Source organism: Streptomyces sp. SM18 (genome assembly GCF_002910775.2).
Classification (GTDB): domain Bacteria; phylum Actinomycetota; class Actinomycetes; order Streptomycetales; family Streptomycetaceae; genus Streptomyces; species Streptomyces halstedii.
Genome location: NZ_CP029342.1, coordinates 1,092,248 through 1,149,012 on the forward strand (window position 1 = coordinate 1,092,248; position 56,765 = coordinate 1,149,012).

Consider the following 56,765-nt stretch of genomic DNA (forward strand, 5'->3'; position numbering starts at 1 on the left):
GGAGGCCTCGGAGATCGCGGGGGTCAGGGGGGTCACGGTGTGCCTCACAGTCGTTCGAAGGAGCGGCGGAGCTCCCAGTCGGTCACCGCGGCGTCGAAGGCCTCCAGTTCGACGCGCGCCATGGTGCGGTAGTGGGCGACGACCTCCTCGCCGAACGCCTCCTTCGCGATGGCGCCGGACTCCCAGAGCTCGGCCGCCTCGCGGAGGGTGGCGGGGATCCGGTCGTATCCGGCGGTGTAGGCGTTGCCCTCGCAGGGTTCGGGGAGTTCCAGCCCGTGTTCGATGCCGTACAGCCCCGCGGCGACGAGACCGGCGACCGCGAGGTACGGGTTGACGTCGCCGCCGGGGAGCCGGTTCTCCAGGCGCAGGGACGGGCCGTGGCCGACGACCCGCAGGGCGCAGGTGCGGTTGTCGTGGCCCCAGGCGACGGCGGTGGGGGCGAAGGAACCCGGCTGGAACCGCTTGTAGCTGTTGATGTTGGGTGCGTACAGCAGGGAGAACTCGCGCAGGGCGGCGAGCTGCCCGGCGAGGAAGTGCCGCATGAGGGGGGACATCGAGCCGTCCGGGTCCGCCATGACGGGGTGTCCGCCGGTGTCCCGGAGCGAGAGGTGGATGTGGCACGAGTTGCCCTCGCGCTCGTTGAACTTGGCCATGAAGGTGAGCGCCATGCCCTCCTGGGCGGCGATCTCCTTGGCGCCGGTCTTGTAGACGGCGTGCTGGTCGCAGGTGACAAGTGCCTCGTCGTAGCGGAAGACGATCTCGTGCTGGCCGGGGTTGCACTCGCCCTTGGCGGACTCGACGGTGAGCCCCGCGGCGGCCATCTCGTTGCGGACGCGGCGCAGCAGGGGCTCGATCCGGCCGGTGCCGAGGACCGAGTAGTCGATGTTGTACTGGTTGGCGGGGGTCAGACCCCGGTAGTCGCGGTCCCAGGCCTGTTCGTACGTGTCCTTGAAGACGATGAACTCGAGCTCGGTGCCCACCTGGGCGGTCAGGCCGTGCGCGGCCAGCCGGTCCAGTTGCCGCCGCAGGATCTGCCGGGGCGCGGCGGCGACCGGTGAGCCGTCCTGCCAGGCGAGGTCGGCCGTGACCAGGGCGGTGCCCTCGTGCCAGGGGATCCGGCGCAGGGTGGCCGGGTCGGCGTGCAGGGCGAAGTCGCCGTAGCCGCTGGACCAGGAGGACATGGCGAACCCGTCAACGGTGTTCATGTCGGTGTCCACGGCGAGGAGGTAGGCGCAGCCCTCGGTGCCGTGTTCGAGGACCTCGTCGAGGAAGAAGGGGGCGGCGAAGCGCTTGCCCTGGAGCCGGCCCTGCATGTCGGTGAAGGCGAGGACGACGGTGTCGATCTCACCGTCCGCGACGAGCGCGCGCAGTTCCTCGGTCCGGAGCGGGGGTGTGCGGTCTGCCACGGGGTGCTCCTCTGTCGGCCGGGCGGTTGGCTTAAGGTATGGCAGCAAACCTTTGGGGGGAAGGGGAAAACGCGACATGACGGAAGAGACCGGTGCGTCCGGGTCCTTCACACGCCTGTTGCCGGTGCTGCGGCCGGTCCGCGGCGGCAACGGCTTCGAGGAGGCGCTCGAACAGGTCCTCCAGGTGATCCGGCTCGGTCTGGTGCCCGGCGGCGAGCGGCTGCCCCCGGAGCGCGAGCTGGCCGAGCGCCTCGGGATCAGCCGAGTGGCCCTGCGCGAGGTGCTGAAGGTGCTCCAGGAGCAGGGGCTGGTCGAGGCGAGACGCGGACGGTACGGCGGTACGTTCGTGCTCACCCGCACCCGTCCGGCCGACGGCGGGGAGCTGCGCCGCCGGGTGGCGGGGGTGGACCTCCAGGACGTGCTGCGCTTCCGTGAGGCGCTGGAGGCCGGGGCCGCCGGGCTGTGCGCGGCGCACGGCCTCGACGGGGAGGGCGCGGACCGGCTGCGTACGGCTCTGCGGGCGACACACGAGGCACCTCTGCCCGACTACCGCAGGCGTGACACCTTCTTCCACCTGACGCTGGCCGGGCTCTCGGGGTCGCCGACCCTGGCCGCCCAGTACGCCGCCGTCCGGGCGACGGTCAACGACCTGCTGGACTGCATCCCGCTGCTGGTGCGCAACCTGGAGCACTCGCAGCACCAGCACACGGCGCTCGTGGACGCGGTGCTGGCCGGTGACGAGGAGACCGCGTGCGCGGTGGCCCGCGAGCACTGCGCCGGGACGGCGGCGCTCCTGCGGGGCTTTCTGGCTTGAACCCGCCCTTCCGGATCACCTCTCTTGCGCGGCGGTCGGTTACGAACAAAGGTATGGCGCATCACCATTGCACCGGGCCGGTCGGCAGACCCGCCCGCCGGAAGGACCGCGCCATGCACGAACCGCTCATCGGTGTCACGACGTATCTGGAGCCCGCGGCCCGCTGGGGCGTCTGGGAGCTCCCCGCGGCGGTCCTGCCCTCCGCCTATCCCCGGCTGGTCCAGCGCTCCGGCGCCCTGGTGGCGCTGCTCCCGCCGGACGACGCGGAGCGGGCCGGAGCGGTCGTGGCCCGGCTGGACGGCCTGGTGATCGCCGGCGGCGCCGATGTCGATCCCGGACTGTACGGCGCGGAGCGCGACTTCAGGACCGGGCCCCCGGCGCACGAGCGGGACGCCTGGGAAGTCGCCCTGCTGCGGGCGGCGATGGCCGCGGGCGTCCCGGTGCTGGGCATCTGCCGTGGGATGCAACTGCTGAACGTGGCCCTCGGCGGGACCCTGACCCAGCACCTGGACGGCCACACCGGCCCGCTCGGCAAGGAGGGCGTCCTCGGGGAGCACCCGGTGATCCCGGTGCCGGGGACCCGGTACGCCTCGCTCGTCCCCGCGACGGCGTCCGTCCCCACCTACCACCACCAGGCGGTGGAGCGGCTCGCCCCGGGACTGGTGGCGTCGGCGCACGCGGCGGACGGCACGGTGGAGGCGGTCGAACTGCCGGGCGAGGCGCCATGGGTGACGGGGGTGCAGTGGCATCCGGAGATGGGCGACGACCTCACGCTCATGCGGGCGCTGGTGGAAGCGGCCCGGTCCGCGACGGCCGCCCGTGCGGGGCTGTCCCCGGCCACCGTCCGGGCCTGAGCGACACCGTCCCTCTCCGCCCTAGCGGAAACGTTTCGCCACTGCCGGGAGGCGGGTGACCCGAACGGCGGACGACGCACCCGGGAGGCGGGCGGACCCGGCCGGCGGATCGTCGGGGCGCCCGGCGAGCGGGCCGGCGTCACCTTCCGCCTCTTCCCAGGCGCGCACCGCCCCTCCGCTCAGCCCCGGCCCGCGCCCGCCGGGCCCGCCGTGAGGGAGAGCAGGTCGCGGGCCGGGCCGGTCGGGCGGTGTCCGGCGGGCCAGACCGCGCGCAGTTGCCGCCGCAGCCGCACGCCCGCCACCGGGATCTCCACCAAGCGCCGGGCCGACAGTTCCTCGTCCAGCGCGAGTTCGCTCAGCACACAGGGACCGGCCCCGCTCTCCGCCGCCGCCTTCACCGCCGTGGTCGACGAGAGTTCGAGCAGCGGCCGCGCCAGGCCGCCGTGCACCGCGAGCGCCGCGTCCAGGACCTGCCGGGTGCCCGAGCCGTGTTCCCGCAGGATCAGCGGGGTCGCCGCCAGCTCTCCGGGCGTCACCTGGGTACGCCTGCGGGCCCACGGATGGGCCGGGGCGACCACGACGACCAGCCGGTCGTGCGCGATGACCGTGCCGTCCAGTCCCTCGGGCACCGACAGCCCCTCGACGAAGCCCAGGTCGGCCTCGCCGGAGAGCAGCCGCACCGCGACCACCGAGGAGTTCCCGGCGATCAGGGAGACCGCCGTGTCCGGGCGCTCCGCGCGCAGGGCGATCAGCCACCCCGGCATCAGGTACTCCGCGATCGTCATGCTGGCCGCCACCCTCAGCCGGGAGTCGCGCCGGTCGCGGAGCGCCTGCGCCCCCGCGTCGAAGGCCTCGGCGGCCTCGACGACGCGCCGCGCCCAGTCGGTGACCAGGGCACCGGCGTCGGTCAGCCGGGAGCCGCGCGGCGAGCGGTCCAGGAGGGCCACCCCGAGCTGCCGTTCCATCGAGCGGATGCGGCTGGAGGCGGCGGGCTGGGTGATCCCGACGTCCCGCGCCGCCCGGCCCAGGCTGCCGTGCCGGGCGACGGCCAGCAGCAGCACCATCGCCCCGAGGTCCGGCACCCGGTGCGGCAGTGACGGCAGGGGCCCCGGTCCACCGTGGGCGGAGGGCGAGGAGGACAGGGAGAACGGGGAGAACGGAGCGTCGGGGGAGTCGGCGGGTGGCGGGTGCGGGCTGGACATAAAGACAGCTTATGACCTCATAGAGCCGGGGTCCCTGGTGGGCGCCGCCTCACCGACCGAGAATCGTGGCATGGCCATCTATGCACAGGTCCACTCCCCCGCGCCCCCTCCCGGCCCCGCGTCGCCACGGCTTCCCGCCCTGCGGCACATCGGCCCGAACTGGTACGCGACCGTCATGGGGACCGCCGTCGTCGCCACCGCCGGTACGGCCCTGCCCGTGCGCGTACCGGGCCTGCGCGGCGCGTGCCTGGTGGTGTGGGCCCTGGCCTCGGTCCTGCTGCTGGCCGTCCTCGCCGCGCGCGCCGGGCACTGGGCCCTGCACCGGGACCAGGCCCGCACCCACCTCCTGGATCCCGCCGTCGCCCCGTTCTACGGCTGCCTGTCGATGGGGCTCCTCGCCGTCGGGGCGAGCACGCTGGCGGTCGGCCAGGACGTCCTGGGGCACACCGCGGCCGTGGCGGTGGACGCGGTGCTCTTCGTGGTGGGTACGGCGATCGGCCTCGCCGCCGCGGTGGCGATCCCGTACCTGATGGTCGTACGCCACCGTCCCGCGCCCGGCACCGCCTCCCCGGTGTGGCTCCTCCCGCTGGTGGCGCCCATGGTCTCCGCCGCGGTCGGCCCGGCGCTGGTGCCGGAGCTGCCGGCCGGCCAGTGGCGCGAGGCGCTGCTGCTGGCCTGCTACGCGATGTTCGGCCTCTCCCTGCTGGCGACGCTGGTGGTGCTCCCGCTGGTCTTCGGGCGGCTGGTGCACCAGGGCCCGCTGCCCCTCGCGCTGACCCCCACGCTGTTCCTGGTCCTCGGCCCGCTGGGGCAGTCCACCACCGCCGTCGGCCAGCTCGCCGACGTGGCCCCGGACACCGTCACGGCGCCGTACGCCTCCGCCTTCACCGCGTTCGCCGTGCTGTACGGGGTGCCGGTGATGGGTTTCGCCCTGCTCTGGCTGGCGCTGGCCGCCTCCATGGTGGTGCGCGCGCTGCGGCGGGGCATGGTGTTCACGATGACGTGGTGGGGGTTCACCTTCCCCGTCGGTACGTGTGTGACGGGCGCGGCGGGACTGGCCCGGCACACCGGCCTGACCGCGTACACCTGGCTGGCCGTCGCCCTCTACCTCCTGCTGGTCACGGCCTGGGCGGTGGCGTCCGTGCGGACGGCGCGCGGGCTCATCGGCGGAGCGCTGCTCGCAGCGCCCCGGCCGCTTCGGCCAGCGACGGCCCGTACCACGTGAGGTGGCGCCCGTCGACGAGGGCGGCGGGCAGCGCGGGAAAGGCCTCGGGGCCGTCGTCGGCGGTGAAGCGGTACGGCTCGTCGGGCAGCACCACCAGGTCGGCGCCGGACGCGTTCAGCTCGGCGAGCGGCACCCGGGGGTAGCGCTCGGCGTGCCCGGCGTAGACGTTCCGCACCCCGAGGCGGGCCAGCAGGTCACCGGCGAAGGTGTCGCGGCCCAGCACCATCCAGGGCCGGCGCCAGACCGGTACGACCGCGTGGCGCGGCGCGGGGGCGGGCGGCAGCGCCGCCCAGGCAGCCTCGGCCTCATCCAGCCAGCGGGGGCGGTCCAGGCCGCACCCGGCGACCAGGACCCGTTCCAGTTCACTGAAGGCCTGCGGCAGCGTGCGGACCTCGGTGACCAGGACGTCCAGCCCCGCCGCGCGGAGGGCGTCCAGGTCGGACGGCCGGTTCTCCTCCTCGTTGGCGACGACCAGGTCCGGGCGCAGGGCCGCCACGGCGGCGACGTCGGGGTTCTTCGTACCGCCGATCCGCGCGGCGGCCAGTCCGGCGGGGTGGGTGCACCAGTCGGTGACGCCCACGAGCAGCTCCGGGCCGGTGGCGGCGACGGCCTCGGTGAGGGAGGGGACGAGCGAGACGACCCGCGCGGGGCTCCTCCTCATCGCCGGGAGTCGTACGTCGCGTCGATGTGCTCGGCGACCGAGACGACCAGCAGCCGGGTGCCGGGCACGGTCGCCCGCCACCGGTGGCGCACCCCGCCGGAGAGGAAGAGCGTGTCGCCGCGCCCCAGCCGGTGGGCCCGGCCCTCGGCCTCGACCTCCACGGCCCCCTCCACCACGTACATCAGCTCGTCGTTGCGGTGCTGGAACTCCCGCCCGAGGTCCGGCTCACCGATGAATTCGAGGGCGCTGAGCTGGTGACGGCCGTGCACCAGCCGGTGGACGCCGTCGTCGTCCTGGCCCCGTACGACCTCCACGGAGCGTGCCGAGTCCGCCGCGGCGCGCAACCGCTCGGTGGTGGTCTCCAGCGCCAGCGCCACCCGGTCCAGGGACCGGGGGCTGGGTCTGGCCCGTTCGTTCTCTACCTGGCTGAGGAAGGGGACGGACAGACCGCTGCGCCCCGCCACCGCCGCCAGTGTGAGCCCGAGGGCCCTGCGCCGTCGGCGGACCGCGGCACCCACTCGAAGGGCTTCCTTGTCGTCCATGTCCGGCTCCCTCCCCGGATCGCCATCCTCCCGGTTGCCAGCACCCTACGCATGTCGTTCGCTCGATGGCGCGGAAGTGGGCGGAAGTGGGCGGCCAGGAGGCCTCCCGGGGGCGCGGGGCCCCGGCGGCGGGGGCCGGGCGCCCTGCGGACAAGCCTGAGGGGGACGGCTCCGGTGCGCTACCGGAGCCGTCCCCCTCGGGGTGCCGTGCGGAGGATCAGCCGGTCAGGACCGGCTTCTCCGGGGAATCAGCCGACCGGGGTCAGCTTCTCCACGACGTCGGGGTGGGCGTCCATCCAGTGCCGGGCGGACTCCTTCTCCTTGCCCGCACCGCCCTTCTGGAGCTCGACCTCCAGCGAGGCCAGGTCCTCCTCGCTCAGCTTGAAGTCCTTCAGCCAGCCCGTCAGCTCGGGGAAGTCCTTGGCGAAGTCCTTCTTGGCGACCGTGTGGATCTGCTCGCCCTCGCCCCAGGCGCCCTTCGGGTCGTCGAGCTTCTTCAGGTCGTGCGCCCCGTAGGCCCAGTGCGGCGACCACAGGGTCACCACGACCGGCTCCTTCTTCTTGATCGACCGGTCCAGCTCGGCCAGCATCGAGGAGGTGCTGGAGGAGACGACCTTGTACTCGCCCTCCAGGCCGTACTCCTTGAGCACCTTGTCGTTCAGGATGCCCATCATCCCGGCGCTCGACTCGATCCCGATGATCTTGCCGTTGAACTTCTTGCCCTGGCCCTTGAGGTCCTCCAGGGAGTCGATGCCCTTCACGTACGAGGGGACCGACAGCTCCAGCGAGGTCGGCCCGTACCAGGAGCCGAGATCGGTGAGGTTGTCCTTGTACCGGTTCCAGTAGTCCTTGTGCGTGGTGGGCAGCCAGGAGTCGAACTGGACGTCGAGCTGGCCCTGCGCGAGGCCGGTGTACAGCGGGCCCGGGTCGAGCTGCTTGACCGTGGTCTTGTAGCCCCGGTCCTCCAGCATGTTCTGCCAGAGGTAGGTGGAGGCGATGGCCTCGTCCCACGGGAAGTAGCCCAGGTTGACGGTCTTGCCCGCATCCTTGCCCTGCTGGGGCTTGCCGTCCTGGCCGCCGGCCGGCAGCGGGGCCGCCTTGTCGACGACGTCCGGGTTCTCCTTCAGCCAGGCGCGTACGCCGTCCTGCTCCTTGCCCTGTCCGGCTTCCTGGATCTTGTTCTCCAGGCCGGTGAGCTGCTTCTCGGTGAGCTCGAAGTTCTTCAGCCAGTCGGCGACGACCGGGGACTTCTCGGCGAAGCCCTTGTGGGCGACGACGTGGACGTCCTCGCCCTCGCCCCAGGCGCCCTTCGGGTCGTCGAGCTTCTTCAGGTCGTGCGCCCCGTAGGCCCAGTGCGGCGACCACAGGGTCACCACGACCGGCTCCTTCTTCTTGATGGAGGCGTTGAGCTCGGCCAGCATCGAGGAGGTGCTGGAGGAGACGACCTTGTACTCGCCCTCCAGGCCGTACTCCTTGAGCACCTTGTCGTTGAGGGTGCCCATCATCCCGGCGCTGGCCTCGATGCCGATGATCTTGCCGTTGAACTTCTTGCCCTGGCCCTTGAGGTCGGCCAGGGAGTCGATGCCCTCGACGTAGGACGGGACGGTCAGCTCCAGCGAGGTCGGCCCGTACCAGGAGCCGTAGTCCTCCAGCTGGTCGCTGTACTTGTCCCAGTAGTCCTTGTGCGTGGTCGGCAGCCAGGCGTCCGTCTGGAAGTCGATGTCACCGCGGGCGACGCCGGAGTAGAGCGGGCCCGCGTCGAGCTGGGTGATGTCCGGCGAGAAGCCGCGCTGCTCCAGGATCTCCTTCCAGAGGAACGTCGAGGCGATGCCCTCGTCCCACGGGATGTAGCCCATGTTGATCTTCTGGCCCTTGCCGACGTCACCGGCGGCGGCCTGCGAGCCCTTGGAGCTGTCCGAGGAGGAGCCCGCGATGTTCAGTCCGCCCGCGACGAGCGCGAGCACGACGACACCGGTCATGGCGACGGCGGTACCGGGCTTGTAGTACGTGAACCGCATGCGCCGCGCACCGGCGGCGGCCTTGGCGGCGGCACGCCGGCCGAGCGGGGAGACCCGCTCGTTGAGCGCGCCCGTCATCCGGTCCAGGTACATGGCGAGGATGACCACGGCGATACCGCTCTCGGCGGCCAGGCCGACCTGGAGCTGGGTGATGGCCGCGTAGACCTTCTCACCGAGGCCGCCGGCGCCGGCCATACCGCCGATGACGACCATCGACAGGGCCAGCATGATGACCTGGTTGATCCCGGCCATGATCGTCGGCAGGGCCAGCGGCAGCTGGACCCGGGTCAGGGTGTGCTTCGGCGTGGTGCCGAAGGCCTCGGCCGCCTCGACCAGCTCGCCGTCCACCTGGCGGATGCCGAGCTCGGTCATCCGGACGCCGGGCGGCATCGCGAAGACGATGGTGGCGATGACGCCGGGGATGACACCGACGCCGAAGAACATGACGCCGGGGATCAGGTAGACGAAGGCGGGCATCGTCTGCATGACGTCCAGCACCGGCCGCAGCGTGGCGCTGACCTTGCGGTTGCGGGCGGCCCAGATGCCCAGGGGCACCGCGATCACGACGGTGATGACGGCGGCCACGATGACCAGCGACAGCGTCGCCATGGCGTCGTCCCACAGGGCCAGGGAGTCGATGAGCGCGAAGCCCACGAGGGTGAGGACGGCGGGGACGATCCCGCGCAGCCAGAACGCGAGGACGGCGAATATCGCGGCGATCAGCAGCGGCTCACCGCCGCCCAGGACCGCGTCCACCCCGTCGTACATGCCGCCGAGGACGGTCTTGACGGCGTCGAAGATCCAGGTGAGGTGCGACTGAAGCCAGTCGACGGCGTCCTCGACCCACGCGCCGAAGGTGAACCTAGGCACTGGCGATCACCTTCTTGGTGTCGCGCGAGCCCGTCGCACCGGCCGGCATCTCGTCGATCTGCGGCTCCTCGCCGAGCGCGGCGAGCAGCCGGGTCCGCGGGACGACGCCGATGAGGCCGCCGTCGGAGTCGGTCACGGCGACCGCGACCCCGCTGGTGGAGCACGGCGTGAACAGTTCGGCGACCGGCGTCTCGGCGGTCACGGTCGCGGGGGCCTCGGCCACCAGGTCCTTGTGGGAGCGGCCCTTCTCGGGCGCCTCCATGATCGAACCGGCGGTGAGCACCCGGGAGCGGTCCACGTCCTGGATGAAGGAGGCCACGTAGTCGTTGGCCGGCCGCACCAGGATGTCCTCGGCGGTGCCCTGCTGGACGATCCGGCCGTCGCGCATCACGGCGATGCGGTCACCGAGGCGCATGGCCTCGTTGAGGTCGTGGGTGATGAAGACGATGGTCTTCTTCAGCCGCTTCTGGAGTTCGAGGAGCTGGTCCTGCATGTCACGGCGGATCAGCGGGTCCAGCGCGCTGAAGGACTCGTCCATCAGCAGCAGGTCGGCGTCGGTGGCCAGCGCGCGGGCCAGACCGACACGCTGCTGCATGCCGCCGGACAGCTCGTCGGGCCAGGACTTCTCCCAGCCGGCCAGACCGGTCAGCTCCAGGGCGTGGGCGGCGCGTTCCTCCCGCGCCTCGCGCGGTACGCCCTGGACCTCCAGGCCGTACGCCGCGTTCTCCAGCACGCTCCGGTGGGGGAAGAGCGCGAAGTGCTGGAAGACCATGCTGATCTTCGCGGAGCGTACGTCGCGCAGTTCGCGGGGACTCAGGGCGGTCAGGTCCTGGTCGTCGAAGAGCACCCGGCCCGCCGTGGGCTCCAGGAGCCCGTTGAGCATGCGCAGCAGCGTGGACTTCCCCGAACCGGAGAGGCCCATCACGACGAAGATCTGCCCCGGCTCGACGGTGAACGAGGCATCGATCACCGCTGCGGTCGTTCCGTCGGCGCGCAGCTCCTCGCGGTCCGTACCGTTCTCCAACTTCTGAACGGCCTGATCGGGTCGTCTGCCGAACACCTTGTACAAGTGCTCGGCTTGCAGCCTTGACACATACACCTCACGCGCGTTGAACCGAAAACGGTCTGCCACCCCCTACGGCAGACCGTGGAGCGGGCGGATTCGGTCCGCAGAGCACGCGCATCAGTCGAAAAATGGACGTGGTCCGCTCCAATGGCGCGCCTGCCCCCGCTTACACAACGCAAACACATGTGTGACCCAGATCACTTATGCATCCTTTGAATACGGGAACCGCGTGCTCACGGCGGGGGCCCTGTCGATGCCGTGCGGCATGATCGGGGGGTGACGCGACGCCTGATGCTCCTCGACACCGCCTCCCTCTACTTCCGCGCCTACTTCGGCGTCCCCGACTCGGTGCGCGCCCCGGACGGCACCCCGGTCAACGCCGTGCGCGGGCTGCTCGACTTCATCGCCCGGCTGGTGCGGGACCACCGGCCGGACGAGCTGGTGGCCTGCATGGACGCGGACTGGCGCCCGCAGTGGCGGGTGGACCTGATCCCGACGTACAAGGCGCACCGGGTGGCGGCCCCGGCCGCCGGGGGCCTGCCGGACGAGGAGGAGGTCCCCGACACGCTCTCCCCGCAGGTCCCGGTCATCGAGGAGGTCCTGGACGCCCTGGGCATCGCCCGGGTGGGCGTGGCGGGGTACGAGGCGGACGACGTGATCGGCACGCTGACCGGCCGGGCGCCCGGCCCGGTGGACATCGTCACGGGCGACCGCGACCTCTACCAGCTGGTCGACGACGTCCGGGGCGTCAGGGTCCTCTACCCGGTGAAGGGGGTCGGGACACTCCAGGTGACGGACGAGGCCTGGCTGCGCGAGAAGTACGGCGTGGGCGGCGCGGGCTACGTGGATCTGGCGCTGCTGCGCGGCGACCCGAGCGACGGCCTCCCCGGGGTCGCCGGCATCGGCGAGAAGACGGCCGCCAAGCTGCTGGACGCCTTCGGCGACCTGGCCGGGATCATGGCCGCGGTGGACGACCCGGCCGCGCGGCTGACGCCCTCGCAGCGCAGGCGGCTGGACGAGGCGCGGGCCTATGTGGCGGTGGCGCCGAAGGTGGTGCGGGTGGCCGACGACGTGCCGTTGCCCGCCTTCGATCCGGCGCTGCCCCGGGAACCGCGCGACCCGGCGGCCCTCGAAGCCCTCGCCACCCGGTGGGGCCTGGGCGGATCGCTCCAGCGTCTGCTGGTCACACTCCAGGCGTGACGGTGTAGCTTAGGTATACCTAACTACGCACTCCGTACATTCCAGAGCAGGGAGAACCCCGTGGCAGAGCGGCCGGCACGCCAGGCACCGAAGGCGCAGGGAGCGCAGGTCGTGCGCACCGAGCGCATCACCCCGCACATGGTGCGGGTGGTCCTCGGCGGCGACGGACTGGCGGACTTCACCCTCGCCGGTTTCACCGATCACTACATCAAGCTGTGCTTCGCCCCGGAGGGCGCGGACTACGCGCACCCCTTCGACATGGCGAGGATCCGCGAGGAGTACCCCCGCGAGCAGTGGCCGACCACGCGCACCTACACGGTGCGCTCCTGGGACCCGGCCGCCCGTGAGATGGCCGTCGACTTCGTGGTGCACGGGGACGAGGGGCTCGCGGGCCCCTGGGCGGCGCGCGCGGTCCCCGGTGACCAGGTGACCTTCCTCGGCCCCGGCGGCGGGTACGCCCCGGAGGCCTCGGCCGACTGGCATCTGCTGGCCGGTGACGAGAGCGCGCTGCCCGCGATCGCCGCCGCGCTGGAGCAGATGCCGGCGGGTGCGACGGCGCGTGTCTTCGTGGAGGTGCCGGACGCCGCCGAGGAGCAGAAGCTGCTCGCCCCGGACGGCGTGGAGGTGACCTGGCTGCACCGCGGTGACCGCCCGGTCGGCGAGCTGCTCACGGCCGCGGTGACGGAGCTGGAGTTCCCCGAAGGCGAGGTGCAGGCCTTCGTGCACGGCGAGGCGGGCTTCGTGAAGGAGATCCGGCGCCATCTGCGCCTGGAGCGTCAGCTTCCGCTCGCGCAGCTGTCGATCTCGGGGTACTGGCGCCTCGGCCAGAACGACGACGCGTGGCGCGCGGTGAAGCGCGAGTGGAACGACCAGGTGGAGCGCGAGCAGGAGAGCGCCGCGTAAGGGCTGTCCCGTCATCCGTGGTGGATCGGCGCGCGGCGTCAGATGCGGTGGATCGCAAGGCGGAGGGACGTCCGCATACGGGATGTGTTCGGGCGTTCCGACAACGCGGCGAGGTGCCGTAGCTGTCGTCGTGCGCCCGCCAGGGATGACGGGACAGCCCTTAGGCGCCTGTTCCGTACGGCCGTCGCCCCCTGGGTCGCGTGACCCGTCCGGGGCCGCCGCCCCGTGAACCGGACCTGGAGCCCGGTCGCCGTCCCCGCGGGGGCGCCGGCCGGGCTCCGGCGTTCCGGCCCAACTCCCCCACGGGAACGGCGCCTTGGGTCGTCATAGCGCACGGGACGCGCCCGGCGCCCCAGGACAGGCCCACCGGACGGCCGAAGCGCCGGCCACCACCGCCGCCGGGGAACGGCCCGCGGCCGCCCGCCCCCTCCGCGAGCGCCCCGCTCCTTATGAATTAGGGTTACCTAACAAGCGTCTCGGTACAGGCGTCCACCAGGGGATTTCCGTGTCCCGCAGGGGGCGTGCGGACGGACGCTTCCCCCCTGCTCGGAGACAAGGAACCGCCATGCCCTCTGTGTTCACCCCCCTGCGCCGCCGCGTTCTCGCCGCGGGCGCGACCGCCGTCTCGCTCGGTCTGCTGGTGGGCGGCTGCGGTGCGGACGACACGAAGGACGACGCGGCGGACACCGGGGCGAAGGCCGAGGCCGGGGCGTTCCCCGTCACGATCAAGAGCGCGCTCGGTGACGCCGTGATCGAGAAGGCGCCGAAGCGCGTCGTCACCCTGGGCCAGGGTTCGGCGGAGACCGCCATCGCGCTGGGCAACGTCCCGGTGGGCATCGAGAGTTACGCCTGGGGCAGCGACAAGACCGGCTACCTGCCGTGGATCCACGACGCCGTGACCAAGAGCGGCGGCACGCTGCCCGAGCAGTTCGACGGCGGCGAGGAGCTCGACATCGAGGCCATCACCGAACTGGAGCCCGACGTCATCCTCGCCCCCTGGTCGGGCATCACGCAGAAGCAGTACGACATCCTCAAGGACATCGCGCCGACCGTCGCCTACCCCGACAAGGCGTGGAGCACCAACTGGGACCAGCAGATCGAGATCGTCGCCCAGGCGCTGGGACAGCCGGACAAGGCGAAGGAGCTGACGTCGAAGATCGACAAGCAGCTCTCGGACGCCGCGGCGACCCGCCCCGACTACACGAACGTGACGTCCTCGTACATCTACACCTCCGGCCCCGGCTCCCTCGGTGTGTTCAAGCCCGAGGAGCAGCGTGTGGAGGTGCTGAGCAAGCTCGGTCTGAAGGTCGACCCGGTCGTGGACACCTTCAAGGAGACCGAGGGCACCGACTCCGCCCTGATCGGCCTGGAGAACGCCAACAAGCTGTCGGACAGCGATGTGGTGTTCACCTTCTACAGTGACGAGAAGACCCGCGAGGAGATCGAGGCCCAGCCGCTGTACGCGGCCATCCCCGCGGTGAAGAAGGGCGCCCTGGTCCACAGCGCCGACCAGCCGTTCGTCACCGCCTCGTCGATGATCAACCCGCTGACCGTGCCGTACAGCATCGAGCGCTACCTGCCGATGATCGACAAGGCCGTCGCCCAGGCCGGAAAGTAGTCACGGGATCCCGTGACCGCTTCCACGTCGGCCCGGCCGCGTCCCGCCGTGCGGCGGGGCCCGGCCGGGCTCTCCCTCGCCGTCCTGGTGTGTCTGGCGCTGCTGGCCCTCGCGCTGTTCGCCAGCGTGATGTCCGGCAGCAAGCAGACACCGGCGGCCGACGTCTGGCGGGTGATCACCGGCGGCGGCGACGCCTATCTCCGTACGGTCGTCGAGAGCCGCTACCCCCGGACCGTCCTCGGGGTGCTCACGGGGGTGTGCCTCGCGGTCGCGGGCACGCTCATGCAGGGCGTCACCCGCAATCCGCTGGCCGAGCCCGGCATCCTGGGCATCAACGCGGGTGCGTCGGCGAGTGTCGTCGCCGCCACCGCCTTCCTCGGCGTCTCCGGGCAGCGGGACACGGTGTGGTGGGCGCTGGCGGGGGCGCTGGCCGCAGGGGTGGCGGTGTACGCGATCGGCACGGCGGGCGGCGGCAGCAGCCCGGTCCGGCTGGTCCTGGCCGGTGCCGTGCTCTCGGCGGTCCTCGCCGCGTTCATCCAGGCGGTGGCCCTGTCCCGTCCCCGGGTCTTCGACACGTACCGGTACTGGGTGGTGGGGGCACTGGCCGGACGCGGGTTCGACGCCGTCTGGTCGGTGCTGCCGTTCGCCGTGGCCGGTCTCCTGCTGGCGCTGGTGCTCGCGCCGGGTCTCAACGCCCTGGCGATGGGCGACGACAAGGCCGCCTCACTGGGCGTCAGCCCCCTCCGGATCAAGGGGGCGGGTCTGCTGGCCGCGACGCTGCTCAGTGCGGCGGCCACCGCCGCGGTGGGACCGATCGCCTTCGTCGGACTGGCCGTTCCGCACCTGGTGCGGACCCTGGTGGGGGCCGACTTCCGGCTCCAGATCACCTTCTCCGTCCTGGTGGGCCCCTCCCTCCTGCTCTTCGCCGACGTCGTGGGACGGATCCTGCTGCGGCCGGAGGAACTCATGGTCGGCGTCGTCACCGCCTTCGTCGGAGCGCCCGCCCTGCTCCTCGCCGTCCGCCGTATGAGGGGAGCGTCATGAACACGGCCCCGCCGGCCGGGCCCGCCGAGGTGGCGCGGCCCCGGCCTCCCGTGCCGCGCCGGAGCATGGTGCGGATCGGGCCGTGGGTGGCGGTCCCGGTGCGCCGGTCCTCGCTGCTCGCCGCCGCCGTGGTGCTGGTGCTCCTCGGCTGCGCCGCCGTGGCGACGCTGACGCTGGGCCGGCTCGGTATCGGCCTGGGCGATCTGCCGTCCGCCCTGACGGGCGAGGCGACGGGCAAGAACGCCTTCGTCCTGAACCGGCTGCGCGGGCCCCGCCTCGTGGTGGCGATCGCGACGGGCGCGGCCTTCGGGCTGTCCGGGGCGCTGTTCCAGTCCGTGACGCGCAACCCGCTGGGCAGCCCGGACGTGATCGGGCTCAGCGCGGGGGCGGGCGCGGGGGCGGCGGCCGTGGCCCTGTTCCTGCCCGGCACCCTTCCGGTCTCGGTGGGGGCGCTGCTCGGCGCGGTGATCGCCATGGGTGTCGTCTACGTCTCGACCGGCACCGGGTTCCGCGTTCCCGGGCGGCTCGTCGTCGCGGGCATCGGCGTGTCGGCGATGGCGACGGCCCTGACGCAGTACGTGGTCTACGCCGTCGAGCGGGACAAGGCGAGCGCGCTGACCGCGTACATCAACGGCAGCCTCGCCGCCCGCTCCTGGGACGACGCGGCCACCATCTGGACCGTCCTGCTGCTGTGCGTGCCGCTCGCCGCCCTGCTCGCGCGGCCGCTGGGCATCCGGGAGATGGGGGACGACCTCTCCACCGGGCTGGGGTCGCGTCCGGCGCGGATCACGACGGCCGCGGTCCTGCTGTCGATCGCGCTGTCGGCCGGAGCGGTGAGTGTCGCCGGTCCCGTCGCGTTCATCTCTCTGACCGCGCCCCAGATCGCCAAGCGGGTCACCCGCGGCGGCGGACCGCATCTGATGATGTCCACCCTGCTGGGCGCGCTCCTGCTGGTCCTCGCCGACCTCGCCGCGCAGCAGTTGCCGCTCTTCGACAACCTGCCGGTCGGCCTGTACACGATGGCCGTGGGAGGCGTCTACCTCGGGTACCTGCTGGTACGGGAGTGGCGCCGCCCGGTGGTGTGAGGCGGTCCGCCGCGCCCCGCGCGGCGGACCGGTCTCAGGCCGGCAGGTGGTTCGGGTGGGAGGCCCGGCGCGCCGCGGTGAGCAGGGCGTGGATGCGGGGGCCCGCCTGGTCGATGTCGGTGACCGGTGAGGCGAAGGGCAGCCGCACGTCCTCGTACCCGTCGGGGTACTCCAGGCGCAGTGTCACGCCGTAGCGGTCCAGTGCCACCGGGACGGGCCGCAGCAGGCCCCGGCGCGGCTGGGGCCGCACCAGGCGCAGCAGCAGCGGGACGAGTTCGCCGTGGCCGTCGAGGAGGTGGGTCAGCATGCCGCTCTCGCACGTGGCCAGGGGGTCGAGGGTGGTGTCCTGCAACGCGTCGAGGGAGACGAACGTGCGTCCCGTGGCGTCCTCCAGGACCGCCTGCCCGAACTCCACACAGGTGCTCTCGGTGGACCGCGCGTCGTAGGGGGCGGCCAGCAGGCCCGTCAGGGTGACGCGGGCGCGCAGCCGGTCGCGGACGGGCGTCGGCGCGATGTCGGTGAGTTCCAGTCTGATCGGGATGCGCACGGCGGACGGGGCCGGAGGGGTCTCGGCGGGCTCGTGCAGGTGGATGTGGCCCATCACTCCGGTGCCGTCGAGGTGGTGCACCTCGGTGGACACCCCGTCGCTCAGCACGGTCATCGAGCGGGCGGCGGCCAGGATCGACCGCACGCGCTCGGCGGGGGTCGGCTGTGCGGCACGGCTGCTGAAGGGGCGCATCCGGGTTCTCCAATGGGCGGGCCGAGAGTGACCGCACACCGGCCACTTAGGTATGCCTAACCTAACCCACACGGCGCCGCTTCGGGTAGGCCGGGGGCCGGTCCGCAAGGGCGTGCGAGTATTTCGGGCCACGCCCAATCCGACGGGCGGCCGGCTCCGAATCACCGCAGGAAACCGTCGCGCCCGGGAGGAACGTCCGCGTGAGAGAAGCCGTACACATCAGTGGGATCCGTTCGACGGGACCTGACCTGCGGGAGTTGCTCGTCCAGGTCGCCCGCGGCGACCAGGACGCCTTCAGGCAGGTGTACGACCAGGTCAGCGGCCCCGTACTCGGCCTGGTCCGCAGCGTGCTCCGCGACCCGGCCCAGTCCGAGGAGGTCGCCCAGGAGGTGCTGGTGGAGATCTGGCGCACGGCTCCCCGCTTCCAGCCGTCCCGTGGCAGCGCCATGAACTGGGTGCTCACCCTGGCCCACCACCGGGCCGTGGACCGGGTCCGCTCGGCCCAGGCGGCGGCCCTGCGGGAGCACAAGGCCGCGCTGCTCGACCGCACCCCGGACTTCGACCAGGTCTCCGAGCAGGTCGAGGCCCGGCTCGAACGCGAACAGGTCCGGCGCTGTCTGCGCACGCTCTCCGAACTCCAGCGGGAATCAGTGACGTTGGCCTACTACCGCGGACTGACCTACCGGGAGGTCGGCGAACTGCTGTCCGTACCGCTGGGAACCATCAAGACCCGACTGCGCGACGGTCTCATCCGGCTGCGCGACTGCCTGGGGGTGAACGCGTGAGCACCGCTGAACTGCACACACTGACCGGGGCCTACGCCCTGCACGCGCTGCCGGAGGGCGAACAGCTCGCGTTCGAACGGCATCTGGGTGCCTGCGAGGCGTGCGCCCAGGAGGTACGGGAGCTGTCGGCCACCGCCGCGCGGCTCGGCCTCGCCGTGTCCGCCACCGCGCCGCCCGCGCTGCGCGAACGGGTGCTGCGGGAGATCACGACCGTACGGCAGGAGCCGCCGCCGCACGGGCGGAGCACCCGCGCCACGGCCTCCCCGGGCCGGGCAGGCCGCTGGCCGGTGTACGCGCTCGCCGCCTGCCTCGCCGTCTCCGCGGCGCTCGGCGGGGTGGCCGTACAGCAGTACCAGGCCGTCCAGGACGCCCGGCAGGAGACACGGCAGGCGCAGCGGCACGACGCGCAGGTGTCGCGGGTGCTCGCCGCCCCCGACGCCAGGACCGCGACGGCGGCCATGGAAGGGGGCGCGCAAGGCACCGTGGTGGTCTCGCGGAGCGTGAACCGCGCGGTGTTCGCGGCCTCCGGCCTGCGGCGGCCGTCCGACGGCCAGGTGTACCAGCTGTGGTTCGACGACGGCGGGACCATGCGGTCGGCGGGGCTGGTCGACACCCCGGACACGGACGGGACGGTGCTCATGGACGGACCCGTGGACCGCGCTTCCGGCATGGGCATCACCCTCGAACCGGCGGGCGGCTCCCCGCGGCCGACCACGCCTCCCCTGGGTCTGATGGGCTTCCCGGCCGCCTGAGCGGGCGCGTCCGGTGTGCGCGGCCCCGAGGCGGCGACGCGCACCGGACGGCGGTGCCCGCCACCGCCCACGGGCGCTCCCCGGCCTTCCCGGCCCGGGGAGCGCCCGTGGGCGGTGACCTCAGCCCCGCCGCGCGGGCGGCAGCGGGAAGAACCCGCTGGTGCGGGCCCGGTACTCGGCGAAGCCGGGCCGCCCCTCCATGTGCCGCTCCAGCAGCGCCTTCCCGCTCCCCTTGGTCAGCAGCAGGCTCATCACCACGGGCGAGACGAGGGTCGCGGCCGCCACCGCGGGCTCCTGACAGACGATCAGGAAGAGCCCCCACCAGACGCAGAAGTCACCGAAGTAGTTCGGGTGCCTCGTCCAGGCCCACAGCCCCCGGTCCATGATCCGGCCCCGGTGGGCCGGATCGCGCTTGAAACGGGCGAGCTGCGCGTCCCCGACCGCCTCGAAGCCGAGTCCCACGGCCCACAGCCCGGTGCCCGCCCAGGCCCACCCGTCCGGCGGGCCCGTCAGGTGGCAGGCGGCCTGGACGGGCAGCGAGACCAGCCAGACCAGCGCGCCCTGCAACAGGTAGACCTTGCGCAGGGCGTACAGGACGGGGGAACCCGGCGCCTTGGCCAGCATCGCGGCGTAGCGCGGGTCCTCGCCGTGGCCGCGCCCCCGGCGCCCGATGTGCACCGCCAGCCGGATCCCCCAGACCACCGTCAGCACGGTCACCAGCGCCCGGCGCGTCCCGTCGCCGTCACCGGACGGGAGCGCGTACGAGACGAGGGCGACGGCCGCGAAGCCCAGGCCCCACGCCACGTCGACGATCCGGTGCACCCCCTTCCGCAGGGCGATCAGGAACGTCACCAGCATGACGGCGAGCGCGGCGCCCGCCCCGGCCGCGAGGTTCCACCCGAACGCCCCCCAGTCGAAGCCGTTCACCGCGCCTCCCCGCGTCCGGCGGCTGTCCGGGCCTTCTCCGCACAGGAGTTCACGCGTCGTCCTCACGGGTCAGAAGGAGCTGCTGGACATCGAGGTAGCCCGACCGGAATCCGGCCTCCGAATAGGCGAGGTAGAAGGTCCACATACGGCGGAAGGTCGCGTCGAACCCGAGCGCGTCCACCTCCGCGGCCCGTTCGGTGAAGCGCTCGCGCCAGAGCCGCAGGGTCTCGGCGTAGTGCGTGCCGTAGCCGTCGCGGTGGCGCGTGCGCAGCCCGGTGTGGGTGGTGGTGACCCGCTCCAGCGCCTCGGTGGAGGGCAGCGTCCCGCCGGGGAAGATGTACTTGTGGATCCAGGTGTAGGTGCCCCGGGAGGCCCGCATCCGGTCGTCCGGCATGGTGATGGCCTGGAGCGCGATCCGGCCTCCGGGGGCCAGGCACCGCTGGAGGGTCCGGAAGTACTCCGGCCAGAACTCCTCGCCGACCGCCTCGATCATCTCGACGCTGACGACGGCGTCGTACTGCCCGGTGGCGTCCCGGTAGTCCAGGAGCCGGACGTCCACCCGGTCCTGGTGGCCGGCCTCGCGGATCCTCTCCCGCGCCAGTGCCCGCTGCTCCCGGGAGAGGGTGAGGGTGGTGACGCGGGCGCCCCGGGCGGCCGCGCGGACGGCGAGTTCGCCCCAACCGGTGCCGATCTCCAGGAGTTCGGTGCCGGGGCCGACCTCCGCCAGGTCCAGCAGCCGGTCGATCTTGCGGTGCTGGGCGGCGGGCAGGAGGTCCGCCTCGGCGGGGAAGCCGCGGAAGAGGGCGGAGGAGTAGGAGAGGGTCTCGTCGAGGAAGAGGGCGAAGAGGTCGTTGGACAGGTCGTAGTGGTGGCGGATGTTGGCGCGGGACCCCTCGGGGGTGTTGGTCTGCGCCGACGGCCTGGAGGGCGCCCACAGGCCGCGCAGCCGTTGCAGCGGCGCGGGGACGAGTTCCGCCACCTGCCCGGCGAGGACGGTCAGGACGCCGACGAGGTCCGGCGAGTCCCACTCGCCCGCCATGTACGACTCGCCGAAACCGACCAGCCCGTCGGCGCCGATCCGGCGGAAGAAGGCGTCGGGCCTGTGGATCTCCATGAGGGGTCCGCCCCGGCCGACACTCTCGCGGCCGGCGAGCCGCGCCTGGAGCGGCAGCCCTGCCAGGGCCCGCCGTACGAGCCGTTCGGCCACGGCGGTCCGGGCCCAGGAGGCGCGCGGCTGGGCGGCGACGTCGGGCCAGCGTCCGGGATCGACGCGGTCGGCCGGGTCGGTCCGGGCGGTGGGCGGTCCGCTCCGGCCCTGGACGCCGACGCGGGGGTGGGACGTGGTGGGCACCTTCACTGCATGCCTTCCTGGGTGTGGTGACGGGGGCGGGGCTGGACGGGCAGCCGGCGCAGGTACAGCCGGACGCCGTGCAGCCGGATGGCCGCGGAGACGACCGCGGTGGACAGGGGGTGGCGCAGGGCGAGGCGCAGGAGCTGGGCGGGAGTTCCGGGGCGCCGGACGCCGCGTACGGTCGCGGTGAACGGGCCTACCCCTTCCCGTTCCAGACGTACCGTCAGGTTCAGTGCCGCGCCGGGTTCGGGCAGCCGCATCCGGTAGGCGCCGTCCACCGGGAAGAACGGCGAGACGTAGAAGTCCTTGGCGGTCACGGCCCGGTCCGCCGCGTCCGGGCGCAGCAGGTAGCAGTGGCGTTCCCGGTAGGTGTTGTGCACCTCGGCGACCACGCAGAGGGGCGTGCCGTCGGGCCGGTGGCACCAGTAGACGGTCAGCGGGTTGAAGACATGGCCGAAGACCCGGGCCTGGGTGAGCATGGTGACGGCGCCGTCACCGAGTTCCACGCCCCGCGACCGGAGGAACCTGGCCAGTCCGGCCCGCACCGTGGGGGCCGTGCCACCGAAGTGGTCGCGGGCGTCGAACCCGGCCAGCGGGCGCAGCGCGCGCGGCAGCCGGGGCGGCCGGTCCGGGTCGATGAGCCACAAGTAGGTTCGGTGGCGCAGCGCGTAGCGGCGGGGGGAGGTGCGTATGTGGGTGATGGTGCACGGGTACAGCGCCGCGGTCACCAGCCCACCCCCAGCGCCGAGGCGGCGCGGACCCCCGACCGGCAGCCGTCCTCGTGGAACCCCCAGCCGTGGTAGGCCCCCGCGTAGGCGGTGACCGGTCCCGAGAGGCCCGGCAGCCGCTCCTGGGCGGCGACCGACTCCGGTGTGTAGACGGGGTGTTCGTAGACCGCGCCGGCCCGTACGAGGGCCGGGTCGACCCGGTCGGCGCCGTTGAGGGTGACGACGAACCGCTCGGGCGCGTCGAGGCGTTGGAGCCGGTTCATGTCGTAGCTGACCGTCACCTGGCCGGCGTCGGCCGCGCAGGACGGCATCAGATAGTTCCAGGAGGCGGCGGCGCCCCGGCTGCGGGGCAGCAGCGTGGTGTCGGTGTGCAGCAGGGTGGGGTTGCGGGAGTAGCGGAAGGCGCCCAGGGTGCGGCGCTCCTCGTCGGTCGGGTCGGCCAGCATCCGCAGCGCCTGGTCGGGGTGGGTGGCGAGGACCACCGCGTCGTACTCCTCGGTGACTCCGTCCTCGGTGACGATCTCCACCCCGTCGCCGTGCCGGCGTACCGCCCTGACGGGGGTGTGGGTGCGCACGGAGCTCACCTGCTTCGCGATGCGCTGGACATACGCCTGCGAGCCCCCGGTGACGGTGCGCCAGGTCGGGGAGCCGCCGACCGACAGCATCCCGTGGTGGTCCATGAACCGGAAGAGGTACCGGGCCGGGTAGCGCATGGCCGTCACCGGGTCGCAGGACCAGACCGAGGAGACCACCGGGGTGAGGAAGTGCGCGGTGAAATACCCCGAGAACCGGCCGCGCGTGGCGAACTGACCTAGGGTCAGGGGGACTTCGTCCTCCGGCCGTCCCAGCAGGGCCCGCGCCGCCCGGTGGAAGCGGAGCACCTCGGCGAGCATCCGCAGATACGGGCCCCGCACCGCCGAGCCGGGGCGCGCGAACAGCCCGGCGGCGCCCCGGGCCCCGGCGTACTCCAGGCCGCACCCCTCGCACCGCACGGACATGCTCATCTCGGACTCCTGTGTGGCGACGCCGAGTTCGCCGAAGAGCCGGAGCAGGTAGGGATAGGTACGCCGGTTGTGCACGATGAACCCCGAGTCGACGCGGTGCGTCCTGCCGTCCGTCGAGGTCAGTTCATGGGTGTGCGCGTGGCCGCCGAGGCGGCCGTCGGCTTCGTGGAGCGTCACGTCGTGCGCCCGCCCCAGGACGTAGGCGGCGGTCAGTCCCGCCACTCCGGATCCGACCACGGCCGTACGCCGCCGCTGACTCGTCATTCGGGCCCCTCCCCGTACTTCACGGCACAGCTGACCGGGGCCTGTGTGACAGCCCCTCACACCTCATTCGTGGCAGTGGTCACCATGGATTGGCCGATGATAGGAATTCCCTCGATCGGGTGAAGGACCCATCCGGGAGCCACTCCGGCGCCGAAGACCCGGCGTGAGCAGAGACCGAGAAGTTCCACCGGAGCGCGAGGCCGGGCCGTCCGGCCGGGCGCGTGCCGCGTTCGCCGTGCTCAGCGGTCTGATCGCCGCCTTCGCCGCCCTGTGCGTGGCCGGACTCGTCGCGGCCGCCGTGCGTCCGGAGGCCGGTCCGGTCGCGGCCGTGGGCGGGGCGGCCATCGACCGCACTCCCCCCGCCGTCAAGGACTTCGCCGTACGGAACTTCGGCACCGACGACAAGCTGGTGCTGCGCCTCGGCATCCTCCTCCTCCTGGCGCTCTTCGCCATGGCGGTGGGGCTTCTGGCGGTGCGGCACCGGATCGGCGGTTCCGCGGCCGTACTCGCCTTCGGGGTGGTCGGGGCGGTGGCGGCGGCCGGGCGCCCGGAGGGCCGGGCGACCGACGCGCTGCCCTCGGCCGTGGGCGCCCTGGTGGCCGCCGGTCTGCTGTACGTCCTGTCCGGACGGCTCACCCCTGGCGCCGCCCCGTCTCCCGCGGCTGGGGAGACGGCGAGCGGTGCCCCGTCGCCCGCGTCCGGGGAAGCGGGCGACGGGGCGAAGGACGTGGAGGGCGCGGGGGGTGGCGGGCCGGGCCACCGGCGGGGCGGCGGGCCGGACGGGCCGGTCGCCCTCGACCGGCGCGCCGACTGCCAGACCCTCGACCGCCCCGCCCTGGGCCGCCACGCCCTGGACCGCCAAGAACTCGACCACCGCGCTTTCGACCGCCGCGCTTTCGACCAACGGGCCTTCGACCGCCGGGGCTTCGTCCTCGCGGCGACCGCCGCGGTGGCGGCTTCGGCCGGTGCGGGGCTCCTGGGCAGCCGGCTCACGGCGTCCCAGCTGGCCGGGGCCTCCGCCTCACGCCAGGGGATCACCCTCCCGGCGCCGGCCTCGCCCGCTCCCCCGGTGCCTCCGGGTGCCGATCTGGGCATCCGGGGGGTGGGCTCCTTCGTCACCCCGGCCAAGGACTTCTACCGGGTGGACACGGCGCTGGTCGTCCCCCGTGTCGACGCCGACCGGTGGCGGCTGCGGATCCACGGCGCCGGGGTGACGCGCCCCGTCACCCTCGGCTTCCGGGACCTCCTGCGGCGTGAACTCGTCGAACGCGACATCACCCTCACCTGCGTCTCCAACGAGGTGGGCGGCCCGTACGCCGGCAACGCCCGGTGGATCGGCGTGCGCCTGGCCGACCTGCTGCGCGAGGCCGGGGTGGAACCCCCCTCCCGGGGCGGGGCCGCCGACCAGATCGTGGCGCGCTCGGTCGACGGGATGACGATCGGCACCCCGGTCGAGACGGTGATGGACGGCCGCGACGCCCTGCTCGCGGTCGGGATGAACGGCGAACCCCTGCCGTTCGAGCACGGCTTCCCCGTCCGGATGGTCGTCCCCGGCCTCTACGGCTACGTCTCGGCCTGCAAGTGGATCCAGGACATCGAGCTGACCACGTTCGACGCGTACGACGCGTACTGGGTGAAGCGCTCCTGGGCACGCGAGGCCCCCGTCAAGACCGCGTCACGCATCGACACCCCCCGCCCCTTCGCCACCCCGGCAGCGGGCACCGTGCCCGTCGCCGGGGTGGCCTGGGCCCAGCACCGGGGGATCGCCCGGGTCGAGGTCCGGGTGGACGGGGGGCCGTGGCACACCGCGCGCCTGGGGGCCGAGGCCGGGCGCGACACCTGGCGCCAGTGGGTGTGGGAGTGGCCCGCCACCCGCGGCCACCACACGCTCGAAGTCCGCGCGACGGACCGTACGGGCGCGACCCAGACCGGCGAGCGGGCCGGCACCGTGCCCGACGGCGCGACCGGATGGCACTCGGTGGTGATCGACGTGAGCTGACCATCCCCGGCCGCTCCCCCGCGGCCCGTACCCCCTCCCCCCTGGGCCTCTTTCTTCCCTTCCGAACCGTTCGACCGACCCTTTCTTCAGGAGAACCCCATGAACACCCGTCACTTCCGCCGCCTGGCCCTCGCCGTGTCCGCCGCGGCCGTGCTCCCGCTGGCCCTCACCGCCTGCTCCGGCGACAGCGACACCTCGGCGTCCGGTTCCGGCGCGGGCGCGGCGAAGGCCTCCTCCGCCGCTCCGGCCGAGAAGACCGCGTCGGCGGACCAGCCGTTCGGCCCGGCCTGTTCGACCGTGCCTCAGAACGGCGCGGGCTCGTTCGCCGGTATGGCGAAGGACCCGGTCGCGACGGCGGCGTCCCACAACCCGGCGCTGTCCACACTGGTCGCGGCCGTCAAGCAGGCCGGTCTCGTCGACACGCTGAACAACGCCCAGGACATCACGGTGTTCGCCCCCACCGACGACGCCTTCGCGAAGATCCCGAAGGCCGACCTGGACAAGCTGCTCGCCGACAAGGCACAGCTCACCGAGGTGCTCACCTCGCACGTGGTGGGACGGCGGCTGGCCCCGGAGCAGTTGGACAAGGGCTCCTTCGAGACCCTGGCGAAGTCGAAGCTGACGACCTCGGGCGCGGACACGATGTACACGGTCAACGACTCGGCGAAGGTGGTCTGCGGCAACGTCCGAACGGCCAACGCCACGGTCTACATCATCGACAGCGTCCTGATGCCGATGGGCTGAGCCCGGTCCGGCGGCCCTCCCCCGCTGACCGCCTGATCCCGGCGGATCCCTCCCCGGCAGGCCGCGTTCTCGCCCGGTCCGGGCGCGGGCGCGGCCTGCCGGGGCTTGGCGAGAGGTGCCCGCCCCGACGAAAACGCGGGAATCCATTCCGCCGAAACCTACACATAACGGACGACCGGGAGCACACTGGCGGAAGAAGGGCCCCGAAGGTCCCGCAGGCAGGTGCCGCGGACGCCCTTCCAGCGTACGAACGTCCCACCGTTCGAAGGAGACGAATCAATGAGCAACGTCTCACACACTCGGAGTGACATATCGAGTCACCCCGATGCCACGGAGATGCGGGCTCGCCACGACCGCGTGATGCGGGGCGGCGGCCGGAGTACGGCTTTCGCGGACGCGCCGGTCTTCCTGGTCGGTCTGTACTGCGCCGTCTCGCCCTGGGTGCTCCACTTCACGGCGAGCCAACCGTCCCTGGTGGTGCACAACGTGGTCATCGGTATCGCCATCGCGGTGCTGGCGCTCTGCTTCACCGCCATCCCGGAGCGGATGGCGGGCATGAGCCTGGCCATCTCCGCCCTGGGTGGCTGGCTGATCGCGTCGACCTGGATCGTGGGCAGCAGCCCCGACACGGGCGTGATCCTCAGCAACGTGATCGCGGGCGGTCTGGCGGTCGTGCTGGGGGCGATCTGCTCGGGGGTCGCGGTGATGAACAAGCGCAAGCTGTCGCGGGCCGCGCGGTGACGAAGGAGCGCACCGCGTAGGGCACGGGGCCTACGTGAGGTGGCCGAAGGCCGGATCAGCTCCGGTTCTTCGGCCACTTCCTCCGACCGCGGGGCCGCGCCGTCAGCCCAGCGAGCTGTACGCGACCACGCCCCGCAGCACCGCGTCCACCGCCTTGTGGGCGCTCTTCGCCACCGTGGTGTCCCCCTCACGCGGCGCCGCGGCCGCGATCTGGCCGAGCACGTCGATGACCTGCTTGCACCACCGGACGAAGTCGCCGGCCGGCATCTCCGCCTCGCGCAGGACCTCGTCCAGCGTCCGGCCCGAGGCCCACATGTAGACCGCCCAGGCGAAACCGAGGTCGGGCTCGCGCTGGCCGACCCCCTCCGTCTGGCTGATCTTGAAGTCCTCCTCCAGGGCGTCCAGCCTGCCCCAGATGCGGACCATCTCGCCCATCGCCACCTTCGCGGGGCCGGACGGCAGCTTGGGCGCGACCGCGTCGTCGGCCTGGCGGGCCTCGTAGACCAGCGCGGAGACGCACGCGGCCAGCTCCGCCGGGTTCAGCCCCTCCCAGACCCCGTCGCGCAGGCACTCGCTCGCCAGCAGGTCCAGCTCCCCGTAGAGCCGTGCCAGGCGCCGGCCGTTCCCGGTGACCTCGTCGCCCCGCAGATAGTCGAGTTCGGTGAGGAGCGCGACGATCCGGTCGAAGGTCCGGGCGATGGTGTTCGTCCGGCCCTCGATGCGCTTCTCCAGCTGCCGGGTGTCCCGCTGGAGCCGGTGGTAGCGCTCGGCCCAGCGCGCGTGGTCCTCACGCTCGTCGCACCCGTGGCACGGATGGGCACGCAACTCCGTGCGCAGCCGGGAGATCTCCCGGTCGTCGGCGGCCGCGGCCCGCTGCTTGCGGTGCCGCCCCGGGTCGATGTGCCCCGCCTTGCTCCGCAGCGCGGAGGCCAGGTCGCGGCGTGACTGGGGGGAGCGCGGGTTGAACGACTTGGGTACCCGCATCCGCTCCAGTGCCTCGACCGGCACCGGGAAGTCGATGTGGGCCAGCCGCTTGACCTGCCGCTCGGCGGTCAGCACCAGCGGGCGCGGCCCGTCGTGGTACTCCAGCCCGCGGTGGCCGTTGGCGCGCCCCGCGGGCAGCCCCGGGTCGAGGACCAGGGCCAGCCCGGCGAACTTCCCGGTCGGGACGTGGATGACGTCACCGGGCTTGAGCTTCTCCAGCGACGTCGCGGCGGCCGCCCGCCGCTGGGCCGCGCCCTGCTTGGCCAGCTCCGTCTCGCGGTCCTTGAGGTCGCGGCGCAGCCGCGCGTACTCCTCGAAGTCACCGAGGTGGCAGCTCATGCCCTCCCGGTACCCTTCGAGGCCCTCCTCGTTGCGCTGGACCTGGCGGGAGATGCCGACCACGGACCGGTCGGCCTGGAACTGCGCGAAGGAGGTCTCCAGCAGCTCACGCGACCGGTGCCGGCCGAACTGGTGGACGAGGTTGACGGCCATGTTGTACGAGGGCCGGAAGCTGGAGCGCAGCGGGTAGGTACGGGTGCCGGCGAGTCCGGCGAGCGCGGTCGGGTCCATGCCCCGCTGCCACAGGACGACGGCGTGGCCCTCGACGTCGATGCCGCGGCGCCCCGCCCGGCCCGTCAGCTGGGTGTACTCGCCGGGCGTGATGTCGGCGTGCTGCTCGCCGTTCCACTTGACGAGCTTCTCCAGGACGACGGAGCGCGCGGGCATGTTGATGCCGAGCGCCAGTGTCTCCGTGGCGAAGACCGCCTTCACCAGGCCCCGTACGAACAGTTCCTCGACGATCTCCTTGAAGGTCGGCAGCATGCCCGCGTGGTGGGCGGCGATGCCCCGCTCCAGCCCCTCCAGCCACTCGTAGTAGCCGAGGACGTGGAGGTCCTCGCCGGGGATGGACGCGGTCCGCTCCTCGACGATCTCCCGTACGAGGCGGCGCTTGTCCTCGTCGTTGAGCCGCAGTCCGGCCGCCAGACACTGCTGGACGGCCCCCTCGCAGCCCGCCCTGCTGAAGATGAAGGTGATGGCCGGCAGCAGGCCCTCGGCGTCGAGCCGGTCGATGACCTCGGGCCTGGCCGGGGTCCAGATCCGGTTGCGGGCGCGCCGCTCGCGTTCGCGGTCCGCCTCGCGGACCATCTTGCCGCGGCGGCGCTCGCGCGGGTTGTACCCGCGCTGGTTCTCCATCCGGGCGAGCCGGACCAGGTCGGGGTTGACCTCGCGGCGGCCGGTGCCGCGCCCGCCGTGGTCGCTCTCCTCCTCGAAGAGGTCGTACATCCGGCGTCCGGCCATGACGTGCTGCCACAGCGGCACCGGGCGGTGCTCGGAGACGATCACCCGGGTGTCGCCGCGCACGGTGTCCAGCCAGTCGCCGAACTCCTCGGCGTTGGAGACGGTCGCGGAGAGGGAGACCAGGGTCACCGACTCCGGCAGGTGGATGATCACTTCCTCCCACACGGCTCCGCGGAAGCGGTCGGAGAGGTAGTGCACCTCGTCCATCACCACGTATCCGAGGCCGACGAGCGCCTGGGAGCCCGCGTACAGCATGTTGCGCAGCACCTCGGTGGTCATGACGACCACGGGCGCGTCCGCGTTGACGCTGTTGTCACCGGTCAGCAGGCCGACCTTGTCCGCGCCGTAGCGCCGGGCCAGGTCGGCGAACTTCTGGTTGGACAGGGCCTTGATGGGCGTGGTGTAGAAGCACTTGCGGCCCTGCTCCAGAGCCAGGTGCACGGCGAACTCGCCGACGATCGTCTTGCCCGAGCCGGTGGGGGCGGCGACCAGCACCCCGCTGCCCGCCTCCAGTGCCTTGCACGCCTCGGTCTGGAACGGGTCCAGCGGGAAGTCGTACAGGTCGCGGAAGGGTCCGAAGGCCGTGCCGGACTCGGCCGCACGGACCCGGGAAGCCTGGTAGCGCTCAGCTGGTGAGAGGTCCTCTGTCATCTTGCGTACGAGCCTACCCGCCGGGTCCGACAACCGGCCCGGTCTTTTGTCCTCACCCCGTGAGGACCCGGACGGCACGGGGCACGCAGGTGGCCGTGAGGGGCAGCGGGCCCAGCGGTTCGCCGTCCGCGTAGGCGGTGACCCCGGCCGCCGCCAGTTCGATCGAGGAGACCCGGTGCACGCTCACCGCGGGGTGGTCCAGGTGTGTCCCCTTGTACACGCGGGGGAAGACCCGGAGCAGGGTGGTGCGGCTGCACGGGCCGACCACGGTCACGTCGAGGAGCCCGTCGTCCATGACGGCGTCCGCGCAGATCCGCATGCCGCCGCCGTAGGCCGTGCCGTTGCCCACCGCGATCAGCGTGGCCTCGATCTCCCGCGCCGGGCCGCCGTCCAGCCGGACGCGGTACGCGAAGGGGCGCAGCGCGGCCAGCTCCGCGAGGAGGGCCACGTCGTACTTGAACCGCCCGCCGATCCACCGCATCCGGTTCCCGCGGTCGTTGACCCGGGAGTCGAGGCCGGAGGCGAGTACGGAGCCGAACCAGCGCTCCCCGGCCCGGCCGAGGTCGATCTCGCGGACCGCGCCCGTCTTGAGCGCGTCGGCGCACAGCCGCCCCGCCGCGGCCGGGTCGCGGACCGGCAGCCCGAGGGCGCGGGCGAAGTCGTTGCCGGTTCCCACGGCGACGGCGCCGAGCGGGGTCGAGGTGCCCGCGACGGCCTGGAGGGCGAGGGACATCATGCCGTCCCCGCCCACGGCTATCAGGGCACCGGACCCGCCGGCCACCGCCTCCCGGGCCCGCCGCAGGGCGTCGGCGGCGTTCTCACCGAGGACCGTGCGCACGGAGAATCCGGCGTCCCGCAACGCGGAAGCGGCCGGCTGCGCGGCACGCGCGCCCCGGCCGCTTCCCGCGGTGGGATTGACGAAGAGGGTGATCTCGCTGGTCACCCGCGGACCTTACAAGGTCAGGTGATGTCGTCGTAACCGTTGAGCCGGTGAGATCGCGCACCGTCCGTGTCGCCGCCGGCCTGCTCGGGCAGGGCCGCCCGGGAACCGCCCGCCGGGCCGATGGGTTCGGGGGTGAGGTCCAGCACCGAGGCCTCGTCGTCGTCGAGTCCGGAGTCGGGGTTGTTCCTGCGCCTGCGCTTGTCGTTGAGGAGGGAGAAGCCGACCGCGATGAAATACAGCACGGCGAGCGGGCCGGCCAGCAGGATCATCGACAGGGGGTCGCCGCCGGGGGTCGCGATGGCCCCGAAGGCGGTGAGCCCGACGATCATCCCGCGCCACCAGCGCAGCATGCGCGCACCGCTGAGGACACCGGTGATGTTCAGCAGTATGAGCAGCAGCGGCAGTTCGAAGGCCAGCCCGAAGACGATCACCATGCGGGTGATCAGGTCGAGGAAGTCGTCGAGCGGCAGCAGGTTCTTCACGTTGTCGGGCGTGAAGCCGAGCATGATCTCGGCGGTCTGCGGCAGGATCGCGTACGCCAGGTAGGCACCGCCGACGAAGAGCGGGACGCCGGCGGCCACGAAGGCCATCGAGTAGCGCTTCTCCTGCTTGTGCAGACCCGGGGCGACGAACGCCCACAGCTGGTAGAGCCAGACCGGGGTGGCCACCAGCACACCGGCCATCAGCGAGACCTTCAGCGCGATGGTGAAGGGCGACAGCAGACCGTTGGTGGTCATCTCCGCGCACGGCCGGCCGTTGATCATGGTCACGGCGCCGTTCTTGCAGCCCACCGAGTCCAGGATCGGGTCCATCAGGAACTCGAAGATGTCCCGGTAGACGAAGGCCGACGCGATGACGGCGACCACGATGGCCAGGACCGACTTCAGCAGCCGGTTGCGCAGCTCACGCAGGTGATCGAGGAGGGGCATCCGCCCCTCGTCGTCCTTCTCCTGCTTGCGGGCAGACTTGAGCAACCCACTTCCCTCGTCTCGTGCGGCAGCTGTCGGTGGTACGGGTCAGCTGTCAGCTCTGGGTGGTGGGCTTGGGCTCACTGACCGGGCGGGCGCTGGTGACGTCACCGGGCGCGGCCTGGATGGTGCGGGCGGAGGCGGCCGGGGGCGTGGGGTCGGCCACGGTCTCCGTCGTGGGCGCCGCGGGCTCCGTGTCGTCCTTCTTCATCGCCTTGGCCTCGCTCTTGAGGATGCGGGCCGACTTGCCGAGCGAACGGGCCATGTCAGGAAGCTTCTTGGCACCGAACAGAAGCAGGATGACAGCGATGATCAGAACGATCTCTAGGGGCTTCAGATTGCCGATCATGTGCGACTTCCTTCTCACTGAGGCGACTGGAGGGTGGGCTCGCTACCCGTACGGCCGGACGTACGTCCGGCCTCGCGCTGGCAGCGATCGTAACCCGCAGGGGTAAACGCAGGGCAATGCCCGTGCGTACGCCCCCTCCCGCGTGCGCGGCCCGTACCTCCCTGCCAGGGCCACTCCAGCAGCGTACCTTCCGCCGCCGCGAATCTGGAGGCCCCGCCCCCGCTAGCGCAGCGCCTCACCGGTGTCGGCGAGGGTGGCCGCCGCTCGTTCGAGGTCCTCGGCCGCTCGGTTGATCCGCCGGGTGGTGGCGGCGACCTGCCTGCCGAGCCGTTGCGCCTCGACGAAGACCTTGACGGCCAGGACGCCGAGCACGGCCAGGCCGAGGAATCCCAGAGCGATGGCGAGCATGGGCCAGAACATGGACGGGGCCTCGGAGTTCTCTCGGTGCCGTACGGGTCAGCGGGCGGCCGTGTGCAGACGCAGCGTCCGCACCCCGCCCCCGGTGAGGAGTTCCACGATGCGTTCCCCGGCCGGCTTGCGGACGGCCGAGCCGCACTCGGGACAGGTGAAGGAGTAGAAGGTCGTACGGCGGCTGGCGCCTATGGCCAGCCGCAGCGCCTCGGCGCCCAGCTCGAACCGGGCACGGCAGTCCGGGCAGGCCGCCCGGAACCGCACGGCGGCGGGCACCGGCACGGGGACCGGTCCGTGCTGCGTGCGCGGCGGGTGGCCGGAACCCGGTCCGTGCGGGGCGCGCGGCAGGACGGTCATGTGACGTCGGTCTCCTGTGTCCACCGGTGGTCCCCGCTCTCAGAGTGCGCCGTCGTAGGCGGCCAGCGCCTCACGGGCCGCCGCCCGCGCGCTCTCGGCCAGGTCCTGGGGTGCGGTGATGCGGCCCTCCCCGCCGAGCCGCAGGGCGAGCCGGCGCAGCGAGGCGGGGTCGGGGGTGCGCAGGGTGATGCGCATGCCGCCGTCGGGCAGTTCCTCGGCGCTGTCGTGCGGGTAGTACTCGGCGACCCAGCGGCCGCCGGGGCCGACCTCGATCACGACCTCCGGGTCCTCGGCCGCGGGCTGCACCAGGCCTTCGGACAGGTCGCGCAGTTCGAGCTCGGGCGGTTCGGACGGGGCGTCCAGGAGGCGGATCTCGGCGACCCGGTCGAGCCGGAAGGTGCGCCGCGCCTCGGTGCGCCGGCACCAGCCCTCCAGGTAGGTGTGGCCGACGGCGAACAGCCGGATCGGGTCCACCTCGCGCTCGGTCAGCGCGTCGCGGGCGGGCGAGTAGTAGCGCAGCCAGAGGCGGCGCCGCTCGGAGATCGCCCGGTCGACGTCGGCGAAGACCCCGCCCTCGGACTCGAAGGTGACCGAGAGCCGCGAACTGGCGGCCCCCACCTCGCCGGCCGCCGTCTCCAGCTTCGCGGTGGCCCGTACCAGCGCCTGCCGGTCGCTCTCGCGCAGGCCGGGCAGGGTGGCCACCGCGCGGGCCGCGACGAGCAGGGCGGTCGCCTCGTCGGCGGCCAGCCGCAGCGGTTCGGCCACGTCGTCCGGGTTGTGCCACCAGATGCGGTCGCCGTCGGTGTCGATGTCGAGCAGGTCGCCGCCGCGGAAGCTGGTCCCGCACATGGGCAGCACGTCGAGGTCGGAGATCAGCTCGTCCTCGGTGATCCCGAAGGCGCGGGCCACGTCCTGGACGTGCGCGCCGGGACGCTCCCGCAGATAGGTCACCAGGGAGAGCATCCGCCGGGTCTGGTCGATCGCGTTCGTGGCCACGAGTACGGCTCCCCCTCAGTCCTTGGCCACGGCGCGCAGCCGGTCCACCACATCGGCCCGCAGGTCGGCGGGTTCGCTCACCACGACGTCCGGCCCGAACTCCACGAGCCAGGCGTCCAGCCCGTGCCCGTACGGGATCTCCAGCTCGTCCCAGCCGTCACCGAGGTCCCTGACGGAGGTCGCGCGGGCCCGCAGCGGGTAGCCGGAGCCGGACCTCAGCCGGATCCGGGCGGTGCGGGTCGCGGTCTCCCCCGCCCAGCTCTCCACCGTCTCGCGTACGGTCACCACGTCCGGCACCGGCGCCGTGAACGCCCCGGCGCGGGAGCGGACCCGGCCGGAGATCCGGGACAGCCGGAAGACGCGCTCGGCGCCCCGCTCGCGGTCCCAGCCGGCCAGGTACCAGTGGCCGCGCCAGCACTCCAGCGTCCAGGGTTCGACCTGGCGCTGCCCGGGGCGGGCGGCGTTGGCCTTGCGGTAGTCGAAGGTGACGGGCCGGCGGTCCCGGCAGGCGAGCATCAGCGGCTCGAAGGCGGCCTCGTGCACCGGGATACGGGGTTCCAGGGCGCTGTGCACCTCGTAGGCGTCCTCCGCCTCCGGCATCCCGGCGGCCCGGAGCTTCTGGAGGGCTCCGCTGGCGGCCCCGGCGAGGCGGGCCTGCTGCCAGACCTTGGCGGCGAGTCCGAGGGCGGCGGCCTCCTCGGCGTCCAGGGTGATGGGGGGCAGCCGGTTGCTGTCGCGGCGCGCGAGGTAGCCGGTGTCGCCGTCGAGGTTCTCCACGGTCTCGATGACCAGGCCGAGTTCGCGGAGGTCGTCCTTGTCCCGCTCGAACATCCGGTTGAAGGCGTCGTCGGAGCCCGCTTCCAGGTAGGCCTCGATGGACCCGCGCAGTTCGCGCTTGCTGAGCGGGCGCCGGGTACCCAGCAGGCACAGCGCCAGGTTCATCAGCCGTTCGGCCTTGGCGATCGCCATCGACGCCCTTTCTGTACGTGCTCCTCGACGCCCGACCGTACCGCCCCGGGGTGTCCGGACCAAAGTGAGGGCCCGTGCCGTCCGGCACGGGCCCTCACCGCTGTCACACCCGGCGGCTCAGACGCCGACCAGGTCGCAGACGAAGATCAGCGTCTCGCCCGGGGCGATACGGCCGCCACCGGCGCCGCGGTCGCCGTACGCGAGGTGCGCGGGGATGGTCAGCTGGCGGCGGCCGCCGACCTTCATGCCCTGCACGCCCTGGTCCCAGCCCGCGATGACCTGGCCGGCGCCGAGCTGGAACTGGAGCGGGGTGCCGCGGTTCCAGGAGGCGTCGAACTCCTCACCGGTGGAGAAGGCCACGCCGACGTAGTGCACGGAGACGGTCTGGCCCTTCTCGGCCACCGCCCCGTCGCCTTCCCAGATGTCCTTGATCTCCAGGTCGGCCGGCGGCTCGCCACCCGGGAAGTCGATCTCGGGCTTCTCGATGCTCACTGACTTTGCTCCTCTAAATGATGAACTGGGCAACCGGGACAGTCTTACATCTTCGCGAGGATGTCCACGGCGAAGACGAGCGTCGACTTGGCGGGGATGCTCTGCTGCGCCTCGTCCCCGAAGCCGTCGGACGGCGGGACGACGAGCAGCACCCTGCTGCCGACCGTCTTGCCGATCAGACCGTCCTTGAGGCCCTTGAGGGTGACCTGGGCCAGCGGGAAGGTCTGGGTCTTGCCCGTCTCATAGGTGCTGTCGAACGTCTTCTTGTCCTTCCACACCATGCCCACGTAGTTGACGACGACGCTGTCCGTCTCCTTGACGACGTCGCCCTTGGCCTCCAGGACGTAGTTGGAGACGAGCTTCTTCGGCGGGTCGCTCGCGGGGATCTTCACCGAGGGCGCCTTGCCGTCGGTGTTCGTCCCGACCTTCGGCAGGTCGATGTTGTCCTGGGCGACCTCGGTGCCCTTGGCGGAGGCGGGGATCTGAGTCGCCTTCAGGACGTCCACCACGAAGACCAGCGTGGCGTTGGGCTTGATGTCGCCCTGGCCCTGCTCGCCGTAGCCGAGGTCCGGCGGGATGACCAGCTCGACGCGGCTGCCGACCTTCTGGCCGACGAGGCCCTTGTCCCAGCCCTGGATGACCATGCCCGCACCGAGGGTCAGGTCGAAGGGCTGCTTGCGGTCGAAGCTGTTGTCGAACGGCTTGTCGGAGTCCCACGCCTGGCCCAGGTAGTTCACCTGGATCGCGTCGCCGTTCTTGAGCTTCGCGCCGTCACCCTCGCTGATGACCTCGGTCTTCAGTTCCTTGGGTGGGTCGCCCTCGCCCTTGGCCAGGGTGGGCTTCTCGCCGAACTTCGCGCCCGCGGTGATCGCGGGGGCGCCGTTCTTGGTCGAGGTGGAGTCGGAGGCCTTGTCGTCGCCGCATGCCGCCGTGGACAGCAGCAGTAGGGGGACGACGAGAAGGCCGGCAAGTCGGCGCACTGGTTCCTCAGATCTCAGACGGCACGTACAGGGGGTCCGGGCCACTCTAAGGGCTCTCCGGCGCTCCCCGCGGGCGCACGGGCGACGGGCCCCGTACGGAGAACGTACGGGGCCCGAACGCGTCACGGCCGTAGGGGGGTACGGCCCGGATCACATGCCGGCGATGAGTTTCTCCACCCGGTCGTCGACCGAGCGGAACGGGTCCTTGCACAGCACGGTGCGCTGCGCCTGGTCGTTGAGCTTGAGGTGCACCCAGTCGACGGTGAAGTCCCTGCGCTGCTCCTGGGCCCGGCGGATGAAGTCGCCGCGCAGCCGCGCCCTGGTGGTCTGCGGGGGCACGGACTTGCCCTGGAAGATCTTCAGGTCGTCGCAGATGCGGGCGGCCTGTCCCTTGCGCTCCAGGAGGTAGTAGAGCCCCCGGCGGCGGTGGATGTCGTGGTAGGCGAGGTCTATCTGGGCGACCCGGGGGTTGGACATGGTCATGTTGTGCTTCGCCCGGTAGCGCTCGATGAGCTTGTACTTCATGACCCAGTCGATCTCGGTGCCGATCCGGTCGAGGTCCTCCGCCTCGACGGCGTCCAGCGTGCGGCCCCAGAGCTCCAGGACCTGGTCGACGGTGCCGGTGCGGATGCCCCGGCGTTCGACGAAGTCGACCGCCTTCTCGTAGTACTCGCGCTGGACCTCTATGGCCGAGGCCTCCCGGCCGCTGGCCAGGCGCACCTTGCGGCGGCCGGTGATGTCGTGGCTGACCTCGCGGATGGCCCGGATCGGGTTCTCCAGCGTCAGGTCACGCATCACGGTGCCCGCCTCGATCATGCGGAGCACCAGGTCGGTGGCGCCGACCTTGAGCAGCATGGTCGTCTCGGACATGTTGGAGTCGCCGACGATGACGTGCAGGCGGCGGTAGCGCTCCGCGTCGGCGTGCGGTTCGTCCCTGGTGTTGATGATGGGCCGGGAGCGCGTCGTGGCGGAACTGACGCCCTCCCAGATGTGCTCGGCCCGCTGGCTCACGCAGTAGACGGCTCCGCGCGGCGTCTGGAGCACCTTGCCCGCGCCGCAGATGAGCTGTCTGGTGACGAGGAAGGGAATGAGGATGTCCGCGAGCCGGGAGAATTCTCCGTGCCGGGCGACGAGGTAGTTCTCGTGGCACCCGTAGGAGTTTCCGGCCGAGTCGGTGTTGTTCTTGAAGAGATAGACGTCGCCCGCGATTCCCTCCTCGTGCAGGCGGCGTTCGGCGTCGACGAGCAGACCTTCGAGAATGCGCTCGCCCGCCTTGTCGTGCGTGACCAGTTCGTTCACATTGTCGCATTCGGGGGTTGCGTATTCCGGATGCGATCCCACGTCGAGGTACAGGCGGGCGCCGTTCCGCAGGAAGACGTTGCTGCTGCGGCCCCATGACACAACACGGCGGAAGAGGTAGCGCGCCACTTCATCAGGTGACAGTCGGCGCTGTCCCCTGAACGTGCACGTGACGCCGTACTCGTTCTCCAGCCCGAAAATGCGGCGGTCCATGACTGAACATTACGCCTTATGGCCTGAGCTGAAACCGGGTTCGGCCGCACCGTTGCGATCATTTTCCGATCCGATCACCACCTCGGGCGTACGGACGGGTGCCGCGAGGACCTTTCCGGTGGCGAGAAGCACCAGCAGCGCGGCCACTCCACCGGCCCCCGCGACGGCGAAACCCTGGGCCGTCCCGCCCAGCTCGACGGCCGGGCCGGCGACGGCCGTTCCGGCCGCGGCGCCCACGCCGAACGTCGTCACGAGCCAGGAGAACGCCTCGGTCACGGTGCCCCGCGGCGCGTGCCGGTCCACCACGAGGAACGAGCAGGCGATGGCCGGGGCGAGGAACACCCCGGCGAGCGCGGCGAGCGCGGTCATGGTGACCACCCCGGGGGTCAGGGTCAACGGCAGGTAGCCCAGGGCCAGCAGGGCGACGATGCCCCGCAGCCGACGCTCGGGCGCACCGGCCCACTGCCGCGCCCCGTACGCCGCGCCGCCGATCAGCGCGCCGAGCCCGAGGGCGGCCATCAGCCAGCCGTACACCGACTCACGGCCGTGGTCGTCCGCGTACGCCACGCCCGCCACGGTGATCGAGCCGAGGGCCAGTCCGACGAAGAAGAACGCGCCGAGCAGGGCGAGGAGTCCGGGTGAGCGCAGGGCGCCCAGCCAGTGCGCCTCACGCGGTGCGGAGCGCCAGGTGCGGGAGGGTTCGCTGAGCACGACCCAGAGCGCGCCGAGCACCCCCAGGGCGTTGATCACCAGGAGCGCGGCCGCGGGAGACCAGAGCGCCACCAACAGCGTCACGAGGAGCGGGCCGAGGGTGAACATCACCTCCTGGGCGACCGCGTCCATGGCGTAGGCCCGGTGCACGCGGTCCTCCCGGCCGAGCACGCTCGGCCACAGGGCGCGCAGCCCGCCCTCCAGCGGCGGGGTGAACAGTCCGGCCACGATCACCGCCGCGTAGGCGAGCGGGAGGACCCCGAGGCCGCACACCGCCAGCAGGACCATGCCAAGCGCGGAGACCACGGCGGCCGGGAGTTGCACACGCGGCTGGCCGTACAGGTCCACGGCCCGCCCCAGCAGCGGCTGCCCGACGGCCGTGGCCAGGCCGTACGCGGCGGCGAGCGCCCCGGCCAGGGTGTAGCCGCCGCCCTCGGCCCGGGTGAACAGCACGATCGCGATCGGGGCGGTGCCGTTGGGCAGCCGCCCCACCAGGGTCCCGGCCAGCAGTCTGGCGGCGTGCCGCGCCCGGAGGATGTCCAGATAGCCCGCGGCCATGCCCGCCCCTCTCCCCCGGTCCGCCTCACGTCCGGGGTTTTACGTATAACGTCGGAGTCCATACGTACCATGTGCGCAGTCGGCGGGTCCATCCCGCGCACCGTACGGTTCCAGCACGGAGGCATGAGTGAGCAGCGCGCGGCGGCCCGCCCCACCCCGGCCCACCAGCCGCGACGTGGCCCGGTCCGCGGGGGTCTCCCAGGCCACCGTCTCGCTGGTGCTCGGCGGCAAGTGGCGCGGCCGGGTGTCCGAGACCACGGCCGGGCGGGTCCGGGAGAGCGCCCGGGAGCTGGGCTACCGGCCGAACCTGGCGGCGCGCAGTCTCCGGCTGGGCGACACCCGTACCGCGCTGCTCGTCGTCCCCGCCCTCACTAACGAGTTCTTCGCCCGGGTGTACACCGGCGCGGCCGCCGTCGCCGCCGAGCACGGCTTCGGTGTGGTGCTCTACCCGTCGCCCGACGGCACCGGCCCGGCCCGGGACCCGTTCGCCTCCGCGCGGGCGTCACTGGACGGGGTCATCGCCTCGTCCATGGCCTCGGACGCCCTGGGGGCGCTGCGGGGCGCGGGGCTGCCCCTGGTGATGCTGGACAGTGATCCGGGGGACGCCGGCGTGGCGGCGCGGGTGAACCTCGACATCGCGGACGGGATGCGGCAGGTGACGGAGCATCTGCTGGGCCTGGGGCACCGCCGCTTCGTCCACCTCGCCTCGGCGGTGGACACCTGGACCTTCGCGGTACGGGCCCGTGCCCTCGGCGGGGTGCTGGCCGGGGTGCCGGGGGCCACGCTCCGGACCGTGACCGCTCCGCTGGACGTACGGGCCGCGACGGCGGCGGCCGAAGCGGTCCTCGCGGAGCCGGGGGCGCCGCCGACGGCGATCGTCTGCGACGACGACATCCTGGCCGCGGGCGCCTGCAAGGCGGTCCGCCGGCGCGGGCTGAGGGTGCCCGACGACATCTCGGTGACCGGCTTCGACGACCTCGCCCTCGCCACGGCGGTGGAGCCCGAGCTGACCACGGTGCGGCTGCCGGCCGAACAGGTCGGCCGACGCGGCATGACGGCCCTGCTCGCGGTCCTGGACGGGCGCCCCGCTGAATCCGGCGACCTGCCCGTCCGTCTGGTGCCCCGCGGCTCCACGGCGCCCGCCGCCCGGCCCTGACGTGACGGCGGCGCTCTCAGCCCTGCCGGTACGGCGGCGGACTCAGCCCGCGCGCCCCCGGCCCGCACCCGGAAGCTCGGCACCTCCGCGCCCGCGCCCCGAAGCACGGGGCCCCGGGCCCGCTCGACCGGGCCCGCTCGGCCCGGCCGTCCTGACCCGGCCGTCCTGACCCGGAGCGCGACGGCGCCCCCGGCCGCCGTGTGGGGGCTGCCGGGGGCGTCCGTACGGTCACCGGGCGAGGAGGGGGCTACTCCTTCCCGGACCCTTCCGCACCGTCCTTGCCGTCCTTGCCGTCCTTGCCGGCGTCCCCGGCGCCGGTCTCCTCCGCGCCTTCCCGGCCGGTGCCGCCCGCGTCCCCCGAGGACGGGGCGTCGGGCTCCTCCGTGTCGGACGGGGCGTCCGTCGGGGTCGCTCCCGCGCCGTCCGCGTCGAGCAGCCGGGCCAGCTGCCGCCCCACGATCCGCTTGAACTTGCGCTGCTGCGGCCGCGTCCGGTCCAGGACCGCGACCTCCAGCCGCTCGGCGGGGATCTCGCGCTCGTTGCCGTTGGCCTCGCGCGAAAGGGCCTGCACGGCCAGCTTCAGCGCCTCGGCGAGGGACATCCCGTCACGGTGACGCTGGTCCAGGAAGCCGCTGATCTGCTCCGCGTTGCCACCGACCGCGACCGAGCCGTGCTCGTCCACGATCGAGCCGTCGTGCGGGAGCCGGTAGATCTGGTCGCCCTCGGGCCCGGCGCCCACCTCGGCGACCACCAGCTCCACCTCGTACGGCTTCTCGGCGGCGCTGGAGAAGATGGTGCCCAGCGTCTGCGCGTAGACGTTGGCGAGCCCACGAGCCGTCACGTCGTCGCGGTCGTAGGTGTACCCGCGCAGGTCCGCGTACCGGACGCCGCCGATGCGGAGGTTCTCGTACTCGTTGTACTTGCCGGCGGCCGCGAAGCCGATCCGGTCGTAGATCTCGCTGAACTTGTGCAGAGCACGGGACGGGTTCTCGCCGACGAACACAATGCCGTCGGCGTACTGCAGCACAACCAGGCTGCGACCACGGGCGATGCCCTTCCGGGCGTATTCCGCCCGGTCGGCCATGGCCTGCTGGGGTGAGACATAGAACGGCGTCGACACCGGCTATCCGTCCCTTTCTGTCAGTGACGAGTGCATCGAAGAGGAGTCGGGCCGGTCAGAGCAGGGCGGCGCGCGGGCCGTCGGGCTCCTGGAGCCGGTGCTCGACGACCGAGCGCGCGACCTCGGAGGACTCCGTGTCGGTCAGCTTCCGGAAGCCCTCGTCGGTGATGACGGTGACGATCGGGAAGAGCCGGCGGGCCAGGTCGGGACCGCCGGTGGCCGAGTCGTCGTCCGCCGCGTCGTAGAGCGCCTGCACGACCAGGGTGAGCGCCTGCTCCTCGGTCAGGTCGTCGCGGTAGAGCTTCTTCATCGAGCCCCGCGCGAAGAGGGATCCGGAGCCGGTGGAGGCGTACCCCCGCTCCTCGGACCGGCCGCCGGTGACGTCGTAGGAGAAGATCCGGCCCTTCCCGCGGTCGACGTCGAACCCGGCGAACAGCGGGACGACGGCCAGGCCCTGCATGGCCATCGAGAGACTGCCGCGGATCATCGTGGACAGCCGGTTGGCCTTGCCCTCCAGGGAGAGCGTGGTGCCCTCGACCTTCTCGAAGTGCTCCAGCTCCAGCTGGAACAGCTTGACCATCTCGATCGCGAGTCCGGCCGTGCCGGCGATGCCCACCGCCGAGTACTCGTCGGCCGGGAACACCTTCTGCATGTCGCGCTGGGCGATCATGTTGCCCATGGTGGCCCGCCGGTCACCGGCGAGCACCACCCCGCCGGGGAACGTGGCCGCCACGATCGTCGTACCGTGCGGCGCCTCGAACGCGCCCTGCACGGGCGGGAGGCTGCGGTTGCCGGGCAGCATCTCGGGCACGTGACCGGACAGGAAGTCCATGAACGAGGACGAGCCCGGCGTCAGGAAGGCAGCTGGTAGACGCCCGGTACTACGAGTGTTGGCTTCCACGCGATTCCCTCCAGGTATGCGGCGGCCCCGCGCAAGGTGTCAGGATCATCCCCCAACTTGCCGACGGCCGAATTGCAGTTGAAGCACTACGCCACGGACCCTACCCGCCTGTCGGCGGTGATCAACACGATCCCGGTGCGGAAGCGGATCCGCGGGACGCCGGTACGGATACGGGCATCCCGCGGAACTGCCGGCCGGCGGCGCGGGCCGGCCGGCGGCCCCGGTGGTCCGGGGATCCGGCCGTTACTGGCCGCCCTTCTGCACGAAGCTGCGGACGAAGTCCTCGGCGTTGGACTCCAGGACGTCGTCGATCTCGTCGAGGACGTCGTCCACGTCGTCGTTCAGCTTCTCCTGCCGCTCCTTGAGGTCCTCGGACGCCTGTGCGTCCTGCACCTGCTCCTCGGTCTCCTCGGTGGAGCGTGTCGCCTTCTGCTGTCCGCCGCCGGTGTCCTTGGTCGCCATCTAGCTCACCCCGCTCGGTTCGAAGCATTCGAAGCACTTGATCAGACCCTACCCACGGGGTCCGACATCGGCCCGGTACTTTCCTCAACGTCCCCAGGTCATGTGATTGATTCCCCTCCGAGGCGCCTTTCAGCCCCCTGTGAGCGTCCGGACCAGCTCCTCCGCGGTGCGGCAGCGGTCCAGGAGGTTCTTGACGTGCTCACGGGTACCCCGCAGCGGCTCCATCGTGGGCACCCGTTGCAGTGAGTCGCGGTCGGGCAGGTCGAAGATGACCGAGTCCCAGGACGCCGCGGCGACGTCGTCCGCGTACTGCTCCAGGCAGCGGCCCCGGAAGTAGGCCCGGGTGTCCTCCGGCGGCTTGGTACGGGCGCGCTCGACGTCGCTCTCGTCGAGCAGGCGCCGCATCCTCCCCCGGGACACCAGACGGTTGTACAGCCCCTTGTCCGGCCGTACGTCGGCGTACTGGAGGTCCACCAGGTGCAGGCGGGGGGAGTCCCAGCCCAGGCCGTCACGGCGCCGGTAGCCCTCCATGAGCTCCAGCTTGGCGACCCAGTCCAGCTCACCCGCCAGGCTCATCGGGTCGGTCTCCAGCCGGTTCAGGGTGTCCTCCCAGCGGACCAGGACGTCCTTCGTCTGCGCGTCGGCGTCCGCGCCGTACCGCTCCTCGACGTATTTGCGAGCCAGCTCGAAGTACTCCATCTGGAGCTGTACGGCGGTCAGGGTCCGGCCGCTGCGGAGCGTGACGAGCTGCCGGAGGCCGGGGTCGTGCGAGACCTGGTGCAGGGTGCGCACCGGCTGGTCGACGGCGAGGTCGACGTTGATGAAGCCGTCCTCGATCATGGCGAGCACCAGCGAGGTGGTGCCGAGCTTGAGGTAGGTCGAGATCTCGGAGAGGTTCGCGTCGCCGATGATCACGTGCAGCCTGCGGTACTTCTCGGCGTCGGAGTGGGGCTCGTCCCGGGTGTTGATGATGGGGCGCTTGAGCGTGGTCTCCAGGCCCACCTCCACCTCGAAGTAGTCGGCGCGCTGGCTGAGCTGGAAGCCGTGCTCCTGGCCGTCCTGGCCGATACCGACCCGGCCCGCCCCGGTGACGACCTGGCGCGAGACGAAGAACGGCGTCAGATGGCGCACGATGTCCGAGAACGGGGTCTCCCGCTTCATCAGGTAGTTCTCGTGCGTGCCGTACGAGGCGCCCTTGTTGTCGGTGTTGTTCTTGTAGAGGTGGATCGGCTGGGCGCCGGGGATCGCGGCGGCCCGCTCGGCCGCCTCGGCCATCACCCGTTCGCCGGCCTTGTCCCAGAGCACCGCGTCCAGCGGGTTGGTGATCTCCGGGGAGCTGTACTCCGGATGCGCGTGGTCGACGTACAGCCGTGCGCCGTTGGTGAGGATGACGTTGGCCAGGCCGATGTCCTCGTCGGTGAGCTGGCTGGAATCGGCGGTCTCGCGGGCGAGGTCGAAGCCTCGCGCGTCACGCAGCGGATTCTCCTCCTCGAAGTCCCAGCGGGCGCGGCGCGCCCGGTGCATCGCCGCCGCGTAGGCGTTGACGATCTGGGACGAGGTGAGCATGGCATTGGCGTTGGGTTGACCGGGGACGGAGATCCCGTACTCCGTCTCGATGCCCATTACTCGCCGTACGGTCATGCGGCCCTCCTTGCCCGGCGGCGCTCCCCGTCCGGGAGCGGCGCTCAAGTACCGCTGCTGGTCCCCGCGCGTGCGGTGCCCGTCCCCGCAGGCGCGACATCGGCGGTACGGCAGAGCCTAGAGCGCCTCCGCGCCGGAGGGGAGATCAATTACGTCAGTTGTTCGGAAGGAGCCGGAACTCCCGGGAAAACGGCCGGCTGCGGATGCCCTGCCGGGCATCCGCAGCCGGTCTGTGTTCTACAGGTATTGCCCGGTATTCGCCACGGTGTCGATGGAGCGGCCCGTGTCCGCGCCCTGCTTTCCGGTGACGAGGGTACGGATGAAGACGATCCGCTCCCCCTTCTTTCCGGAAATCCTGGCCCAGTCGTCCGGATTGGTGGTGTTGGGCAGGTCCTCGTTCTCCTTGAACTCGTCCACGCAGGCCTGGAGGAGATGGGAGACGCGCAGGCCCTTCTGGCCCTGCTCGAGGAATGCCTTGATGGCCATTTTCTTCGCCCGGTCCACGATGTTCTGAATCATGGCTCCGGAGTTGAAGTCCTTGAAGTAGAGGACTTCCTTGTCGCCGTTGGCGTAGGTGACTTCGAGGAAGCGGTTCTCCTCGGATTCCGTGTACATCCGCTCCACGACCGACTGGATCATGGCGTGGGCGGCGGCCTCGCGGGAACCGGTGTGCTCGTCGAGGTCGTCCGTGTGCAGCGGCAGCGACGGGGTGAGGTACTTCGCGAAGATGTCCTTCGCCGCCTCCGCGTCCGGGCGCTCGATCTTGATCTTCACATCGAGGCGGCCGGGCCGCAGGATCGCGGGGTCGATCATGTCCTCGCGGTTGGAGGCGCCGATGACGATGACGTTCTCCAGGCCCTCCACCCCGTCGATCTCGGCGAGCAGCTGGGGGACGATGGTGTTCTCCACGTCCGAGCTGACACCGGAGCCGCGGGTGCGGAAGAGCGATTCCATCTCGTCGAAGAAGACGATGACGGGGGTGCCCTCGCTCGCCTTCTCCCTGGCACGCTGGAAGACCAGGCGGATGTGCCGCTCGGTCTCACCGACGTACTTGTTGAGGAGCTCGGGTCCCTTGATGTTGAGGAAGTAGCTCTTCCCCGCCGGCTGCCCGGTCACCTCGGCGACCTTCTTGGCCAGGGAGTTGGCCACGGCCTTGGCGATGAGCGTCTTGCCGCAGCCGGGCGGGCCGTAGAGCAGGATGCCCTTCGGCGGACGCAGCTCGTGCTCCTTGAAGAGGTCCGGATGCAGGTAGGGGAGCTCGACCGCATCGCGGATCAGCTCGATCTGGTCGCCCAGACCGCCGATCTTGTCGTAGTCGATGTCCGGGACCTCTTCGAGGACCAGCTCCTCGACCTCGCTCTTGGGAACCACTTCGTAGACGTAACCGGACCGGGGTTCGAGCAGGAGCGCGTCGCCGGGGCGGATGGTGATGTCCAGCAGGGGCTCGGCGAGCCGCACCACCCGTTCCTCGTCGGTGTGTCCGATGACCAGGGCGCGCTCGCCGTCCTCAAGGATCTCCTTGAGGGTGACGATGTCCCCGGCCCGCTCGAATTCCATGGCCTCGACCACGTTGAGCGCTTCGTTGAGCATGACTTCCTGGCCTCGCCTGAGGCCGTCGAGCTCGACGCTGGGGCTGACGTTCACCCGGAGCTTGCGGCCCCCGGTGAAGATGTCGCAGGTGCCGTCGTCGTTGGCCTGCAGGAACACGCCGAAACCGGCCGGCGGCTGTGCGAGCCGGTCGACCTCCTCCTTGAGGGCCACGATCTGGTCGCGGGCCTCGCGCAGTGTGCCGGCGAGCCGCTCGTTCTGTGCGGACACACCGGCGAGGTTGGTCTGCAACTCGACGATCCGCTCTTCGAGAATCCTCGTATGACGCGGAGAGTCGGCGAGCTTACGTCGCAGGACGGCGATTTCCTGCTCGAGAAAGACAACCTGGCCGGCTGGGTCATCGGACCCCCGCCCGGGCCGGATGCCGCGGTTGATGTCGTCGTCGTGGGCTGCCACGGTCCTCACCTCCTCCAAGGGGAGCTGGACGCTTCCTGACCCTACCTGGGTGGGTGATGATTGAAACCCCTAGATCACAAACAGATCGAGGCGTGTCCGATCTTCACCCTTGCGCTCTCCCTCACGCCAAGGGAATACCCACCCTTCGCCCCGGGAAAGCCGCCGGTTGTATCGTCGAAGCGTTCAACACCCGTCAGGGCTGGCTTCAATTGGTTCGCATACGCAGGGAAACGGCAGGACACATGACCGTGCAGCAGGACGCTCCGGGCGGCAGCGACACAGAGGACCTGGAGGTCTGGATCGACCAGGACCTCTGTACGGGCGACGGCATCTGTGTGCAGTACGCACCCGAGGTGTTCGAGCTGGACATCGACGGGCTCGCGTATGTCAAGAGCACCGACGACGAACTGCTCCAGGACAAGGGCGCCACCACTCCGGTGCCGCTGCCGCTGCTCCAGGACGTGGTGGATTCGGCCAAGGAGTGTCCGGGCGACTGCATCCATGTACGGCGCGTCTCGGACAGCGTGGAGGTCTTCGGCCCGGACGCGGAGTAGGCGGGTCCGGTCAGGCCGCCGCCGCGCCGTCCCCGGTGGAGCGGACGAAGGCGTTCCCCTTCCACCGCCAGGACACGCTCTCCCGCTCGTCGGGGCAGCAGCGCGGCACGTCGGCCGAGGAGTAGCCGAAGAGGGTCGCCGAGACCGTGCCGTCCTGGACGGCGAGGCCGGTGACGGACTGGTTGTCGGCGGGGTCCACCAGGGTCGCCACGACCCGGGGTGCGGCCCCGTCCGTCTGTGTCAGGACGTAGACGCCGCTGGGCGGGGTGCCGAAGCCGGTGGTGCAGCGGACCGAGACGACGGTCTCGGGCCTGCCGTCGCCGTCGAGGTCCCCGGGCGCGCTCTCGGTCACGGTCTGCCCCGTGCTGCCGCACTCCACCGGGAAGACGACGCCGGCCGGATCCGGCGCGGCGGCGGTACCGCTCCCGGAGGTGGTGCCGTGCTCCGACGCCTGGGCGGTCGCGGTGGCCGCCTCGGGCTGGAGCAGTCCCGCGAGGGCGACGACGGCGGCCATGGCCGCGGCCGTGGCGAGCCAGTGCACCGGCTTGGCGCCGGTGTGCGCGAGGTCCGGGAGCGCGGAGGTCTGCACGCGGTATGTCTCCTGTGGTTCCTGGAGGCCTGGTGAGGCGGCTGCCCGCCGGTCGTCGGCGGCAGTGGGGTGGCCAGCATCGTGCCACACCTCACACCGCGGGGGAACGCCGGGGTCACGGCGGCCTGTCGCGGCGGCCTAATGCCGGCCCGGCGAAAAGGCGCCGCCGCCGGTTCCCGGAGCGGTCCGGGGAACTCGGCGGCGGCGCCTGTGCGTTGGTCGGGCCTGTCGGCCGGCGGGGTCGGTCAGTCGCGCCCGGCGGCGGAGCCGCTGCGGCTGCCGGGACCGTCGTAGTCCTCGCCGTAGGCGCCCTTGGAGGGGCGGCGGCGGCGCACGGGCGGCTCGACGCCGTCCGCGAGGCGGCGGGCGGTGACCAGGAATCCGGTGTGGCCGATCATCCGGTGGTCGGGGCGCACGGCCAGGCCCTCGACGTGCCAGTTACGGATCATCGACTCCCAGGGCTGCGGTTCCGCGAAGCAGCCGATCTCACGGATGGACTCGACGGTCCGCGAGAGCTGGGTGGTGGTCGCGACGTACGCGCAGAGGATGCCGCCGGGCACCAGCGCCTTGGAGACGGCGTCCAGGCACTCCCACGGGGCGAGCATGTCCAGGACGACGCGGTCGACGTCGGTGTCCGAGAGGTTGTCCTGGAGGTCGCCGACGGTGAGCTGCCAGGCGGGGTGCGGCGAGCCGAAGTAGCGCTCGACGTTCTGCTGGGCGATCTCGGCGAAGTCCTCGCGGCGCTCGTAGGAGTGCAGCATGCCCTGCTCGCCGATGGCGCGCAGCAGGAAGGTGCTCAGCGCTCCGGAGCCGACCCCGGCCTCCACGACGCGGGCGCCGGGGAAGATGTCGGCGAAGGCGAGGATCTGCCCCGCGTCCTTGGGGTAGACCACGGCGGCACCGCGGGGCATGGACAGGACGTAGTCGGGGAGCAGGGGGCGCAGCGCGAGATAGGCGACGTTTCCCGTGGTACGGACAACACTGCCCTCGGGAGCACCGATCAGCTCGTCGTGCGGGAAAGAACCCTTGTGGGTGTGGAAGTTCTTTCCGGCTTCGAGCGTGAAGGTGTAGTGGCGTCCCTTGGGGTCGGTGAGCTGGACCTGGTCCCCGACTTTGAATGGGCCGCGACGGCGGGCGGCACCGGTCGGTTCGGACATGTGCTCAGCCTACCGGTATTCCGGTGGCCCTCTTTCCGGGGTTCCCGGGCCGGGCGGCGGGGCCCGGGGCGCCGTACGACGGGTCCGGGCGGGCGGGCTCAGGCGGGCCGGGGCGGGGCTCAGGGGTGGACGGGCTCAGGCGCCGGGGCGGGCCATCGCGGCCACGAAGGCGCGCTCCACGTCGGTGGTGGACAGGACGCCGTAGATCTCGCCGCTCTCCTCGACGACCAGGTACTCGGTGGCCGGGGTCGCCTTGAGCCGGTCCAGCAGGGCCTCTCCGGCGAGCTCGGCCGGGACCCGCATGCCCTCGGTGATGTCCTGGGCGAGTCCGCTGACGGCCATCCAGGGCCTGCGGTGCTCCGGGACGCCCGCGATGGCGGCCTCGCGGACGACGCTCTTGGCGTTGCCCTGTCCGTCGACGACGACCAGGGCGCGGGCGCCGGCCTCGTTGGCGCGGCGCAGCGCCTCGGAGAGCGGGGTGGCGGACTCGACGGGCACCGCGCGCCGGGTGAGCGTGCGGGCGCGCAGGTCCGGGAGGTGTTCGCGCAGCCGGGCCATCCGCAGGCTGTTGCCCGCCCCTGTCCAGATGATCGCGGCCAGGATGGCCGCGAGCAGGGCGTCGGTGACGGTCTCCACCCCGCCGATGTCACCGGCCCTGCCGCCGAGCGCGCCGGTGTGGGTGAGCAGCGGCAGCCCGACGAGGACGGTGACGGCGAGGCCGCGCCCGACCCAGGCGGCGGCGACGGTCCCGCTCATCGGCTTGCCGGTGATCTTCCAGACGACGGCACGGAGCATGCGGCCGCCGTCCAGGGGCAGGCCGGGCAGCAGGTTGAAGGCGGCGACGATGAGGTTGGAGACCATCAGTCCGGCGAGCAGTACACCGGGGACAGTGCCCGCCTCGACGAACTGGAGGGGGATGAAGAACAGGCCGCCCAGCACGAGTGAGAGCAGGGGCCCCACGAAGGCGAGGACGAACTCGCGGCCGGGGGTCTCGGACTCCTTCTCGATCTCCGAGACGCCGCCGAAGAACTGGAGCTGGATCCGGCGGACCGGCAGCTTGTAGCGCAGGGCGACGACCGTGTGGGCGAGCTCGTGGACGAGCACCGAGGCGTAGAAGGCGATCGCGAAGAAGAGGGCCACCAGGTAGCGGGCGGCGCCGAGGTGCGGCAGGACGCGGTCGAGCTGGCCGCCGAAGACCCAGGTGATCAGGGCGGCGACGACGAACCAGCTGGGCGCGACGTACACGGGTACGCCGAAGGGGCGGCCCATGAGGAGGCCGCCGCCGGGGTCCTCGGGGCGGCGCGGCCGGCCCTTGTCCGGCCCGGAGCCGGGGTCGCCGCCCCCCGCGCCGGGCTGCGGGCGCCCGCTGTCGCCGCTCTTGTCCACGTGGTCCCTTCGGTCGGTGGCGTAGCCACGCCTCTGCTGTGCGTGAGCTCTGCGGTCGATGGTATGCCGCTCGGTGTCGGTGGCGGGCCGTAGGGTCTTCGACATGACGTCCGTACCGCGCCCGCCTCAGCCACCCTCGTCCCTGTCCCCGTCCCGCGCGAGCGATTTCATGCAGTGCCCCTTGCTCTACCGCTTCCGGGTCATCGACAAACTGCCGGAGAAGCCCAGCGAGGCGGCCACCCGGGGCACGCTGGTGCACGCGGTGCTGGAGCGGCTGTTCGACGCCCCCGCGGCGGAGCGTACGGCGCCGCGCGCCAAGGCGCTGGTCCCGGGGCAGTGGGACCGGCTGCTCGCGTCGAAGCCGGAGCTGGCGGGGCTGTTCGCGGGGGATCCGGACGGCGAGCGGCTGGCCGGGTGGCTGGGCGAGGCGGAGCGGCTGGTGGAGCGGTGGTTCTCGTTGGAGGACCCGACGCGCCTGGAGCCGGCCGAGCGGGAGATGTTCGTCGAGACGGAGCTCGATTCGGGGCTGCGGCTGCGGGGCGTGATCGACCGGGTGGACGTGGCCCCCACCGGGGAGGTCCGGATCGTCGACTACAAGACGGGCAAGGCCCCGCGCCCGGAGTACGCGGAGGGCGCGCTGTTCCAGATGAAGTTCTACGCCCTGGTGATCACCCGCCTGAAGAAGGTGGTCCCGCGCCGGCTGCAACTGGTCTACCTGGGCAGCGGGGACGTGCTCACCTACGATCCGGTCCCCGCCGACCTGGAGCGGGTGGAGCGCAAGCTGCTCGCCCTGTGGGAGGCGATCCGGCTGGCCACCGAGACGGGTGAGTGGCGTCCGCGGCCGACCAAGCTGTGCGGCTGGTGCGACCACCAGGCGGTCTGCCCGGAGTTCGGCGGGACTCCCCCGGTATATCCGCTGCTGGTCCGCCCGGCCGGGTCGGTGGAGGGTGGGCAGGGCAGAATGGAGCCGGTCCGGGCCGAGGCCGGACCGACGGTGGCCCTCGAAGGCCCTTAAGGAGAGACTCTGTGGCTATCCGCGTCCTGCTGGTCGACGACCAACCCCTGTTGCGCACCGGTTTCCGGATGATCCTGGAGGCCGAGGGCGATCTCGCGGTGGTCGGGGAGGCCGGGGACGGTCTGCAGGCCATCGACCAGGTGCGGGCGTTGCAGCCCGATGTGGTGCTGATGGACATCCGGATGCCGCGGATGGACGGCGTGGAGGCGACCCGGCAGATCACCGGCCCCGGCCGGGACGGTCCGGCGAAGGTCCTGGTCCTGACCACGTTCGACCTCGACGAGTACGTGGTGGAGGCGCTGCGCGCCGGGGCCAGCGGCTTCCTGCTGAAGGACGCCCCGGCCCATGAGCTGGTGCAGGCCATCCGGGTGGTGGCCGCGGGCGAGGCGATGCTGGCGCCGAGCATCACGCGCCGGCTGCTCGACAAGTACGCGGACCATCTGCCCTCGGGCGAGGAGCCCGTCCCGGACGCGCTGGACACCCTCACGGAGCGCGAGGTGGAGGTGCTGAAGCTGGTCGCCCGCGGGCTGTCCAACGCGGAGATCGCCGCCGACCTGTTCGTGAGTGAGACGACGGTCAAGACGCATGTGGGGCACGTGCTGACGAAGCTGGGCCTGCGCGACCGGGTGCAGGCCGCCGTCTACGCGTACGAGAGCGGGCTGGTGCGTCCCGGCGCCCAGTGAGGCGGCGGGCGCACGGGTCCGGCGCCGGGTGAGGCGGAGGACCGCGCACGGGTCCGGCCGGGGCGGGTGAGCCCCGGGCCGGACCCGTGGTGCGTCAGGTGCTCTTGCCGAGCTCCCAGAGCTGGAGGTCGGCCGAGGAGGTGACGGCCCACTCGACTCCGGTCAGCCCGTCGAGCGAGGCGACGTACTGCTTGCCCTGCCAGACCGGGAGGACCGGGACGTCCTTGGCAACGATGTCCTGGAGCTTCTCGAAGATCGGGGACGCCGTGCTGCGGTCGGCCGCGCTGCGGGACTCGGGGATGAGCGTCTCCTGGGCGGCGGCGGACCGGTAGGGCGAGTTGAGGAAGTTGTTCTTGTCGAGGAACGGCGCCGTGTAGGTGTCCGGGTCCGGGAAGTCCGGGAACCAGCCCATGCCGTAGACCGCGTACTCGCCCTTCCGCTGGGCGGGGCGGTACTTGGCCCACGGGGTGCCCTCGACCTTGACCTCGAAGAGCCCGGAGGCGTTGAGCTGCTTGGCCAGTGCCTTGAACTCGGCGGCGGTGGCCGGACCGTAGTGGTCGGTCGTGTAGTGCAGCGTGAAGGCGACCGGGGTGCTGATGCCGGCCTCCTGGAGGGTCTTGGCGGCCGCGGAGGTGCTGGGCTCGCCGTAGGTGTTGAAGAAGGAGTTGGTGTGCCCGGTGATGCCTGACGGGATGAGCGAGTAGAGCGGCTCGGCGGTGCTCCCGTACACCTCGCCGGCGATCTCCCCGCGGTCGATGACCTGGGCCATGGCCTGGCGTACCGCCTTGTTCTCCACCGCGGGGTCCTCGGTGTTGAAGGCGAGGTAGCTGATGGCGAGTCCGGGCATCTCGGTGAGCTTGACGCCCTCCTGGGGCTCCATGAGCATCTTCTGCGACTGCTCGGGCGACATGGTGCGTGTCATCATGTCGATCTTCTTGTCGTCGAGCGCCTTGCCCATCGCCTCGGCGTCGGGGAAGAGGTCCAGCTCGACCTTGTCGTTGAGGACCTTCAGATCGCCCTTGTACGTCGGGTTCCTGGTGAACACCACCTTGACGGCCTGGCCGTCCTTGACCTCGGCCTTCATGGTGTACGGGCCGGAGCCGTCGACCTCGAAGCCGTCCCGGGGGGCCTTGGCCGGGTACTTGTCCTTCTGGACGATCCCGGCCGCCGGGGTCGCGAGCTTGTACGGGAAGGTCGCGTCCGGGTTGCTCAGGTGGAAGACGATCTCGTCCTCGCCCTTGGTCTCGATCGTGTCGATGTTGTCGAGCAGACCGACCGGGCCGCTCTCGTCCTTGATGTCGATGACGCGCTGGAGGGAGTACTTCACGTCCTCGGTGGTCAGGGGCGTGCCGTCGGCGAAGGTGAGGCCCTCACGCAGGGTGCACCGGTAGCTCTCGTTCCTGGTGTCGGTGAACTGGCAGCTCTCGGCCGCCTCGGGCACGGGCTCGCCGCCACCGCGCGGTATGTGGGTCAGCGTCTGCACGGTCTGCCGCAGGACGTTCCACACGCCCGCCTCGTAGCCGATGGCGGGGTCGAGCGGGGCCGGGTTGTCCTTCGAGGCGACGAACTGGTCCGTGGTCCCGACGACGATGGCGTCGCCCCCGGCGTCCGGCCCGCCACAGGCGGCGAGTACCGGCGCGAGCAGGCCCACCACGGCGGGCAGCACCAGCGTCTTGCGGTTCATCTGGACGTTCTCCCTCATTCCGTCATGTGAGAAAACCGAGATTAGTAGGCGCCGCCCAGGTGCTCTGACCGGTGGGAATGGGCGGCGTACTCACTCGGTGATCGCCCATGACGGGGCGTCCACCACACGCTCGGGAATGTTTCGTACAGCGCTTCATGAACCCGGACGTATGCCCGCCCGGGGCAGGCGGACGCGCTGCTCACCGGGGGCTCCGACACCCCTTCGGAGTGACGAACCTCACGCACCGGACCCTTGTCCGCGCATGGTCATGGACCTGATTCAGGCCGATTCCGGGAGGCGGGACCACACATCCCGGCGACACGAATTTCGCTTTTCATTCACAGGGAAACGCTCGGTGCCCAGCTCATCGCTTTCCGGTCACCAGGCCTTTCAGAAAAGCGAGATCCACATGTTCGAGGGACGGGACGACCGCCCGTCCCGGCGCGGGCGCGATGTCCGCGACGGAGGGCACCGCGACCACCCGGCAGCCCGCCGCCTCGGCCGACGCGACCCCCGTGGCGGTGTCCTCGATGACCGCGCAGCGCCCGGGCTCCGCTCCGAAACCGGCGGCCGCGGCGAGGTACGGCTCGGGGTGCGGCTTGGTACGGGCGACCTCGTCACCGGCGACGGTGAGCGCGAAGTGGTGGTGGCCGACCGAGTCCAGCACCCGGTCGATGATCCGGCGGTGCGAGGCGGAGACCAGTGCCGTGGGCACCTCGTGCGCGGCGAGTTCGCCCAGCAGCCGGGCGGCTCCCGGCATGAGCGGCACCCCGCGTCCGATGCGCTTCTCGAAGCGGTCGTTCAGCAGCACCGTGAGCTCTTCGAGGTCGATCACGGCTCCGGTGGCCTCGATGAGGTAGCCCGCGCTGCGGGTCATCGGGCCGCCGACCACCACGTCGCGCCACGCGGCGTCGAGCCGGTGGCCGAGGTCGGCGAAGACCTCGACCTCCACGTCCCACCAGAAGCCCTCCGTGTCGACGAGGGTGCCGTCCATGTCGAGCAGGACCGCCTGCAAGGCCGAGCCCTCGGCCGTACGGGTCAGGGACGCGGGAACCGTACTGGTCATCCGGCACACCTTCCATGAGGGACGAGAAGGCCGGCCGCCGTCCCGGTGGGAACGGTGACCGGCCTGCACTGGACCGACCAGTCTACGACTCGTACGGATACGGCGCGCGGACCACGGCTCACCGCGCGTCGAACACCGGGTTACCGCGCGTTGAAGTACTTCGCCTCGGGGTGGTGGATGACGATGGCGTCGGTGGACTGCTCCGGGTGGAGCTGGAACTCCTCCGAGAGCTGGACGCCGATGCGCTCCGGCTCCAGCAGCGCGGCGATCTTGGCCCGGTCCTCCAGGTCGGGGCAGGCCCCGTAGCCGAGGGAGAACCGCGCGCCGCGGTACTTGAGCGCGAACATGTCCTCGACCTCCGCGGGGTCCTCCCCGGAGAACCCCAGCTCGCCGCGGACCCGGGCGTGCCAGTACTCCGCCAGGGCCTCGGCCAGCTGCACGGACAGCCCGTGCAGCTCCAGGTAGTCGCGGTAGGAGTTCGCCTCGAAGAGCTTGGCGGTCTCCCCGCCGATCTTCGAGCCGACGGTGACGATCTGGAGGCCGACCACGTCCCGCTCCCCCGACTCCTCGGGGCGGAAGAAGTCCGCGAGGCACAGCCGGCGGCCGCGGCGCTGGCGGGGGAAGGTGAAGCGGGTGCGCTCGGACCCGTCCTCGTGGAGCAGGATCAGGTCGTCGCCCTTGGACACGCAGGGGAAGTAGCCGTAGACGACGGCCGCTTCCAGCAGGTTCTCGGTCTGGAGCTTGTCCAGCCAGCCCCGCAGGTGCGGGCGGCCCTCGGTCTCCACCAGCTCCTCGTACGTCGGGCCGTCACCGGCCCGTGCCTGCTTGAGACCCCACTGGCCCTTGAAGAGCGCGCCCTCGTCCAGCCAGGACGCGTACTCCTTGAGCTGGATCCCCTTGACGACGCGGGTCCCCCAGAACGGCGGCTCGGGCACCGGGTTGGTGACGGAGACGTCGGAGCGCACGCCCTCCTCCGGCTCCACCACGTCCAGCACCGGGGTGTCCCGCTTGGGCACCCGGCGCTGCTTCAGCTCGGGGAGCACCGCGCCGGGCACCCCGCGCTTGACCGCGATCAGCGCGTCCATCAGGCGCAGCCCCTCGAACGCGTCGCGGGCGTAGCGGACCTCGCCCTCGTAGACCTCGTGGAGGTCCTGCTCGACGTAGGCCCGGGTGAGGGCGGCGCCGCCGAGGATCACCGGGTAGTCGGCCGCCATCTTGCGCTGGTTCAGCTCCTCCAGGTTCTCCTTCATGATCACGGTGGACTTCACCAGGAGGCCGGACATGCCGATGACGTCGGCCTTGTGCTCCTCGGCCGCGTCCAGGATCGCGGAGACGGGCTGCTTGATCCCCAGGTTGACGACGGTGTAGCCGTTGTTGGAGAGGATGATGTCGACGAGGTTCTTGCCGATGTCGTGGACGTCGCCCCGCACGGTGGCCAGCACGATGGTGCCCTTGCCCTCGTCGTCGGTCTTCTCCATGTGCGGTTCGAGGTGCGCCACCGCGCTCTTCATCACCTCGGCGGACTGGAGGACGAACGGCAGCTGCATCTGGCCGGAGCCGAACAGCTCGCCGACGACCTTCATGCCCGCGAGCAGGGTGTCGTTGACGATCTCCAGGGCGGGCCGGGTCAGCAGGGCCTCGTCCAGGTCCTCCTCCAGGCCGTTCTTCTCGCCGTCGATGATGCGGCGCTGGAGGCGCTCGTCCAGCGGCAGGGCGAGGAGTTCCTCGGCCTTGCCGGCCTTCATCGACTTCATGTTGACGCCCTCGAAGAGCTCCATGAGCTTCTGCAGGGGGTCGTAGCCCTCGGCACGGCGGTCGTACACGAGGTCCAGCGCGACCTCGACCTGCTCCTGCTCCAGCCGGGCGATCGGCAGGATCTTCGAGGCGTGCACGATCGCGGAGTCCAGTCCGGCCTTGACGCACTCGTCCAGGAACACGGAGTTCAGCACCACACGGGCGGCCGGGTTGAGGCCGAAGGAGATGTTGGACAGCCCGAGCGTGGTCTGTACGGCGGGGTGGCGCCGCTTCAGTTCGCGGATCGCCTCGATGGTGGCGATGCCGTCCTTGCGGGACTCCTCCTGCCCGGTGCAGATGGTGAAGGTCAGGCAGTCGATGAGGATGTCCGACTCCTGGATGCCCCAGTTCGTGGTGAGGTCCTCGATGAGCCGCTGGGCGATGGCCACCTTGTGCTCGACGGTGCGGGCCTGGCCCTCCTCGTCGATGGTCAGCGCGATCAGCGCCGCGCCGTGCTCGGCGGCCAGGGCGCTGACCTTGGCGAACCTCGACTCGGGCCCGTCCCCGTCCTCGTAGTTGACGGAGTTGAGCACGGCCCGGCCGCCGAGCTTCTCCAGACCGGCGCGCAGGACGGGCAGCTCGGTGGAGTCCAGCACGACCGGCAGGGTGGAGGCGGTGGCGAAACGGCCGGCCAGCTCCTCCATGTCGGCGACGCCGTCGCGGCCGACGTAGTCGACGCAGAGGTCGAGCATGTGCGCGCCCTCGCGGATCTGGTCGCGGGCCATCTCGACGCAGTCGTCCCAGCGGGCGTCGAGCATGGCCTCGCGGAACTTCTTCGACCCGTTGGCGTTCGTGCGCTCGCCGATGGCCAGGTAGGAGGTGTCCTGGCGG

At 71.7% G+C, this 56,765-nt stretch carries 52 protein-coding genes and 1 pseudogene (2 of these 53 running past the window's edge); 17 read left to right on the forward strand and 36 right to left on the reverse strand.

The annotated features are described in order from the left end of the window. Together B9S64_RS04725 and B9S64_RS04730 are read right to left on the reverse strand one after the other, a co-directional pair. Positions 1-27: the beginning of an aldehyde dehydrogenase gene (locus B9S64_RS04725; protein WP_258037664.1), read on the reverse strand. Its footprint begins 1,374 nt before the window's first position; 27 of the gene's 1,401 nt are visible here — the first part of the coding sequence; its start codon is at positions 25-27; its stop codon lies off the left edge, out of view. A 17-nt stretch (positions 28-44) separates the two neighbouring features. Beyond that, complete coding sequence (locus B9S64_RS04730; protein ID WP_103488540.1) at positions 45-1,406, reverse strand: glutamine synthetase family protein; 1,362 nt, start codon at positions 1,404-1,406, stop codon at positions 45-47. A 76-nt stretch (positions 1,407-1,482) separates the two neighbouring features. Between B9S64_RS04730 and B9S64_RS04735 the strand changes: the two genes are divergently transcribed. Together B9S64_RS04735 and B9S64_RS04740 are read left to right on the forward strand one after the other, a co-directional pair. After that, complete coding sequence (locus B9S64_RS04735; RefSeq protein ID WP_103488539.1) at positions 1,483-2,220, forward strand: FadR/GntR family transcriptional regulator; 738 nt, start codon at positions 1,483-1,485, stop codon at positions 2,218-2,220. A gap of 113 nt (positions 2,221-2,333) precedes the next feature. Next, complete coding sequence (locus tag B9S64_RS04740; RefSeq protein ID WP_103488538.1) at positions 2,334-3,074, forward strand: gamma-glutamyl-gamma-aminobutyrate hydrolase family protein; 741 nt, start codon at positions 2,334-2,336, stop codon at positions 3,072-3,074. A gap of 179 nt (positions 3,075-3,253) precedes the next feature. On the opposite strand, the gene B9S64_RS04745 is transcribed toward B9S64_RS04740, so the two are convergent. Beyond that, complete coding sequence (locus tag B9S64_RS04745) at positions 3,254-4,138, reverse strand: LysR family transcriptional regulator (protein WP_258317599.1); 885 nt, start codon at positions 4,136-4,138, stop codon at positions 3,254-3,256. A gap of 208 nt (positions 4,139-4,346) precedes the next feature. Between B9S64_RS04745 and B9S64_RS04750 the strand changes: the two genes are divergently transcribed. Then, the gene (locus tag B9S64_RS04750; protein ID WP_103492035.1) at positions 4,347-5,501 is read left to right on the forward strand and encodes a TDT family transporter; all 1,155 of its coding nucleotides are present in this window, start codon (positions 4,347-4,349) and stop codon (positions 5,499-5,501) included. Here B9S64_RS04750 and B9S64_RS04755 read toward each other — a convergent pair. The 4 genes from B9S64_RS04755 to B9S64_RS04770 form a co-directional block, all read right to left on the reverse strand. Next, positions 5,437-6,162, reverse strand: coding sequence for a helical backbone metal receptor (locus B9S64_RS04755; RefSeq protein WP_103492034.1), 726 nt, complete (start codon positions 6,160-6,162; stop codon positions 5,437-5,439). The two genes, B9S64_RS04750 and B9S64_RS04755, sit on opposite strands and share 65 nt — an antisense overlap. Beyond that, a complete protein-coding gene (locus B9S64_RS04760; RefSeq protein WP_103492033.1) occupies positions 6,159-6,704 on the reverse strand; it encodes a helix-turn-helix domain-containing protein in 546 nt (181 codons plus the stop codon). Before B9S64_RS04760 ends, B9S64_RS04755 begins: the two co-directional genes overlap by 4 nt. 248 nt (positions 6,705-6,952) lie before the next feature. After that, entirely contained in the window at positions 6,953-9,592 is a 2,640-nt protein-coding gene (locus tag B9S64_RS04765; protein WP_109491971.1) for an ABC transporter permease/substrate binding protein, read from the reverse strand. Continuing rightward, complete coding sequence (locus B9S64_RS04770; protein ID WP_103492031.1) at positions 9,585-10,685, reverse strand: glycine betaine/L-proline ABC transporter ATP-binding protein; 1,101 nt, start codon at positions 10,683-10,685, stop codon at positions 9,585-9,587. The genes B9S64_RS04765 and B9S64_RS04770 overlap by 8 nt, the downstream gene beginning before the upstream one ends. A gap of 264 nt (positions 10,686-10,949) precedes the next feature. Here B9S64_RS04770 and B9S64_RS04775 point away from each other — a divergent pair, with 264 nt between their 5' ends. From B9S64_RS04775 to B9S64_RS04795, 5 genes are all read left to right on the forward strand, one after another. Beyond that, positions 10,950-11,858: a 5'-3' exonuclease gene (locus tag B9S64_RS04775; protein ID WP_103492030.1), complete on the forward strand. Its 909-nt coding sequence runs from the start codon at positions 10,950-10,952 to the stop codon at positions 11,856-11,858. A gap of 60 nt (positions 11,859-11,918) precedes the next feature. Beyond that, positions 11,919-12,761 carry a siderophore-interacting protein gene (locus B9S64_RS04780; RefSeq protein WP_103492029.1) on the forward strand — a complete coding sequence of 281 codons (843 nt, stop codon included), beginning with the start codon at positions 11,919-11,921 and terminating at the stop codon, positions 12,759-12,761. A 565-nt stretch (positions 12,762-13,326) separates the two neighbouring features. Then, on the forward strand, positions 13,327-14,379 hold the full coding sequence (locus B9S64_RS04785) for an iron-siderophore ABC transporter substrate-binding protein (RefSeq protein ID WP_103492028.1): 1,053 nt from the start codon (positions 13,327-13,329) through the stop codon (positions 14,377-14,379). 12 nt (positions 14,380-14,391) lie between these two features. Beyond that, positions 14,392-15,423 (forward strand): iron ABC transporter permease, encoded by a 1,032-nt coding sequence (locus B9S64_RS04790; protein ID WP_103492027.1) that lies wholly within the window; start codon positions 14,392-14,394, stop codon positions 15,421-15,423. Positions 15,424-15,488: 65 nt separating this feature from the next. Beyond that, on the forward strand, positions 15,489-16,508 hold the full coding sequence (locus B9S64_RS04795) for an iron chelate uptake ABC transporter family permease subunit (protein WP_228873786.1): 1,020 nt from the start codon (positions 15,489-15,491) through the stop codon (positions 16,506-16,508). A 34-nt stretch (positions 16,509-16,542) separates the two neighbouring features. On the opposite strand, the gene B9S64_RS04800 is transcribed toward B9S64_RS04795, so the two are convergent. Beyond that, on the reverse strand, positions 16,543-17,247 hold the full coding sequence (locus B9S64_RS04800; protein ID WP_103492025.1) for a DUF2470 domain-containing protein: 705 nt from the start codon (positions 17,245-17,247) through the stop codon (positions 16,543-16,545). Between the two features lie 200 nt (positions 17,248-17,447). Here B9S64_RS04800 and B9S64_RS04805 point away from each other — a divergent pair, with 200 nt between their 5' ends. Together B9S64_RS04805 and B9S64_RS04810 are read left to right on the forward strand one after the other, a co-directional pair. Continuing rightward, a complete protein-coding gene (locus tag B9S64_RS04805) occupies positions 17,448-18,032 on the forward strand; it encodes a sigma-70 family RNA polymerase sigma factor (RefSeq protein WP_103492024.1) in 585 nt (194 codons plus the stop codon). After that, on the forward strand, positions 18,029-18,784 hold the full coding sequence (locus B9S64_RS04810) for an anti-sigma factor domain-containing protein (protein ID WP_103492023.1): 756 nt from the start codon (positions 18,029-18,031) through the stop codon (positions 18,782-18,784). Before B9S64_RS04805 ends, B9S64_RS04810 begins: the two co-directional genes overlap by 4 nt. A gap of 120 nt (positions 18,785-18,904) precedes the next feature. Here the strand turns inward: B9S64_RS04810 and B9S64_RS04815 are convergent, their stop codons facing one another. From B9S64_RS04815 to B9S64_RS04830, 4 genes are read right to left on the reverse strand one after another with little or no spacing between them, the layout of a single operon-like run. Next, entirely contained in the window at positions 18,905-19,711 is an 807-nt protein-coding gene (locus B9S64_RS04815; protein WP_103490722.1) for a DUF1295 domain-containing protein, read from the reverse strand. 49 nt (positions 19,712-19,760) lie between these two features. Continuing rightward, a complete protein-coding gene (locus B9S64_RS04820) occupies positions 19,761-21,068 on the reverse strand; it encodes a cyclopropane-fatty-acyl-phospholipid synthase family protein (RefSeq protein ID WP_103505261.1) in 1,308 nt (435 codons plus the stop codon). After that, positions 21,065-21,790 carry a DUF1365 domain-containing protein gene (locus B9S64_RS04825; RefSeq protein WP_103490723.1) on the reverse strand — a complete coding sequence of 242 codons (726 nt, stop codon included), beginning with the start codon at positions 21,788-21,790 and terminating at the stop codon, positions 21,065-21,067. Before B9S64_RS04825 ends, B9S64_RS04820 begins: the two co-directional genes overlap by 4 nt. Then, positions 21,787-23,058, reverse strand: coding sequence for an NAD(P)/FAD-dependent oxidoreductase (locus B9S64_RS04830; protein WP_103490724.1), 1,272 nt, complete (start codon positions 23,056-23,058; stop codon positions 21,787-21,789). Before B9S64_RS04830 ends, B9S64_RS04825 begins: the two co-directional genes overlap by 4 nt. 163 nt (positions 23,059-23,221) lie before the next feature. Between B9S64_RS04830 and B9S64_RS04835 the strand changes: the two genes are divergently transcribed. From B9S64_RS04835 to B9S64_RS04845, 3 genes are all read left to right on the forward strand, one after another. Next, on the forward strand, positions 23,222-25,057 hold the full coding sequence (locus tag B9S64_RS04835) for a molybdopterin-dependent oxidoreductase (protein WP_258317503.1): 1,836 nt from the start codon (positions 23,222-23,224) through the stop codon (positions 25,055-25,057). Between the two features lie 99 nt (positions 25,058-25,156). Continuing rightward, positions 25,157-25,801, forward strand: a complete 645-nt coding sequence (locus B9S64_RS04840; RefSeq protein ID WP_103489946.1) for a fasciclin domain-containing protein — start codon at positions 25,157-25,159, stop codon at positions 25,799-25,801. 279 nt (positions 25,802-26,080) lie between these two features. Continuing rightward, positions 26,081-26,542, forward strand: a complete 462-nt coding sequence (locus tag B9S64_RS04845) for an SPW repeat protein (protein ID WP_103489947.1) — start codon at positions 26,081-26,083, stop codon at positions 26,540-26,542. A gap of 102 nt (positions 26,543-26,644) precedes the next feature. Here B9S64_RS04845 and B9S64_RS04850 read toward each other — a convergent pair whose 3' ends face one another. The 12 genes from B9S64_RS04850 to B9S64_RS04905 all read right to left on the reverse strand — a co-directional run bounded on the left by B9S64_RS04850 (position 26,645) and on the right by B9S64_RS04905 (position 38,722). Further along, entirely contained in the window at positions 26,645-29,476 is a 2,832-nt protein-coding gene (locus B9S64_RS04850; RefSeq protein WP_103489949.1) for an RNA helicase, read from the reverse strand. Positions 29,477-29,528: 52 nt separating this feature from the next. Then, on the reverse strand, positions 29,529-30,419 hold the full coding sequence (locus B9S64_RS04855) for a diacylglycerol kinase (protein ID WP_103489951.1): 891 nt from the start codon (positions 30,417-30,419) through the stop codon (positions 29,529-29,531). Between the two features lie 17 nt (positions 30,420-30,436). Beyond that, the gene (tatC, locus tag B9S64_RS04860; RefSeq protein WP_103489953.1) at positions 30,437-31,393 is read right to left on the reverse strand and encodes a twin-arginine translocase subunit TatC; all 957 of its coding nucleotides are present in this window, start codon (positions 31,391-31,393) and stop codon (positions 30,437-30,439) included. A 49-nt stretch (positions 31,394-31,442) separates the two neighbouring features. Then, positions 31,443-31,736, reverse strand: coding sequence for a Sec-independent protein translocase subunit TatA (tatA, locus tag B9S64_RS04865; protein WP_103489955.1), 294 nt, complete (start codon positions 31,734-31,736; stop codon positions 31,443-31,445). 222 nt (positions 31,737-31,958) lie between these two features. Further along, entirely contained in the window at positions 31,959-32,156 is a 198-nt protein-coding gene (locus B9S64_RS04870) for a hypothetical protein (protein WP_028444002.1), read from the reverse strand. 36 nt (positions 32,157-32,192) lie between these two features. Then, positions 32,193-32,504, reverse strand: coding sequence for a hypothetical protein (locus tag B9S64_RS04875; protein ID WP_103489957.1), 312 nt, complete (start codon positions 32,502-32,504; stop codon positions 32,193-32,195). 39 nt (positions 32,505-32,543) lie between these two features. Further along, complete coding sequence (locus tag B9S64_RS04880; protein ID WP_103489959.1) at positions 32,544-33,500, reverse strand: YafY family protein; 957 nt, start codon at positions 33,498-33,500, stop codon at positions 32,544-32,546. Positions 33,501-33,515: 15 nt separating this feature from the next. Beyond that, positions 33,516-34,469: a YafY family protein gene (locus tag B9S64_RS04885; RefSeq protein WP_103489961.1), complete on the reverse strand. Its 954-nt coding sequence runs from the start codon at positions 34,467-34,469 to the stop codon at positions 33,516-33,518. 117 nt (positions 34,470-34,586) lie between these two features. After that, on the reverse strand, positions 34,587-34,961 hold the full coding sequence (locus B9S64_RS04890) for an FKBP-type peptidyl-prolyl cis-trans isomerase (RefSeq protein ID WP_037875851.1): 375 nt from the start codon (positions 34,959-34,961) through the stop codon (positions 34,587-34,589). Between the two features lie 44 nt (positions 34,962-35,005). Beyond that, positions 35,006-35,941 (reverse strand): FKBP-type peptidyl-prolyl cis-trans isomerase, encoded by a 936-nt coding sequence (locus tag B9S64_RS04895; protein ID WP_103489962.1) that lies wholly within the window; start codon positions 35,939-35,941, stop codon positions 35,006-35,008. Between the two features lie 150 nt (positions 35,942-36,091). Further along, positions 36,092-37,453 (reverse strand): Pup--protein ligase, encoded by a 1,362-nt coding sequence (gene pafA / locus B9S64_RS04900; RefSeq protein WP_103489964.1) that lies wholly within the window; start codon positions 37,451-37,453, stop codon positions 36,092-36,094. Positions 37,454-37,462: 9 nt separating this feature from the next. Beyond that, entirely contained in the window at positions 37,463-38,722 is a 1,260-nt protein-coding gene (locus B9S64_RS04905) for an MFS transporter (RefSeq protein ID WP_103489966.1), read from the reverse strand. A 127-nt stretch (positions 38,723-38,849) separates the two neighbouring features. Here B9S64_RS04905 and B9S64_RS04910 point away from each other — a divergent pair, with 127 nt between their 5' ends. Further along, the gene (locus B9S64_RS04910) at positions 38,850-39,878 is read left to right on the forward strand and encodes a LacI family DNA-binding transcriptional regulator (protein WP_103489967.1); all 1,029 of its coding nucleotides are present in this window, start codon (positions 38,850-38,852) and stop codon (positions 39,876-39,878) included. Between the two features lie 247 nt (positions 39,879-40,125). Here B9S64_RS04910 and prcA read toward each other — a convergent pair whose 3' ends face one another. From prcA to arc, 6 genes and pseudogenes are all read right to left on the reverse strand, one after another. After that, positions 40,126-40,998, reverse strand: coding sequence for a proteasome subunit alpha (prcA, locus tag B9S64_RS04915; RefSeq protein WP_103489970.1), 873 nt, complete (start codon positions 40,996-40,998; stop codon positions 40,126-40,128). A gap of 55 nt (positions 40,999-41,053) precedes the next feature. Beyond that, a complete protein-coding gene (gene prcB / locus B9S64_RS04920; protein WP_103489971.1) occupies positions 41,054-41,899 on the reverse strand; it encodes a proteasome subunit beta in 846 nt (281 codons plus the stop codon). Beyond that, a pseudogene (locus B9S64_RS34870) lies at positions 41,851-42,025 on the reverse strand (endonuclease domain-containing protein); the annotation flags it as partial. The pseudogene B9S64_RS34870 and the gene prcB, both read right to left, overlap by 49 nt. 117 nt (positions 42,026-42,142) lie before the next feature. Continuing rightward, complete coding sequence (locus B9S64_RS04930; protein ID WP_028443991.1) at positions 42,143-42,361, reverse strand: ubiquitin-like protein Pup; 219 nt, start codon at positions 42,359-42,361, stop codon at positions 42,143-42,145. A gap of 129 nt (positions 42,362-42,490) precedes the next feature. Next, a complete protein-coding gene (dop, locus tag B9S64_RS04935; RefSeq protein ID WP_103489973.1) occupies positions 42,491-44,002 on the reverse strand; it encodes a depupylase/deamidase Dop in 1,512 nt (503 codons plus the stop codon). Positions 44,003-44,239: 237 nt separating this feature from the next. Beyond that, on the reverse strand, positions 44,240-46,006 hold the full coding sequence (arc, locus tag B9S64_RS04940; RefSeq protein ID WP_028443989.1) for a proteasome ATPase: 1,767 nt from the start codon (positions 46,004-46,006) through the stop codon (positions 44,240-44,242). Positions 46,007-46,248: 242 nt separating this feature from the next. Here arc and B9S64_RS04945 point away from each other — a divergent pair, with 242 nt between their 5' ends. Beyond that, the gene (locus B9S64_RS04945; RefSeq protein ID WP_028443988.1) at positions 46,249-46,560 is read left to right on the forward strand and encodes a ferredoxin; all 312 of its coding nucleotides are present in this window, start codon (positions 46,249-46,251) and stop codon (positions 46,558-46,560) included. Between the two features lie 10 nt (positions 46,561-46,570). Here B9S64_RS04945 and B9S64_RS04950 read toward each other — a convergent pair whose 3' ends face one another. The 3 genes from B9S64_RS04950 to B9S64_RS04960 form a co-directional block, all read right to left on the reverse strand. Next, positions 46,571-47,149: a hypothetical protein gene (locus B9S64_RS04950; protein WP_103489975.1), complete on the reverse strand. Its 579-nt coding sequence runs from the start codon at positions 47,147-47,149 to the stop codon at positions 46,571-46,573. Positions 47,150-47,394: 245 nt separating this feature from the next. Continuing rightward, positions 47,395-48,306: a tRNA (adenine-N1)-methyltransferase gene (locus tag B9S64_RS04955; protein ID WP_103489976.1), complete on the reverse strand. Its 912-nt coding sequence runs from the start codon at positions 48,304-48,306 to the stop codon at positions 47,395-47,397. 135 nt (positions 48,307-48,441) lie between these two features. Continuing rightward, positions 48,442-49,692 (reverse strand): site-2 protease family protein, encoded by a 1,251-nt coding sequence (locus B9S64_RS04960; RefSeq protein WP_103489977.1) that lies wholly within the window; start codon positions 49,690-49,692, stop codon positions 48,442-48,444. A 169-nt stretch (positions 49,693-49,861) separates the two neighbouring features. On the opposite strand from B9S64_RS04960, the gene B9S64_RS04965 reads away from it, so the two are divergent. Both B9S64_RS04965 and B9S64_RS04970 read left to right on the forward strand, forming a co-directional pair. Beyond that, positions 49,862-50,707, forward strand: coding sequence for a PD-(D/E)XK nuclease family protein (locus B9S64_RS04965; RefSeq protein ID WP_028443984.1), 846 nt, complete (start codon positions 49,862-49,864; stop codon positions 50,705-50,707). 11 nt (positions 50,708-50,718) lie between these two features. Continuing rightward, positions 50,719-51,390, forward strand: a complete 672-nt coding sequence (locus B9S64_RS04970) for a response regulator transcription factor (RefSeq protein WP_103489980.1) — start codon at positions 50,719-50,721, stop codon at positions 51,388-51,390. Positions 51,391-51,484: 94 nt separating this feature from the next. Here the strand turns inward: B9S64_RS04970 and B9S64_RS04975 are convergent, their stop codons facing one another. The 3 genes from B9S64_RS04975 to metH form a co-directional block, all read right to left on the reverse strand. After that, complete coding sequence (locus tag B9S64_RS04975; RefSeq protein ID WP_103489982.1) at positions 51,485-53,074, reverse strand: ABC transporter substrate-binding protein; 1,590 nt, start codon at positions 53,072-53,074, stop codon at positions 51,485-51,487. Positions 53,075-53,438: 364 nt separating this feature from the next. Next, the gene (locus B9S64_RS04980) at positions 53,439-54,140 is read right to left on the reverse strand and encodes an HAD family phosphatase (RefSeq protein ID WP_103489983.1); all 702 of its coding nucleotides are present in this window, start codon (positions 54,138-54,140) and stop codon (positions 53,439-53,441) included. A 140-nt stretch (positions 54,141-54,280) separates the two neighbouring features. After that, a protein-coding gene (metH, locus tag B9S64_RS04985) for a methionine synthase (protein WP_103489985.1) crosses the window boundary here: on the reverse strand, positions 54,281-56,765 show its 3' portion. It continues 1,028 nt past the right edge of the window; the window shows 2,485 of its 3,513 coding nt (coding positions 1,029-3,513); its start codon lies beyond the right edge, outside the window; its stop codon occupies positions 54,281-54,283.

Coding starts and splice junctions, on each gene's coding strand:
- B9S64_RS04735 (WP_103488539.1), top strand. CDS start 1,483: ATGACGGAAGAGACCGGTGCGTCCGGGTCCTTCACACGCCTGTTGCCG.
- B9S64_RS04740 (WP_103488538.1), top strand. CDS start 2,334: ATGCACGAACCGCTCATCGGTGTCACGACGTATCTGGAGCCCGCGGCC.
- B9S64_RS04745 (WP_258317599.1), bottom strand. CDS start 4,138: ATGGTGCTGCTGCTGGCCGTCGCCCGGCACGGCAGCCTGGGCCGGGCG.
- B9S64_RS04750 (WP_103492035.1), top strand. CDS start 4,347: ATGGCCATCTATGCACAGGTCCACTCCCCCGCGCCCCCTCCCGGCCCC.
- B9S64_RS04755 (WP_103492034.1), bottom strand. CDS start 6,162: ATGAGGAGGAGCCCCGCGCGGGTCGTCTCGCTCGTCCCCTCCCTCACC.
- B9S64_RS04760 (WP_103492033.1), bottom strand. CDS start 6,704: ATGGACGACAAGGAAGCCCTTCGAGTGGGTGCCGCGGTCCGCCGACGG.
- B9S64_RS04775 (WP_103492030.1), top strand. CDS start 10,950: ATGCTCCTCGACACCGCCTCCCTCTACTTCCGCGCCTACTTCGGCGTC.
- B9S64_RS04785 (WP_103492028.1), top strand. CDS start 13,327: ATGCCCTCTGTGTTCACCCCCCTGCGCCGCCGCGTTCTCGCCGCGGGC.
- B9S64_RS04795 (WP_228873786.1), top strand. CDS start 15,489: ATGGTGCGGATCGGGCCGTGGGTGGCGGTCCCGGTGCGCCGGTCCTCG.
- B9S64_RS04800 (WP_103492025.1), bottom strand. CDS start 17,247: ATGCGCCCCTTCAGCAGCCGTGCCGCACAGCCGACCCCCGCCGAGCGC.
- B9S64_RS04830 (WP_103490724.1), bottom strand. CDS start 23,058: ATGACGAGTCAGCGGCGGCGTACGGCCGTGGTCGGATCCGGAGTGGCG.
- B9S64_RS04840 (WP_103489946.1), top strand. CDS start 25,157: ATGAACACCCGTCACTTCCGCCGCCTGGCCCTCGCCGTGTCCGCCGCG.
- B9S64_RS04845 (WP_103489947.1), top strand. CDS start 26,081: ATGAGCAACGTCTCACACACTCGGAGTGACATATCGAGTCACCCCGAT.
- B9S64_RS04850 (WP_103489949.1), bottom strand. CDS start 29,476: ATGACAGAGGACCTCTCACCAGCTGAGCGCTACCAGGCTTCCCGGGTC.
- tatA (WP_103489955.1), bottom strand. CDS start 31,736: ATGATCGGCAATCTGAAGCCCCTAGAGATCGTTCTGATCATCGCTGTC.
- B9S64_RS04870 (WP_028444002.1), bottom strand. CDS start 32,156: ATGTTCTGGCCCATGCTCGCCATCGCTCTGGGATTCCTCGGCCTGGCC.
- B9S64_RS04875 (WP_103489957.1), bottom strand. CDS start 32,504: ATGACCGTCCTGCCGCGCGCCCCGCACGGACCGGGTTCCGGCCACCCG.
- B9S64_RS04885 (WP_103489961.1), bottom strand. CDS start 34,469: ATGGCGATCGCCAAGGCCGAACGGCTGATGAACCTGGCGCTGTGCCTG.
- pafA (WP_103489964.1), bottom strand. CDS start 37,453: ATGGACCGCCGCATTTTCGGGCTGGAGAACGAGTACGGCGTCACGTGC.
- B9S64_RS04905 (WP_103489966.1), bottom strand. CDS start 38,722: ATGGCCGCGGGCTATCTGGACATCCTCCGGGCGCGGCACGCCGCCAGA.
- B9S64_RS04930 (WP_028443991.1), bottom strand. CDS start 42,361: ATGGCGACCAAGGACACCGGCGGCGGACAGCAGAAGGCGACACGCTCC.
- dop (WP_103489973.1), bottom strand. CDS start 44,002: ATGACCGTACGGCGAGTAATGGGCATCGAGACGGAGTACGGGATCTCC.
- B9S64_RS04945 (WP_028443988.1), top strand. CDS start 46,249: ATGACCGTGCAGCAGGACGCTCCGGGCGGCAGCGACACAGAGGACCTG.
- B9S64_RS04955 (WP_103489976.1), bottom strand. CDS start 48,306: ATGTCCGAACCGACCGGTGCCGCCCGCCGTCGCGGCCCATTCAAAGTC.
- B9S64_RS04965 (WP_028443984.1), top strand. CDS start 49,862: ATGCAGTGCCCCTTGCTCTACCGCTTCCGGGTCATCGACAAACTGCCG.
- B9S64_RS04975 (WP_103489982.1), bottom strand. CDS start 53,074: ATGAACCGCAAGACGCTGGTGCTGCCCGCCGTGGTGGGCCTGCTCGCG.
- B9S64_RS04980 (WP_103489983.1), bottom strand. CDS start 54,140: ATGACCAGTACGGTTCCCGCGTCCCTGACCCGTACGGCCGAGGGCTCG.